The 57,133-nt window shown below is 69.9% G+C and carries 52 protein-coding genes, 1 tRNA gene and 1 riboswitch; of the genes, 40 read left to right on the top strand and 13 right to left on the bottom strand.

Features of this window, described 5'->3' with window-relative positions:
* Positions 1-72: 72 nt before the first annotated feature.
* The 28 genes from ABKW26_RS05640 to ABKW26_RS05505 all read left to right on the top strand — a co-directional run bounded on the left by ABKW26_RS05640 (position 73) and on the right by ABKW26_RS05505 (position 27,905).
* Positions 73-429: a flagellar FlbD family protein gene (locus ABKW26_RS05640; RefSeq protein ID WP_348591641.1), complete on the top strand. Its 357-nt coding sequence runs from the start codon at positions 73-75 to the stop codon at positions 427-429.
* A complete protein-coding gene (locus ABKW26_RS05635; RefSeq protein WP_348591639.1) occupies positions 430-1,203 on the top strand; it encodes a MotA/TolQ/ExbB proton channel family protein in 774 nt (257 codons plus the stop codon).
* Entirely contained in the window at positions 1,200-2,084 is an 885-nt protein-coding gene (locus ABKW26_RS05630; protein ID WP_348591637.1) for a flagellar motor protein MotB, read from the top strand. Before ABKW26_RS05635 ends, ABKW26_RS05630 begins: the two co-directional genes overlap by 4 nt.
* 1 nt (position 2,085) lies before the next feature.
* On the top strand, positions 2,086-2,604 hold the full coding sequence (locus ABKW26_RS05625) for a flagellar basal body-associated FliL family protein (RefSeq protein ID WP_348591635.1): 519 nt from the start codon (positions 2,086-2,088) through the stop codon (positions 2,602-2,604).
* A gap of 122 nt (positions 2,605-2,726) precedes the next feature.
* Positions 2,727-3,662, top strand: a complete 936-nt coding sequence (locus ABKW26_RS05620) for a flagellar motor switch protein FliM (RefSeq protein ID WP_348591633.1) — start codon at positions 2,727-2,729, stop codon at positions 3,660-3,662.
* Complete coding sequence (gene fliN / locus ABKW26_RS05615) at positions 3,659-4,375, top strand: flagellar motor switch protein FliN (protein WP_348591631.1); 717 nt, start codon at positions 3,659-3,661, stop codon at positions 4,373-4,375. Before ABKW26_RS05620 ends, fliN begins: the two co-directional genes overlap by 4 nt.
* Positions 4,375-4,950 (top strand): flagellar biosynthetic protein FliO, encoded by a 576-nt coding sequence (locus tag ABKW26_RS05610; protein WP_348591630.1) that lies wholly within the window; start codon positions 4,375-4,377, stop codon positions 4,948-4,950. The genes fliN and ABKW26_RS05610 overlap by 1 nt, the downstream gene beginning before the upstream one ends.
* A complete protein-coding gene (fliP, locus tag ABKW26_RS05605) occupies positions 4,947-5,825 on the top strand; it encodes a flagellar type III secretion system pore protein FliP (protein ID WP_348591628.1) in 879 nt (292 codons plus the stop codon). The genes ABKW26_RS05610 and fliP overlap by 4 nt, the downstream gene beginning before the upstream one ends.
* Positions 5,826-5,832: 7 nt before the next feature.
* Positions 5,833-6,105 carry a flagellar biosynthesis protein FliQ gene (gene fliQ / locus ABKW26_RS05600; RefSeq protein WP_348591627.1) on the top strand — a complete coding sequence of 91 codons (273 nt, stop codon included), beginning with the start codon at positions 5,833-5,835 and terminating at the stop codon, positions 6,103-6,105.
* Between the two features lie 3 nt (positions 6,106-6,108).
* Positions 6,109-6,867 (top strand): flagellar biosynthetic protein FliR, encoded by a 759-nt coding sequence (locus ABKW26_RS05595; RefSeq protein ID WP_348591625.1) that lies wholly within the window; start codon positions 6,109-6,111, stop codon positions 6,865-6,867.
* Complete coding sequence (locus ABKW26_RS05590; RefSeq protein ID WP_348591623.1) at positions 6,864-7,997, top strand: EscU/YscU/HrcU family type III secretion system export apparatus switch protein; 1,134 nt, start codon at positions 6,864-6,866, stop codon at positions 7,995-7,997. The genes ABKW26_RS05595 and ABKW26_RS05590 overlap by 4 nt, the downstream gene beginning before the upstream one ends.
* Positions 7,998-8,037: 40 nt before the next feature.
* Entirely contained in the window at positions 8,038-10,095 is a 2,058-nt protein-coding gene (locus ABKW26_RS05585) for a flagellar biosynthesis protein FlhA (protein ID WP_348591622.1), read from the top strand.
* Entirely contained in the window at positions 10,073-11,293 is a 1,221-nt protein-coding gene (locus ABKW26_RS05580; protein ID WP_348591620.1) for a hypothetical protein, read from the top strand. The genes ABKW26_RS05585 and ABKW26_RS05580 overlap by 23 nt, the downstream gene beginning before the upstream one ends.
* A gap of 107 nt (positions 11,294-11,400) precedes the next feature.
* Positions 11,401-11,706, top strand: coding sequence for a carbon storage regulator (locus ABKW26_RS05575; RefSeq protein WP_348591618.1), 306 nt, complete (start codon positions 11,401-11,403; stop codon positions 11,704-11,706).
* Positions 11,707-11,817: 111 nt separating this feature from the next.
* Positions 11,818-14,286, top strand: a complete 2,469-nt coding sequence (locus ABKW26_RS05570) for a chemotaxis protein CheW (RefSeq protein WP_348591616.1) — start codon at positions 11,818-11,820, stop codon at positions 14,284-14,286.
* A complete protein-coding gene (locus tag ABKW26_RS05565; RefSeq protein ID WP_348591614.1) occupies positions 14,286-14,705 on the top strand; it encodes a chemotaxis protein CheW in 420 nt (139 codons plus the stop codon). Before ABKW26_RS05570 ends, ABKW26_RS05565 begins: the two co-directional genes overlap by 1 nt.
* A 58-nt stretch (positions 14,706-14,763) precedes the next feature.
* Complete coding sequence (locus ABKW26_RS05560) at positions 14,764-16,416, top strand: methyl-accepting chemotaxis protein (protein WP_348591613.1); 1,653 nt, start codon at positions 14,764-14,766, stop codon at positions 16,414-16,416.
* A gap of 225 nt (positions 16,417-16,641) precedes the next feature.
* Positions 16,642-17,868: a methyl-accepting chemotaxis protein gene (locus ABKW26_RS05555; protein WP_348591611.1), complete on the top strand. Its 1,227-nt coding sequence runs from the start codon at positions 16,642-16,644 to the stop codon at positions 17,866-17,868.
* A gap of 8 nt (positions 17,869-17,876) precedes the next feature.
* The gene (locus tag ABKW26_RS05550) at positions 17,877-19,610 is read left to right on the top strand and encodes a methyl-accepting chemotaxis protein (protein WP_348591609.1); all 1,734 of its coding nucleotides are present in this window, start codon (positions 17,877-17,879) and stop codon (positions 19,608-19,610) included.
* Positions 19,611-19,711: 101 nt separating this feature from the next.
* On the top strand, positions 19,712-21,337 hold the full coding sequence (locus ABKW26_RS05545) for a methyl-accepting chemotaxis protein (RefSeq protein WP_348591607.1): 1,626 nt from the start codon (positions 19,712-19,714) through the stop codon (positions 21,335-21,337).
* Between the two features lie 119 nt (positions 21,338-21,456).
* Entirely contained in the window at positions 21,457-22,587 is a 1,131-nt protein-coding gene (gene chvE / locus ABKW26_RS05540; RefSeq protein ID WP_348591605.1) for a multiple monosaccharide ABC transporter substrate-binding protein, read from the top strand.
* Positions 22,584-24,197, top strand: coding sequence for a methyl-accepting chemotaxis protein (locus ABKW26_RS05535; RefSeq protein WP_348591603.1), 1,614 nt, complete (start codon positions 22,584-22,586; stop codon positions 24,195-24,197). Before chvE ends, ABKW26_RS05535 begins: the two co-directional genes overlap by 4 nt.
* 30 nt (positions 24,198-24,227) lie before the next feature.
* Complete coding sequence (locus tag ABKW26_RS05530) at positions 24,228-25,346, top strand: chemotaxis response regulator protein-glutamate methylesterase (RefSeq protein WP_348591602.1); 1,119 nt, start codon at positions 24,228-24,230, stop codon at positions 25,344-25,346.
* A complete protein-coding gene (locus ABKW26_RS05525; RefSeq protein WP_348591600.1) occupies positions 25,343-26,167 on the top strand; it encodes a protein-glutamate O-methyltransferase CheR in 825 nt (274 codons plus the stop codon). Before ABKW26_RS05530 ends, ABKW26_RS05525 begins: the two co-directional genes overlap by 4 nt.
* The gene (locus ABKW26_RS05520) at positions 26,164-26,547 is read left to right on the top strand and encodes a response regulator (protein WP_348591598.1); all 384 of its coding nucleotides are present in this window, start codon (positions 26,164-26,166) and stop codon (positions 26,545-26,547) included. Before ABKW26_RS05525 ends, ABKW26_RS05520 begins: the two co-directional genes overlap by 4 nt.
* Positions 26,544-27,014, top strand: coding sequence for a chemotaxis protein CheX (locus ABKW26_RS05515; RefSeq protein ID WP_348591596.1), 471 nt, complete (start codon positions 26,544-26,546; stop codon positions 27,012-27,014). The genes ABKW26_RS05520 and ABKW26_RS05515 overlap by 4 nt, the downstream gene beginning before the upstream one ends.
* A 49-nt stretch (positions 27,015-27,063) precedes the next feature.
* Entirely contained in the window at positions 27,064-27,423 is a 360-nt protein-coding gene (locus tag ABKW26_RS05510) for a response regulator (RefSeq protein ID WP_348591594.1), read from the top strand.
* A complete protein-coding gene (locus tag ABKW26_RS05505) occupies positions 27,420-27,905 on the top strand; it encodes a hypothetical protein (protein ID WP_348591592.1) in 486 nt (161 codons plus the stop codon). Before ABKW26_RS05510 ends, ABKW26_RS05505 begins: the two co-directional genes overlap by 4 nt.
* A 70-nt stretch (positions 27,906-27,975) precedes the next feature.
* Here the strand turns inward: ABKW26_RS05505 and ABKW26_RS05500 are convergent, their stop codons facing one another.
* Positions 27,976-28,308: a DUF2530 domain-containing protein gene (locus tag ABKW26_RS05500; protein WP_348591590.1), complete on the bottom strand. Its 333-nt coding sequence runs from the start codon at positions 28,306-28,308 to the stop codon at positions 27,976-27,978.
* A gap of 637 nt (positions 28,309-28,945) precedes the next feature.
* Between ABKW26_RS05500 and ABKW26_RS05495 the strand changes: the two genes are divergently transcribed.
* The 6 genes from ABKW26_RS05495 (at position 28,946) to ABKW26_RS05470 (ending at position 34,856) form a co-directional block, all read left to right on the top strand.
* Positions 28,946-29,497, top strand: coding sequence for a hypothetical protein (locus ABKW26_RS05495; protein WP_348591588.1), 552 nt, complete (start codon positions 28,946-28,948; stop codon positions 29,495-29,497).
* Positions 29,498-29,556: 59 nt separating this feature from the next.
* Positions 29,557-30,117, top strand: a complete 561-nt coding sequence (locus ABKW26_RS05490) for a CAP domain-containing protein (RefSeq protein WP_348591587.1) — start codon at positions 29,557-29,559, stop codon at positions 30,115-30,117.
* A gap of 85 nt (positions 30,118-30,202) precedes the next feature.
* Positions 30,203-31,639: an NCS2 family permease gene (locus ABKW26_RS05485; protein ID WP_348591783.1), complete on the top strand. Its 1,437-nt coding sequence runs from the start codon at positions 30,203-30,205 to the stop codon at positions 31,637-31,639.
* A gap of 47 nt (positions 31,640-31,686) precedes the next feature.
* Positions 31,687-32,961 (top strand): mannose-6-phosphate isomerase, class I, encoded by a 1,275-nt coding sequence (gene manA / locus ABKW26_RS05480; RefSeq protein WP_348591585.1) that lies wholly within the window; start codon positions 31,687-31,689, stop codon positions 32,959-32,961.
* A 57-nt stretch (positions 32,962-33,018) separates the two neighbouring features.
* Positions 33,019-33,489, top strand: coding sequence for a MarR family transcriptional regulator (locus ABKW26_RS05475; RefSeq protein WP_348591584.1), 471 nt, complete (start codon positions 33,019-33,021; stop codon positions 33,487-33,489).
* A complete protein-coding gene (locus tag ABKW26_RS05470; RefSeq protein WP_348591583.1) occupies positions 33,486-34,856 on the top strand; it encodes an MFS transporter in 1,371 nt (456 codons plus the stop codon). Before ABKW26_RS05475 ends, ABKW26_RS05470 begins: the two co-directional genes overlap by 4 nt.
* 19 nt (positions 34,857-34,875) lie before the next feature.
* On the opposite strand, the gene serC is transcribed toward ABKW26_RS05470, so the two are convergent.
* Positions 34,876-36,006, bottom strand: a complete 1,131-nt coding sequence (serC, locus tag ABKW26_RS05465; RefSeq protein WP_348591581.1) for a phosphoserine transaminase — start codon at positions 36,004-36,006, stop codon at positions 34,876-34,878.
* A 138-nt stretch (positions 36,007-36,144) separates the two neighbouring features.
* Here serC and ABKW26_RS05460 point away from each other — a divergent pair, with 138 nt between their 5' ends.
* From ABKW26_RS05460 to ABKW26_RS05450, 3 genes are all read left to right on the top strand, one after another.
* Positions 36,145-36,870 carry a metal-dependent transcriptional regulator gene (locus ABKW26_RS05460; protein ID WP_348591580.1) on the top strand — a complete coding sequence of 242 codons (726 nt, stop codon included), beginning with the start codon at positions 36,145-36,147 and terminating at the stop codon, positions 36,868-36,870.
* Positions 36,871-36,970: 100 nt separating this feature from the next.
* A riboswitch (cyclic di-AMP (ydaO/yuaA leader) is annotated at positions 36,971-37,159 on the top strand.
* Positions 37,158-37,967, top strand: a complete 810-nt coding sequence (locus ABKW26_RS05455; protein ID WP_348591578.1) for an NlpC/P60 family protein — start codon at positions 37,158-37,160, stop codon at positions 37,965-37,967. Its footprint overlaps the riboswitch before it by 2 nt.
* 179 nt (positions 37,968-38,146) lie before the next feature.
* On the top strand, positions 38,147-39,100 hold the full coding sequence (locus ABKW26_RS05450; protein WP_348591576.1) for a universal stress protein: 954 nt from the start codon (positions 38,147-38,149) through the stop codon (positions 39,098-39,100).
* Here ABKW26_RS05450 and ABKW26_RS05445 read toward each other — a convergent pair.
* The 8 genes from ABKW26_RS05445 to ABKW26_RS05410 form a co-directional block, all read right to left on the bottom strand.
* Positions 39,097-39,948 carry an ABC transporter permease gene (locus ABKW26_RS05445; protein ID WP_348591574.1) on the bottom strand — a complete coding sequence of 284 codons (852 nt, stop codon included), beginning with the start codon at positions 39,946-39,948 and terminating at the stop codon, positions 39,097-39,099. The two genes, ABKW26_RS05450 and ABKW26_RS05445, sit on opposite strands and share 4 nt — an antisense overlap.
* Positions 39,945-40,946, bottom strand: coding sequence for an ATP-binding cassette domain-containing protein (locus ABKW26_RS05440; protein WP_348591572.1), 1,002 nt, complete (start codon positions 40,944-40,946; stop codon positions 39,945-39,947). Before ABKW26_RS05440 ends, ABKW26_RS05445 begins: the two co-directional genes overlap by 4 nt.
* Before the next feature lie 73 nt (positions 40,947-41,019).
* Positions 41,020-42,225, bottom strand: coding sequence for an ornithine--oxo-acid transaminase (gene rocD / locus ABKW26_RS05435; RefSeq protein ID WP_348591570.1), 1,206 nt, complete (start codon positions 42,223-42,225; stop codon positions 41,020-41,022).
* 14 nt (positions 42,226-42,239) lie between these two features.
* Entirely contained in the window at positions 42,240-43,166 is a 927-nt protein-coding gene (ddaH, locus tag ABKW26_RS05430; protein WP_348591781.1) for a dimethylargininase, read from the bottom strand.
* A complete protein-coding gene (locus ABKW26_RS05425; RefSeq protein ID WP_348591568.1) occupies positions 43,163-43,648 on the bottom strand; it encodes an SRPBCC family protein in 486 nt (161 codons plus the stop codon). The genes ddaH and ABKW26_RS05425 overlap by 4 nt, the downstream gene beginning before the upstream one ends.
* A 1-nt stretch (position 43,649) precedes the next feature.
* Complete coding sequence (locus tag ABKW26_RS05420; RefSeq protein ID WP_348591567.1) at positions 43,650-44,366, bottom strand: hypothetical protein; 717 nt, start codon at positions 44,364-44,366, stop codon at positions 43,650-43,652.
* Between the two features lie 43 nt (positions 44,367-44,409).
* Positions 44,410-44,934, bottom strand: a complete 525-nt coding sequence (locus tag ABKW26_RS05415) for an OsmC family protein (RefSeq protein WP_348591565.1) — start codon at positions 44,932-44,934, stop codon at positions 44,410-44,412.
* Positions 44,935-44,958: 24 nt separating this feature from the next.
* Positions 44,959-46,089 (bottom strand): GNAT family N-acetyltransferase, encoded by a 1,131-nt coding sequence (locus ABKW26_RS05410; protein WP_348591563.1) that lies wholly within the window; start codon positions 46,087-46,089, stop codon positions 44,959-44,961.
* A gap of 127 nt (positions 46,090-46,216) precedes the next feature.
* Between ABKW26_RS05410 and ABKW26_RS05405 the strand changes: the two genes are divergently transcribed.
* On the top strand, positions 46,217-46,561 hold the full coding sequence (locus ABKW26_RS05405; protein ID WP_348591561.1) for a zinc ribbon domain-containing protein YjdM: 345 nt from the start codon (positions 46,217-46,219) through the stop codon (positions 46,559-46,561).
* 95 nt (positions 46,562-46,656) lie between these two features.
* Here ABKW26_RS05405 and ABKW26_RS05400 read toward each other — a convergent pair whose 3' ends face one another.
* Both ABKW26_RS05400 and ABKW26_RS05395 read right to left on the bottom strand, forming a co-directional pair.
* The gene (locus ABKW26_RS05400; RefSeq protein WP_348591559.1) at positions 46,657-47,697 is read right to left on the bottom strand and encodes a hypothetical protein; all 1,041 of its coding nucleotides are present in this window, start codon (positions 47,695-47,697) and stop codon (positions 46,657-46,659) included.
* A 401-nt stretch (positions 47,698-48,098) separates the two neighbouring features.
* Positions 48,099-49,259 carry a DUF262 domain-containing protein gene (locus ABKW26_RS05395; RefSeq protein ID WP_348591557.1) on the bottom strand — a complete coding sequence of 387 codons (1,161 nt, stop codon included), beginning with the start codon at positions 49,257-49,259 and terminating at the stop codon, positions 48,099-48,101.
* A 1,245-nt stretch (positions 49,260-50,504) separates the two neighbouring features.
* Between ABKW26_RS05395 and ABKW26_RS05390 the strand changes: the two genes are divergently transcribed.
* The gene (locus ABKW26_RS05390; RefSeq protein WP_348591556.1) at positions 50,505-51,254 is read left to right on the top strand and encodes a hypothetical protein; all 750 of its coding nucleotides are present in this window, start codon (positions 50,505-50,507) and stop codon (positions 51,252-51,254) included.
* A gap of 644 nt (positions 51,255-51,898) precedes the next feature.
* Here ABKW26_RS05390 and ABKW26_RS05385 read toward each other — a convergent pair.
* A tRNA-Arg gene (locus ABKW26_RS05385) sits at positions 51,899-51,974 on the bottom strand.
* 407 nt (positions 51,975-52,381) lie between these two features.
* On the opposite strand from ABKW26_RS05385, the gene ABKW26_RS05380 reads away from it, so the two are divergent.
* Positions 52,382-56,806 (top strand): hypothetical protein, encoded by a 4,425-nt coding sequence (locus ABKW26_RS05380; protein WP_348591554.1) that lies wholly within the window; start codon positions 52,382-52,384, stop codon positions 56,804-56,806.
* Positions 56,807-57,133: the final 327 nt, after the last annotated feature.

Raw genomic sequence — 57,133 nt, 5'->3', positions numbered from 1 at the left:
ACCCGGCGGCCGAAGGGTCGTCAGAGCGGCTCATGGACGGGCCGCAGCAGTGCTCCACGGATGGATTTCTCAGTGATAGTCGTGACGCGCCTCAACGGCCCCCCCTTCGCGGTCAACCCCGACCTCGTGCAGCGCATCGACAGTGCGCCCGACACGATCCTCACCCTCGTCGACGGCACCAAGTACATCGTCGAGGAGTCGATGGCGGACGTCATCACGTCGATCAACGAGCACCGCTCGCGGATGATCGCCCGCGCACAGGAGATCCAGCGCGAGGACAGCGACCACCACCACCTGCGCAGCGCTCCTGCGCTGCGCCCTGGTCGGGACGCGGACGACGGGCAGGGTGACGCCACCGAGGCGGGCTCCCGGACGGAGCGGGCCCCCGAGCTCGCGATCGTCAAGCAGATCTCCAGGGAGGACTCCTAGATGGATCCGGCAACCATCATCGGCCTGGGCGTAGCCCTGGGCTCGATCCTCACGATGATCATCCTCGAGGGCGCGAGCCCGATGTCCATCCTGCTGCCCGCGCCGATGATCCTCGTCTTCGGGGCCACCTTCGCGGTCACGCTGGCCGGCGGCACCCTCAAGGACACCCTCGGGGCGCTCAAGGCGCTCCCTCGCGCCTTCATCAGCAAGCCCAAGAGCGCAGCCGACTCGATCGACACGATCGTCGGTCTCGCCGACCGTGCCCGCCGCGAAGGGCTCCTCGCGCTCGAGGACGCCGCTCGCGACATCGACGACGAGTTCCTCAAGGGCGGCCTCCGGTCGGCCATCGACGGGACCGACCCGGAAGACCTCCGGGCCATCCTCGAGGACCGCATCCACTCGAAGCGCGTCTCGGACAAGCTCGACTACAAGTTCTTCAACGACATGGGCGGCTACGCGCCGACCATCGGCATCGTCGGGACGGTCGTCTCCCTCGTGCACGTCCTCGAGAACCTCGCCAACCCGGCCGAGCTCGGGCACATGATCGCCGCCGCGTTCGTCGCGACCCTGTGGGGCATCCTCTCCGCCAACGTCATGTGGCTGCCCATCGGCAGCCGCCTCAAGCGCCTCTCCGAGCTCGAGTGCACGCAGATGGAGCTCGTCGTCGAAGGCCTGCTCTCCGTGCAGGCAGGTGCCAACCCGCGGCTCGTCGGCGAGCGTCTGCGCAGCCTCCTGCCCCTCAGCGAGCAGACGGCCGCCAAGGAAGCAGCATGAGCTCCGGCGGGGGCCGCAAGGGCAAGAAGGCCATCGAGGAGGAGCACGAGAACCACGAGCGTTGGCTCGTCTCCTACGCGGACATGATGACCGTCCTCGTCGCCCTGTTCATCGTGCTCTACGCCATCAGCCAGGTGGACCAGGACAAGTACGACCAGCTCCGTACCTCGCTGGCCGCCGGCTTCGGCGCACCACAGGTCTCGATCCTGTCCGACGGGTCCGGTCCCATGACCGACATGGCTTCGGAGGTGGTGGTCCCCACGATCGAGGAGATCATCCCGACGATCAACGACAGCGTGCAGGAGACCGAGGTCTCCGCCGTCACCGGTGACACCGAGACCATCGACCCGGGCGACCTCGCGATCGCGCGCCTCGAGTACGCGGGCTTCGAAGAGCTGGCCGCACAGATCGAGGCCGCCCTCGCCGCTCAGGGCCTCCAAGGGGTCCTGCAGTTCAAGATCGACGAGCGTGGTCTCGTCATCGGCATGGTGACGAGCGAGGTCTTCTTCGCCGCGGAGAGCGCCGTACTCACGCCGACGTCGCAGATCGTCGTCGACACCATGTCCCCGTTCATCGCGACCCTCCCGAACGAGGTGTCGATCGAGGGCCACGCCAACACCGTGCCCACGAGCGTCTACTCCTCGAACTGGGAGCTGTCCTCCGACCGTGCGACCCAGGTGCTGCGCCGCATGGTCGAGTTCGGCGGCATACCCGGCCACCGGGTGGCCTCCGTCGGATACGGCGAGGCTCGCCCCCTCATCGCGAACGACACCGCCGAGGGCCTCGCGTCCAACCGGCGCGTGGACCTCGTCGTCCTCTCCGACCAGCCGGAGCGCATCCGCGCCCTGCTCCCGCTCGTCCCGACCCTCCAGGAGGGCTGACATGCCCATCGAACAACGCGTGATGAACGCCCCCGTCCGTCCCGGCCCGGCCAAGCCCAGCGGGATCAACGCGTCGAAGGTCGCTCCCGCGGCCGAGGCAGAAGAGCCCAAGCCCAAGAAGAAGCTCAAGCTCGTCATCGTCGTGGTCGTCTCGGTCGTCGTCCTCGGCGCAGCAGCCTGGTTCTTCCTCCTCAAGGGCCCTTCGGAGCCCGAGGCGGAGCCTGCGCCCGAGCCGGGGGAGGTGCTCACGGTCGAGGCCATGAGCATCAACCTGGCCGACGGCCACTACCTGCGGCTCGGGCTCGGCCTCCAGCTCGTCCTCGACGCGGGCGGCCATGGCCCCGTCGACGCTGCGCCCGCGCGCGACGCCGCCATCGCGCTCTTCTCCGGACGGACGGTCGCCGAGATCGCCGACCCCACGACGCGCGACGCCCTCAAGGCCGAGCTCACCGAGATCCTCGACCACGCTTACCACGGAGATGTGATGGGGGTATATCTGACTGACTACGTCACCCAGTGATCGCTGCTGGGTGAGCTGTGACCGGCACGGATGCCGGTGAGTCGAGGCGCCATGGAGGGCGCCACATGATGAGGTGACCACTTTCCCTCATACCCGTCACGACAGAGCCGATGGTGCTTTTCGTGACGGTTCAGGACATGGCGCGGAGCAGTGCGCGCCGACAGCGCTCAGGCCAGCCGGAGGCCTACGACTTCCGGCGTCCCATGACGCTCGCCCGCGAGCACGGACGCGTCTTCGAGATGGCGTTCGAGACGTTCGCCCGCCAGTGGGGCACGCAGCTCACCTCGCGGTTGCGCGTCATGGTCGGTGCCACCCTCGACGGTGTCGAGATGATCTCCTACGACGAGTACGTCCGCCGGCTCCCCGGCCACACGACCATGGTCCTGTGCAGCGTCGAGCAGACGCGTGCGACGGCCGTCCTCCAGATCCCCAGCGACACCTCGCTCCTGTGGATCGACTACGTGCTCGGCGGCCCCGGCCTCGTCCGTGAGGAGCCGCCGCGCGAGCTCACCGAGATCGAGACCACCCTCATCACGGACATGCTCTCCAGCGCGCTCGCGGACCTGCGCTACGCCTTCGCGGCCGTCGTGCCGCTCGACGTGCGGGTGCGGTCCATCCAGTACAACCCCCAGTTCGTCCAGGCCGTCCCTGCCTCGGAAGCCGTGCTCGTCGCGACCTTCACGCTGCTCGTCGGGGAGGGCACCACGTCGGCGACGCTCATGCTGCCCGCCGACGTGCTGCTCGCCCCGATGCGGGCGGGCGAGGGTGCGGACACCCGCAGCGCGGACGAGCTCAAGAGCCACGCGACAGCCGGTGCGACCGTCCTCCGGACCGTCCAGACCGTACCGGTCGACGTCTCGGTGCGCATGACGCCCCTGACGATCCACCCGCGCGACGTCATCCACCTCGCCGTCGGTGAGGTCATCCAGCTCAACCATCCCGTGTCCCGCCCGCTCGAGGTCGTCGTCGGTGACCGCGTCATGGCGCGAGGCGTCGCGGGGAACAACGGACGCCAACTGGCCTGCAAGGTCGTACACGCTGAGGAGAACGAACGATGAACACCCCCGGAGCAAGCACCGACCAGGCCGTGGCGCAGGACGCTGCAGACGCTCTCGCTCTCCTCATCCCGTCCGAGGTCCCGCTCGTCGCGGTGCCGCGCTCGGCGGGAACCGGTCCGGCAGCGGACCAGGAGACCGTGACCGCGTCCTTCGTCGGCGGCCGCAGCGCGGAGCTCATCCTCGCCGCGGGCTCCGCGATCGGCGAGGCTCTCGCCGGAGCCGGCGCCCTCGTGTCTGTCGCCGACGCCCTCCGTCCTGCTCTCGAGGCCGCTGCAGCGGTTCTCGGCGAAGGGGTCCTGGGCGCCGCGCAGACGCGCGACGCCGGCACGGCCTTCGCGTCCGACGACGTCCGTCTCTTCGCCCTCGAGGGGGCAGGCGAGGTCCGCGGCTGGTTCGGGCTCCGTCTGCGTCCTGACCTCTCGAAGGCCGCCGCCGCCCCGTCGTCCCGGCCCACCGGCTCGTCGGACAACCTCCGCCTCCTCTACGACGTCGAGATGACGCTCACCGCAGAGATCGGGCGCGCGAAGCTCCCGGTCCGGCAGGTGCTCGACCTCGTCCCCGGGACCGTCATCGAGCTCGACCGCGTCGCGGGCAGCCCGGCCGACCTCATGGTCAACGGCCGCCTCATCGCCCGCGGCGAGGTCGTCGTCATCGACGAGGACTACGGCCTGCGCATCACGGAGATCGTCGACCACTCCGAGGCCACCGCCTGATGGACACCGCCGTCCTCGTGCTCCGCGCGGTGCTCTCGCTCGCCGCAGTCCTCGGCCTCATCTGGTACGCGGGGCGCAAGCTCAACGACTCGGCCAACGGGCAGGGCGGGGACGGGTTCCTCGCCCGTCTCGTGGGCGGTGCGGGCGGCACCCGGCGCTCAGGACGGCGCGGCCAGCCGGCAGTCACGGTCACGGTCGTGGCCCGCCAGGTGCTCGGTGCGAAGGCGAGCCTCGCGGTCGTCGACGTCGGGGACCAGCGTCTCGTCCTCGGCGTCACCGAGGGCGGTGTGAACGTCCTCAGCACGCAGGAGATCCCGCCCGTCGAGGAGCTCGCCGAGGAGCTCGCCACCGCGAAGGCCGAGGTCCGCGAGGAGATCGTCCTCGCACCGGTCCCCGCTGCGGCCGTCCCCACCGCAGCCGTCCCCACCGCGGCGACCCCGCTCGTGACGCCCGTCAAGCCCGCGCTCGTCGCCGCCCGCCCGGCAGCGGCCGGCGCGCTGGGCAGCTCGATCCTGTCCCCGACCACGTGGCGACAGACTCTCTCACTCATGCAGGGACGCACGGTCCGACGATGACACCACCACTCCAGGCATCGCCCGTCATGGCACGGGGGGTGCGAGCATTCCTCCTCGCCCTGACCGTCGCCATGATGGCGTTCGCCGGGGTGCTGGCCACCTCCGGCGCCGCGTCGGCGACCGCGGCACCCGCCACGTCGGGCGTGGCGGTCGCGGTCGACACGCTGCCCGCCGCGCCGGGCGACCCCGTCGACCCCGTCACCCCGGTCGACGGGGTCGTCAGCGTGAACATCGACGGCGAGACCACGAAGCCGAGCAGCTCGATCGTCGTGCTCCTCGGGATCACGCTGCTGTCCGTCGTCCCGTCGATCCTGCTCATGATGACGAGCTTCACCAAGATCTTCGTCGTCCTCGCGCTCACCCGGAACGCCCTCGGGCTCACCGGCGTCCCCCCGAACCAGGTCCTCGCAGGCCTCGCCCTGTTCCTCAGCCTCTTCATCATGGGCCCCGTGCTCGGGGACGTGAACACCGCGGGCGTCCAGCCCTACATCGACGGGACGCTCGACTTCAACGCCGCCGTCGAGGCCGGCTCAGCGCCCCTGCGGGGCTTCATGCTCGGTCAGACCCGAGAAGAGGACATCGCGCTCATCACCCGGGCCGCGGAGCTGCCCAACCCCGAGGACCCGGCATCGGTGCCCATGCTCACCCTCATCCCGGCGTTCATGCTCTCCGAGCTGCGAGCGGCCTTCATCATCGGCTTCGTCATCTTCATCCCGTTCCTCATCATCGACCTCGTCGTCTCCTCGGCGCTCATGTCGATGGGCATGATGATGCTCCCGCCCGTGATGATCTCCCTGCCGTTCAAGATCCTGCTCTTCGTGCTCATCGACGGATGGGGGCTCATCATCACGGCCCTCGTCGGAAGCTACCAGTAGGCCCGCCATGGACACCTCAGCCGTCCTCGACATCGGGGTCCAGGGACTCATCGTCGCCGCGAAGCTCTGCGCGCCCATCCTCATCACGGCCCTCGTCGTCGGTTTCGCCGTCTCCCTCCTGCAGTCGATCACCCAGATCCAGGAGGTGACCCTGAGCTTCGTGCCCAAGGCCATCGCCGTCGCGCTCGCCATCCTCATCTGCGGGCACTGGATGATCGCCGAGATGGTCGCGTTCACGAACGAGCTGTTCGCGCGCATCCCCGGCCTCCTCGGGGGCTGAGCCATGACCATCAGCCTCGCGCTCGGTTCGCTCGAGTCGCTCATGCTCGTCGCCGTGCGGATGGTCGCCTTCCTCGTCGTCGCGCCGCCCTTCGCCCACCGTGGCATCCCCGCCACCGTGAAGGTCATGCTCGCGATGGGCCTCGCGCTCGCGGTCAACCCCCGGGTGGAGGTCGAGGCCGCGAGCAGCACGGCGGTGTACATGGGCAACCTCCTCGGCCAGGTGGTCATCGGGCTCGCGCTCGGCTTCCTCGTCGCTCTCGTCTTCTCCGCGGTGCAGTCGGCCGGGTCGTTGATCGACCTCATGGGCGGCTTCTCGCTCGCGCAGGGATTCGACCCGATGAGCCAGGTGAACGGCGCCCAGTTCGCGCGCCTCTACCAGCTCACCGCGATCGTCCTGCTCTTCGTGTCCGACGGCTACCAGCTCGTCATCGGCGGCCTGGTCCGCACGTTCGACGTCCTGCCGATCGGCGAGTCCATCAACCTCTCGCTCGTCGCCGACGCGGCGACGAGCGGGCTCACCGGCATGTTCCTCGCGACCCTCCAGATCGCGGGCCCGCTCGTCGTCGTCCTCTTCCTCGCCGACGTGGGCCTCGGGCTCCTCACCCGTGTGGCACCCGCGCTCAACGCGTTCGCACTCGGCTTCCCGCTGAAGATCTTCCTCACGCTGACGCTGTCCTCCCTGACGTTCCTCGCGCTCCCGCGCATCATCGAGGCGCTCACCGGGACCGCCGTCGAGACCATGCTGGGGGTGACCCCGTGAGCGACGACGCCGGTGAGAAGACCGAACAGGCGACACCGAAACGGATGAAGCAGGTCCGCAAGGACGGCTCCCTCCAGAAGTCGCAGGACGTCAGCGCGTGGATCGGCATCGGCTCTGCCGTCGCCACCATGCCCATGGTGCTCGAGCGGGCGTCCGGTGCGGCGATGGAGCAGCTCGTGGCCGTGCGCTCGGTCATCGCCGACCCCGACCCGCTCACGGTCGTCGACCTCCTCGGCAGCGGCATGGGCAGCATCCTCACGTCCGTCCAGCCGATGCTCATCGCCGTCGTGCTCGCCGCGCTCATCGGGAACGCCCTCCAGGGCGGCGTCCACATCTCCACCAAGAAGCTCAAGCCCCGGTTCAGCCAGTTCAACCTGCTCAAGGGGGTCAAGAACACCTTCGGCACCCAGGCCCTCTGGCAGGGCGTCAAGGCGCTCCTCAAGACTGCAGTCGTCGGTCTCGTCCTCTACGTCGTCGTGCAGAACCTCACACCGGTGCTGCTCACGGCCGGCGGGCTGTCCGTCGGTGCCCTGCTCTCCGCGGCAGGCGGGGGCATCAACACGCTCCTGTGGTTCGCGGTGGCTGCCGGCATCGCGCTCGCGATCGCCGACGTCGTCGTCATCATGAAGCGGAACAAGAAGAAGACGCGCATGTCGAAGTTCGAGATCAAGCAGGAGAACAAGCAGCAGGAAGGTGACCCGCAGCTCAAGGGCGCCATCCGCTCCAAGCAGATCGCGATGAGCCGCAACCGCATGATCGCGGACGTCGCCGGCGCCGACGTGGTCCTCGTCAACCCCACCCACGTCGCCGTCGCCCTGAAGTACGAGCCCGGCAAGGGCGCCCCGCGCGTCGTGGCCAAGGGTGCAGGGCACGTCGCAGCCCGCATCCGTGAGGTCGCTGCCGAGAAGCGCGTCCCCATGGTCGAGGACGTCCCGCTCGCCCGCGCGCTCCACGGGGCGTGCGAGATCGGCCAGGAGGTCCCCGCGGACCTCTTCACGGCCGTCGCCCAGGTGCTCGCGTTCGTCATGGCGCTCAAGCGCCGTGGGGGAGCGGGCGCCGGGATCCGCACGATGCCCGTGCCCACCACCGTTCCACCGTCAGCCACCAGCGCGAGGACAGCCGCCGCATGAACCCCACAGTCGTCACCCACGGACCGGAAGGCCTGACACCATGAAGAACGGTCAGATCGCCAAGCTGGCTGTCCCCGTCGGGATCGTCGGGATCGTGCTGCTCCTCGTCATCCCGCTGCCCGCGTGGATGCTCGACTTCCTCATCGTGGTGAACATCGCCGGCTCGCTCGTCATCCTGCTCACGACGATGTACGTCAAGCGGCCGCTCGACTTCTCGGTGTTCCCGTCGCTCCTGCTCGTCGCGACGCTCTTCCGTCTCGGTCTCAACGTCGCCTCGACGCGCCTCGTGCTCCGCGACGGGTACGCCGGCGACGTCATCGAGGCGTTCGGTCACTTCGTCGTGGGTGGCTCGCTCATCATCGGGCTCGTCATCTTCCTCATCCTCGTGGTCATCCAGTTCGTCGTCATCACCAACGGTGCCGGTCGTGTGGCCGAGGTCGGCGCCCGATTCACGCTCGACGCGATGCCCGGCAAGCAGATGGCGATCGACGCCGACCTCAACTCCGGGCTCATCACGGAGGACGCTGCCCGCCAGCGGCGCGCCGACGTCGCGGCCGAGGCCGACTTCTACGGTGCGATGGACGGTGGCTCCAAGTTCGTCAAGGGTGACGCCATCGCCGGCATCATCATCACGATCGTCAACCTCCTCGGCGGCATCGCGATCGGCCTCCTGCAGCGTGGCATGGAGTTCGGCGAGGCGATCGAGACGTACAGCCTCCTGACCATCGGTGACGGGCTCGTCACCCAGATCCCCGCGCTGCTCCTCTCGGTCTCCTCCGGCCTCATCGTCACGCGGGCCACCGCCGAGTCGGACCTCGGGACGTCCGCGAGCAAGCAGCTCATGCAGTCGCGCACGTCGCTGCTCATCGCGGGTGGGGCAGCGATCTCTCTCGCCCTGCTGCCGGGGATGCCCAAGCTCCCGTTCATGGTCGTCGGTGCCACGCTGCTCTTCGCGGCTCAGCGGATCAAGGCCTCGGAGGCCCGCGAAGCGAAGGAGGAGCTGCTTGAGAAGGCCGTCGCCGTCGCCGGACCGGCGGCCGACACGCCCGAGCGGCTCATCGAGGACATGCGTGTCTCCGCCCTCGAGATCTTGCTCGCCCCCGACCTCGTCGACCTCGTGAGCTCCGGCTCCGACGACGACCTCCTGGCCCGCATCCGTGGCCTGCGCCGCAAGATCGCGCTGGACCTCGGGATCGTCGTCCCACCCGTGCGCACCCGAGACTCGGTCGAGCTCCCCGCGTCGACCTACGTCCTGCGGATCTCCGGTGTCGAGGCCGCTCGCGGTGAGGTGCCCCCCGGTCGCGTCCTCGCGCTCGGCGACGACCTCGGGTCGCTCCCGGGCACCGAGGTCCACGAGCCCGTGTTCGGCCTCGCCGGCAAGTGGGTCCCGACCGAGATGCGCTTCGCGGCCGAGATGACCGGCGCGACCGTCGTCGACCGGGTCTCCGTGCTCATCACGCACCTGAGCAGCGTCATCAGCGAGAACGCCGGCCGCCTCCTCAGCCGTGAGGACGTGCGGATCCTCACGGAAGGCGTCAAGCAGGTGAACCCCTCCGTCGTCGACGAGCTCGTGCCCGGGCTCCTGTCGCTCGGCGAGGTGCAGCGCGTCCTGCAGCGGCTGCTCTCCGAGCAGGTGCCCATCCGCGACCTCGGTCGCATCTACGAGGCGCTCACCCTGCGGGCGAAGGTCAGCTCCGACCCGGAGGGCCTCGTCGAGGCGGCCAGGCTCACGCTCGCGCCCGCCCTCACCGCGCAGCACAGCCGTGACGGCGTGCTGCGGGTCATGACGCTCGACCCCGTGCTCGAGCAGGCGCTCCTCGAGGGCCTGCGTCCGGGCGACCAGGGCAGCCAGATCCTCCTCGACCCCGCTCGGCTCGACGCCATGCTCCGCTCCTACGTCTCGGGGCAGACCGCCGCCGAGAACCAGGGTCACGTCGTCGTGCTCGTCTGCGCGCCCGCCCTGCGTCCCGCGCTGCACTCGCTCATCGTGCTCCACCAGGGCGAGGCCCCCGTCCTCTCGTACTCTGAGGTCACCGGGTCCGGGCTGAAGATCGAAGCGGTGGGGGTGGTGCGTGATGCCGAAGCGATTGCTGCTTGAGGGCAGCGACCTCGAGACGCTCCTCCTGCGCGTGCGCGCCGAGATGGGCCCGCAGGCCAAGGTCATCAAGGCCGAGCGCGTGCGCACCGGTGGGGTCGGTGGCTTCTTCGCCAAGGAACGCTTCGAGCTCACTGTCGAGGTGCCCGACCCGGCGACCGGGGTCGGGGTCCTGGACACCGAGCCGCAGGCCGTGCGGTCGTCGCCGCTCATGACGCCCGCCAGCCGTGGACCCGTGCCCCCCGTCGCTCCCGCCGTCTCGGGCATCGACGCGCTCCTCGACGCGGCCGACGCCGCCGACGGCCCGGTCCACGACGAGGATCTTCCCGTCTCGACCGAGCGGGACTCGTTCGCGAGCATCCTCGACTCGGTCAGACAGCTCGCCTACGAGACGTCCACCGGGGCACCTGTGCGCGACCCTGCGCCTGCGGTGCCCCGAGCGACGACCGCTCCTGTGCCGAACCCGGAGGTCGCTCCCGAACCGGTCCCCGTGGTGCTCGGCAAGAGCGTGCGCCCGGCCGAGTTCGTCGCGGTCCGCACCACCGGAGCGAGCTTCGGCGAGCTCGTGGACCTCGGTGTCCCGCGGCGCATCCTCGAACAGCTGCCCCCCGGCCAGGGCAGGTACACCCTGTCCCAGGTGCTCTCGCACGTCCCGCGCGCGCCACGCCTCGTGCGTGAGCCCGCCTCCGTCGTCGTCGTCGCCGGGGTGGGGGAGCCGGTGATCGACACCGCGTCGGTCATCGCCCGTCGCCTCGGCCTGACGGACTCCGAGATCGGGCTCGCCGGCCGCTTCACCCCGCGGTCCGGCTACGGGCCCTGGGTGCTCACGGGGATGTCGGCGCGCCGGCTGCGGGCGGCGACGGTGGAGACGGAGAACACGCTCGTCGTCGCGCTGGGCGTGGGCGTGGACGCCTCCGACTGGTCGGTGGCCGCGGGTCTCGTCGACGCCTTCGACCCGGACCAGGTGTGGGCCGTCGTCGAGGCCGACCGCAGCATCCGGGACGCCCGCCGCTGGATGGGCGCGCTCGGCGAGCACCGTCCGCTCGACGCGGTCGCTGCCTGCAACGTCACCTCCACGACGGCTCCGGCGGCCGTGCTCGAGCTCGGGGTACCGGTCGGGATGATCGACGCCGTCCCGGCCTCGGCGGTCGTCTGGGCGGCCGCGCTCAGCGAGCACCTCGCCGACCCGCAGTGGGACTGACCGCCGCCCGGTCCGGAGCAGGAGCGGCGCGCCGGGCGCACGTCCCGGGCTGTCCACCGCAGCCGTGTCCCCGGGGCCGCCGGGGCACGCTGGGGTAGTCTCGGTCCATGCTGGTCCTGAGTCGACGCGTCGGAGAGAAGCTCCTCATCGGCGACGACATCGTCGTCACGATCATCGACACGCGCGGTGACGGGGTCCGGATCGGCATCGAGGCGCCGCGCACGACGCGGGTCAACCGCGCCGAGGTCGTCGAGGCTGTCACCGCGAGCAACATCGCAGCCATCGCCGCCGGCGAAGGGGCCGAGGACGTCCTGCGCAAGCTCGTCCGACCCGCAGGGGGCACGCCTCCCGCCCCCGCCGTCCCGACAGCACCCGCAGCGCCCGCCGGACAGAGCGAGCCTCCCGCGTCCTGACGCCGTTTTCATCCGCGACGCCCGCGATGAAGCCTCATACATCTGCGTTCCCGACCGATCTGCTGTCTTGACGGATAGATCCATCCGTCATGAGGCGGAGGGAGCGAGTCGGTGGAAGACATTGACGACATCGTTCAGGAATTCTTGGTCGAGAGCTACGAGAACCTTGACCAGCTGGACCAGGACCTCGTCGCTCTGGAGAGTGCACCGTCGTCCCGCGAGCTGCTCTCGAGCGTGTTCCGGACGATCCACACGATCAAGGGGACCAGCGGCTTCCTCGCCTTCAGCGACCTCGAGCGTGTAGCCCACGTCGGGGAGTCCCTCCTCGTCCAGCTGCGCGACGGCCAGCGGCAGATGGACCAGCACACGACCGACGTCCTGCTGCGCATGGTCGACGTCATCCGCGAGATCCTCGGCCGCATCGAGACCACCGGCACCGAGGGCGGCGTGGAGGTCGACGACACCGTCGCGGCCATCCAGCGCACCCTCGACGGCGAGACCGCACACGCTGCACCCGCCGCGGGCGCGGCGGTCACCGAGCCCGCCGTCGCGGAGCCCGTCGTCGCCGAGCCTGCCGTCGCCGAGTCGGCCGTGGCCGAGCCCGCGGTGTCTGCAGCACCTGCAGTGCCCGTTGCACCCGCAGCGAGCGTCGCACCTGCTGAGTCCGCCGCACCTGCGGTGACGGAGCCTGCGGCGACCGAGCCTGCACCTGCCGAGCAGACGGCACCCACCGGTGGCATCCGTGTCGCCACCGCCCCCCAGCCGGCACCGGCGTCCTCTGTCACCCCCCCTGCGGGGACGCCGGTGTCCACCCAGCCACCTGCCCCGGCGGCCGCACCTGCACCGGCCGCGGCCGTGTCCGCAGCGTCGGAGACCCCGACGGGTCGCTCCTCGAGCGAGTCGTCGATCCGCGTGGACATCGGTCTCCTCGACGAGCTCATGCGTCAGGTCGGCGAGCTCGTGCTCGTCCGCAACCAGATCTCCCAGCTCGCCGGCTTCGACTCCGACGCCGAGCTCACACGCTCCTCCCAGCGGCTCTCGCTCATCGCGTCGGAGCTGCAGGAAGGGGTCATGAAGACCCGGATGCAGCCCATCGACCACATCTGGTCGAAGATGCCGCGCATCGTGCGCGACCTCGCTGCCGCGTGCGGCGTCGACGTCCGCCTCGACATGGTCGGTGGGGACACCGAGCTCGACCGCAGCCTGCTCGAGTCGGTCAAGGACCCTCTCACCCACCTCGTGCGCAACGCGATCGACCACGGCATCGAGACGCCCGCCACCCGGGTGGCGAACGGCAAGTCCTCGACCGGGGTCCTCACCCTGCGGGCCTACCACGCCGGTGGTCAGGTCATGGTCGAGGTGCGCGACGACGGAGCGGGCATCGACCCCGAGCGTGTCGCGGCGAAGGCTGTCGAGCGCGGGCTCAAGACCCCCGAGCAGCTCGACAGCATGACGAGCAACGAGATCCTCAACCTCGTCTTCCTCCCGGGCTTCTCCACCGCTGCGGTCGTGACGAACGTGTCCGGCCGTGGCGTCGGGATGGACGTCGTGCGCAGCAACATCGAGTCCATCGGTGGCTCGGTCGAGGTGGACAGCGACGTCGGGCGCGGCACCACGTGGCGCCTGCGGATCCCGCTGACGCTCGCGATCATGCCCGCCCTCACCGTCCGCAGCGGCAGCGAGATCTACGCGATCCCGCAGGTCAGCCTGCAGGAGCTCGTCGCGCTCGACAAGCAGAAGACGCGGGACGCGATCGAGCACATCGGTGCGGCCGAGGTCTACCGCCTGCGCGGCGCCCTCCTCCCGCTCGTGCGCCTGAGCGACGTCCTCGGCCAGTCCCAGGGCGACGTCGACTCGGCGGTCATCGCCGTGCTCCAGGCCGACAACCAGCGCTTCGGCCTCATCGTCGACCGGGTCCTCAACAACGAGGAGATCGTCGTCAAGCCGTTGGCCACCCAGCTCAAGTCGATCGGCATCTACGCCGGTGCGACGCTCATGGGCGAGGGCCAGGTCGCTCTCATCCTCGACGTCCAGGCGATCGCACGCCGCACCCTGTCCGGCGACATCCCGGACACGGACCAGCGTGGGGCCGACGACCGGACGTCCGGTGGGCACGAGGTCCAGGAGCTGCTCGTCGTCACCGCGGGCGCCGGGCGCCGCGTCGCGATCCCTCTCGCGGCGGTCACCCGCCTCGAGCAGGTCGCTGCCGACCGGATGGAGTTCGTCGGTGGGCACGAGGTCATCCAGTACCGGGACGCGATCGTCCCGGTCATGCGCCTCGCTCGTGCTCTCGGCTCCTTCGACGGGGAGAGCGAAGACCTCTCGCTCGTCGTGTTCACCCGTGGCCACCGCACCATCGCCATGGTCGTCGACGAGATCATCGAGATCGTCAACGACGACGGCGTGGACCGCTCGGCGGTCGATGACATCGGCCTCCTCGGCTCGATCGTCCTGTCGGGACGCGTCACCGAGCTGCTCGACGTCCCGGCCGCGCTCGCGCAGGCGGACCCGCTGTTCTACCAGGACGAGATCGACGACGTGTCGTCCCTCACCAAGACCTCAGAGATGGCGGGCGTCTGATGCCGACCCAGTATGTGACCTTCCGCATCCAGGACGCCCTGTACGGCGTCGAGGTCATGCGCGTCTCCGAGACGCTCGGGCACCACGCCCGCACGCCGGTGCCGCTCGCTCCCGTCGGCATCGCCGGCCTCGTCAACCTGCGGGGCCAGGTCGTCATGACCGTGGACCTGCGCCCGCGGCTCGGCTTCGAGGCGCTCGCGCCGGCGACCGAGTCGATGATGATCGTGGTCGAGGTCGAGGACGGCTCGATCAGCCTGCTCGTCGACGAGGTCGGCGAGGTCCTGACCCTCGACGACGACCAGTTCGAGACCCCGCCGGACACACTGCCGGCGCACGTGCGCGACCTCATCACAGGCGCTTTCAAGCTCGAGACCGGGCTGCTCCTGACCCTCGACGTGGACGCCGCCCTCGCAGCCTGAACGGGCTGGCAGCACCTCGAGCACCTCATCGTTGTCTTCTTCGTCCAGAAAGTCACTCATGTCCACGACCACTGCACCTCGTGCTGCCCAGAAGCCGCCCCCGGCTGCCCAGACCGCGCCCGCGGACGGCGACGTGACGGTCCGCTTCGGCATCCGTGCTCGCATCCTCTCGCTCGTCGCGGTGTTCGTCCTCGTCCTCGTGGTGGTGAGCGTCATGAGCATCACCGCGCTGCGGACGACGAGCGAGGACGCCAAGACGATCGTCGGGCTGCAGACGTCGGTCGCCGGTCCGCTGAACGCCGTGCACCAGAACCAGCTCAAGGCACGCATGATCGTCGCGCAGATCGCTGCAGCGCCGGATTCGGCCGCAGCGGGCGAGTGGCTCGTGGCGCAGGGCGAGAACGACGAGGAGATCGCCGCAGACATCGAGAGGCTGAAGGTGGCCGTGGCTGGTGCCAGCCCGGCGCTCGAGCGCTTCTACCCGGCCTTCGAGGCGTGGCTCGACGCCCGGGACAAGATCGTCGTGCCTGCCGCGCTCGCCGACGACCCGGCGCTCTACACCGAGGCCCTCAACGAGACGGGCGAGCCGCTCAAGGATGCCTACCTCGTCGATCTGGACGAGGCGCACGTCGAGCTCGACGAGTACGCAGGGAGCATCTCCGACGCCGCGAACGCGGAGTCGTCGCGGGCGACGATCATCGTCGTCGTCATCGGCCTCGTCGGTGTCGCGCTGGCGCTCACCGGTGGGCTCTTCGTCGCCGGCGGCATCCGCCGCTCCGTCGGTGCGGTCCAGCGCTCGCTCGAGGCTCTCGCCGGTGGCGACCTCACGGTGCGCGCCGAGGTCACCTCGCGCGACGAGACCGGCGTCATGGCGAACGACCTCAACCACGCTCTCGAGAAGCTGCGCGAGACGCTCTCCGGCGTCGTCGGCTCGGCTGGTCAGGTCACCGAGTCGAGCCACGGCATGAGCGCCGGTGCGTCGCAGATGATGCAGGGTGCCGAGGAGTCCAGCGCACAGATCGGCGTGGTCGCCGCGGCGGCCGAGCAGGTCTCCCGCAACGTCCAGACCGTCGCGGCCGGTGCCGAGCAGATGGGCGCCTCGATCCGCGAGATCGCCCAGAACGCGAACGACGCCGCGAAGGTCGCACAGTCCGCCACCTCCGTCGCCCGCACCACGAACGAGACGGTCGCCAAGCTCGGCACGTCCTCGCAGGAGATCGGGAACGTCGTCAAGGTCATCACGAGCATCGCTGCGCAGACGAACCTCCTGGCGCTCAACGCGACCATCGAGGCTGCTCGTGCCGGCGAGGCCGGCAAGGGCTTCGCCGTCGTGGCGAGCGAGGTCAAGGACCTCGCCCAGGAGACCGCCCGCGCCACGGAGGACATCGCGCGACGCGTCGAGGCGATCCAGCTCGACACGGTCTCGGCCGTCGCCGCGATCGGCGAGATCTCCGAGATCATCGCGAGCATCAACGACTACCAGCTGACGATCGCCTCGGCGGTCGAGGAGCAGACGGCCACGACGAACGAGATGGCACGGTCCGTCACCGAGGCCGCGACCGGCTCGGGCGAGATCGCCGCGAACATCTCCGGGGTCGCCCAGACCGCGGAGACGTCGAACGGCGTGATCAGCGAGATGGGCACCCGCGTCACGGACCTCGACGGCATCGCCGTCCAGCTCCGCGAGCGCATCGCCGCGTTCACCTTCTGACGCCCTCGGTGCCCCTTCCTCCGTCGAGACGGGCGAAGGGGCACCGTCGTCGGTGCGAGAGGGTCCGCGACCGCGATCTCACCCTCTGCAGGGGGTGAGGCGTGGTCGTCGGGCTTCACACGGCGCACGGACCTGCCGATGACACCACCAGACCCGGTCTCCAGGACGGGCGACGGGCGACGCGCCGATGCGTCTGCCCGAGCAGCAGTCATGAAAGGACAGCCCATGTCTTCCAGCCTCGCCGGTGCACCCGAGGTCCGCTTCGGTCTGCGCGCCCGCATCGCGACGTTCGTCGCCGTCTTCGTCGTCGTGGCGACCGCGCTCGAGGTGGTGGCGATCAGGGCGGCGAGCCTCCTCGGTGAGCAGGCGGACGCCCTCGCGGCGACCGACCCGGAGCTGGCTGCGGCGGGGAGCTCGTCGGCCTCGTCGCTCCTGTGGACGGCCGTGATCGTCTTCGTCGTCGGCGTGGCCGGTGCGCTGGCTGTCGGGACACGTCTCGCGCTGCGCATCCGCAACGGCGTCCTCGCGGTGGGTGCTGTGGCCGACGGGCTCGCTGCGGGCGACCTCACGGTGGCCGCCGACGTGCGCTCGAGCGACGAGCTCGGGCTCTTGGCCTGGTCGCTCAACCGGGCGCAGGCCTCGTTGCGGGAGACCATGACGGGTGTGGTCGGCGCGGCTCAGGCGGTCGCCGACGCAGCGCAGGGCCTGACCTCGGGCGCGTCGACCATGACGGCGGGCTCGGCGGAGTCGACCGGCCAGATGAGCTCGGTCGCGTCCGCGGTCGAGCAGGTGACCCGGAACGTCGAGACGGTGGCGGCGGGTGCCGAGGAGATGGGGGCGTCGATCCGCGAGATCGCGCAGAACGCGAACGAGGCGGCGAAGGTCGCGCAGTCGGCGACCTCCGTGGCGCTCTCGACGAACGAGACGGTCGCCCGGCTCGGTACGTCCTCGCAGGAGATCGGGAACGTCGTCAAGGTCATCACGAGCATCGCGGAGCAGACGAACCTCCTCGCCCTCAACGCGACGATCGAGGCTGCTCGTGCCGGCGAGGCGGGCAAGGGCTTCGCCGTCGTGGCGAGCGAGGTCAAGGACCTCGCCCAGGAGACGGCGCGCGCCACGGAGGACATCGCGCGACGCGTCGCGGCGATCCAGGTCGACACGGGGTCCGCGGTCGAGGCGATCGGCGAGATCTCGACGATCATCGCGAGCATCAACGACTACCAGATGACGATCGCGTCCGCGGTCGAGGAACAGACGGCCACGACGAACGAGATGGGGCGGTCGGCGGCGGCCTCCGCCGCCGGCTCCGGCGAGATCGCGGGGAACATCGCGCACGCCGCACAGTCGGTCGGCTCGTCGGGCGAGGCCATCACCGACATGAACGAGAGCATCCACAGCCTGGCGGGCATCGCAGCCGACCTGCGCCGACGCGTCGCGACCTTCACCTTCTGAGGCGCGAGATGCCGACCCAGCGCACCGCGTCGACGATGATGCACGGCGTGACCGGCTCGATCACGGCGGCACGGTCGCGTGCGGCCGCCACGTGGGCGCGCTCGGGCGGGCGCCTGCGTCCACCGACGCTCCCGACGCTCAGTCCGGAACGGTCCGCCGCCCTGCGCACCCGCTGGTCGGACCGGTCGATCGTCACGAAGATCATGGTCGCCGTCGGCGTCATGGCTCTGGCCGCGGTGCTGGCGGGCGGGGTGGGCGCGGCGTCGCTCGCAGCCGTCGACCGGCAGTCGAACGAGCTCTACACGGCGAACGTCGTGCCCATGCAGCACCTCTCGGACGTCCAGGCGATGTTCCAGACGGACCGGGCGAGGACCCTGCAGTACGGGGTCGCCAGAGCCGACACCCGCGCGGAGCTCGAGACCCAGCTCGAGGAGAGCCTCGTCGAGCTCCAGGCCCTCATCGCGAAGTACACCCCGTACGCGATGGACGCGAAGGACGTCGAGACGCTCGCGTTCGGCGTCGACAACTACCACGCGATGGCCCGGTCGGGTCTCTTCCCGCTCGTCGGCAACGAGAACCTCCGAGCGTTCGGCCTGTACGTCGACGGCACGATGGAGCCGCTGAGCCGACTCGTCGTCGAACCCCTCCAGCGCGAGACCCTCGCCCAGTCGGACGCGGTCGCCGACCTCTCGGCGCAGATCCACACCACCGCGATCCGCTCGACCCTGCTCATCGTCCTCGCGACCGCTCTCGGTGCGCTGTCCGCGCTCGGCCTCGCGCTCGTCCTCGCACGCTCGGTCAAGACGCGGCTCGGATCGGTGCAGACCGCGCTCGCCGCGGTCGGGGAGGGCGACCTCACGGTCGAGTCCGGCATCACGGGCGTCGACGAGATCGGGGACCTCGCGGCATCGTTGGCGCTCACGCAGGCGAGCCTCCGGGAGCTCGTCGCGAAGGTCGCCGAGGCCTCGCACAGCGTCCGCGCCGCCGTGACCGACCTCTCGCAGGCGAACGAGACCGTCTCGAGCGGTTCGGAGGCCACGAGCACGCAGGCCGTCGTCGTCGCGTCCGCTGCGGAGGAGGTGAGCCGCAACATCCAGACCGTCGCCGCGGGCGCCGAGGAGATGGCTGCGTCGATCCAGGAGATCGCGGTCAACGCCCAGGCCGCGGCCGAGGTGGCGAGGAGCGCGACGTCTGTCGCGGACTCCGCGCACTCCTCGGTCGGCCAGCTCGGCGTGTCGAGCGAGGGGATCGACGCCGTGGTCCGGTCGATCGTCAAGATCGCCGCCCAGACGAACCTTCTCGCGCTCAACGCGACCATCGAGGCTGCACGTGCGGGCGAGGCGGGCAAGGGCTTCGCCGTCGTCGCGAGCGAGGTCAAGGACCTCGCCGGCGCGACCGCGCGGGCGACGGAGGAGATCGTCCTGCGGGTCGGTGCGATCCGCGTCGACACGGCATCGGCCGCGAGCGCCATCACCCGGATCTCGGAGATCGTCTCGACGATCGACGACTACCAGATGACCATCGCGTCCTCGGTCGAGGAGCAGACGGCCACGACGCAGGAGATGACGCGGTCCGTCGCCGAGGCGGCCACGGGCTCGGGCGAGATCGCCGCGAGCATCACCGGGGTCGCCTCGGCCGCGGCGGAGTCGAGCGAGACCGTCACCCGGATGGGTGCGACCGTCGCGCAGCTCCTGCGCACCTCGGGCGAGCTGGACGAGCAGGTGACCCAGTTCACCTACTGACCCGGCTCGGCTCCTGATCCGATCCACCTCCTGACCCTCCAGGCCCGTCGTCGTGTCTGATCCATCCGCACCACCGGTACACACACGAAAGCGGTCCTCTCATGGCTCTCTCCTCCCGTCTCGACAACCTTCCCCTGGGCCGGCGCCTGGGCGCGAGCTTCGGCGTCGTCGGCCTCCTCGTCGTCGTGAGCGCCGGCGTCGGCATCGCTGCGGTGGCGCAGCAGGCCGAGCTCGCGGACGAGCTCTCCCGCGTGGACCGCGTGGTCCAGGACGCGGAGGTCGCCCGGTTCCAGATCGCCGACCTCACGGGATGGCAGGGCCTCATGATCTCCGACGCCGCGATCCTCGGTCCCGACGTGGCGCTCGGCGCCGAGGGGTACAACCATGCAGGGATGGAGGAGGGCGGGGCCGACGTGCTCACGTGGCTCGACGAGCTCGACACCTCGGCCATGACGCCGTCGGAGCAGGCGGTCTTCGACCAGCTCGCACCGGCGTGGGACGGCTTCTTCACCTGGAACGACGTGGTCGTCGACCTGCTCGCCGAGGGGACGCAGGAGAGCTTCGAGGAGGCGCTCGCGAGCATCAACGGTGGTGAGGCAGGCGCGGCCTACGGGGAGATCCTCGGGCTGGCCGACGAGCTCCAGGCGTCCGCCACCGCGCGGGCCGACGAGCTGCGGGACGAGCAGGTGGCAGCACAGCGCCAGGCGCTCGTCGCTCTCGTCGCCGTAGGGCTGCTCGCGTCTCTCGGTGCGGCGGCCCTCGCGTTCTCGACGACACGGTCGCTCGTCCGCCGGGTGGGACGGATCCAGGTCGTCGCCGACGCGATGGCGGCGTCGGACCTCACGGAGACGACCGGGCTCGTGTCGACCGACGAGGTCGGTCGTGCCGCGATCGCCGTCGACGCCGCGGTGGGTGCCGTCCGTGGCCTCGTGCGCTCGGTCGCGGAGTCCGCCGGTGTCCTCGCGGTGGCGTCCGAGGAGCTGGCGTCGTCGAACACGCAGGTCGCCGCTGGGGCGGAGGAGACGAGCGCGCAGGCAGGAGTCGTGGCTGCCGCGGCCGACGAGGTGTCGCGCAACGTCCAGACCGTCGCGGCGGGTGCCGAGCAGATGGGGGCCTCGATCCGCGAGATCGCGACGAACGCCAACGAGGCAGCGCAGGTCGCCGGGCGTGCGGTCGCCGTCTCGGAGACCACGGCGTCGACGGTCAGCGCGCTCGGCCTGTCCTCGCAGGAGATCGGGAACGTCGTGAAGGTCATCACGAGCATCGCGGAGCAGACGAACCTCCTCGCGCTCAACGCGACGATCGAGGCAGCCAGGGCGGGGGAGGCCGGCAAGGGCTTCGCCGTCGTGGCGAGCGAGGTCAAGGAGCTTGCGGCCGAGTCCGGCCGCGCTGCCGAGGACATCGCACGCCGGATCAGCGAGGTGCAGTCCCAGACCCTCTCGGCGGTCACGGCCATCAGCGAGGTCTCCCAGATCATCGCGAGCATCAACGACTACCAGCTGACCATCGCGTCCGCCGTCGAGGAGCAGACGGCCACGACGAACGAGATGAGCCGCTCGGTCACCGAGGCGGCGACCGGTTCTGGCGAGATCGCCGCGAACATCTCGGGGGTGGCCGTGGCTGCGAGCTCGTCGAGCGAGACCCTCGGCCAGATGACGGGCACGGTCGCCGAGCTCGCCGAGATGGCGGACAGCCTGCGCCGCCAGGTCTCCGTCTACACGTACTGACGGACGACCGACAGTTCACCTCCCGCCGCCGTCGTGGGCGCCTCACACCCGGTCTGTCGTGGCCGATAGGAGGACCGGTCACAGTGCACGCAGCACGCGACGCGGACAGGAAGCGGGACATGAGAAGCATCTCGAGCAGGGCGCGAGGCCTTGCGACGACAGCGGTGGCGGCGGTGGTCGCTTCGATCACGCTCACGGCGTGCGCGAGCGGCGACGCCGCGGGAGCAGACGGCGACGGCCAGCTCGTCGGTGTCGCGATGCCGACGACGACGTCGCTCCGCTGGGTCGGTGACGGCACCAACGTCGAGGCTCAGCTGGAGGCGCTCGGGTACACGGTCGACCTCCAGTACGCCGAGGACGACGTGCCCACCCAGGTCGCCCAGGTGCAGAAGATGATCGACGACGGCGCCGACCTCCTCATCATCGGCTCCATCGACGGCACCGCCCTCAAGGCCCAGCTCGCCGAGGCCGCCGCTGCGGACATCCCCGTCATCGCGTACGACCGGCTCATCCGTGACAGCGCCGACGTCGACTACTACGCGACGTTCGACAACTACCGCGTCGGCGTCCAGCAGGCCACGACCCTCCTCCAGGGCCTCGGCGTGCTCGACGAGACCGGCGCGCCCACCGGCGCGGCCGGCCCGTTCGTCATCGAGGCCTTCGCCGGCTCCCCGGACGACAACAACGCGACCGTGTTCTACAACGGTGCGCTCGCGACCCTCCAGCCCTACATCGACAGCGGTGTGCTCCAGGTGCCGTCGGGTGAGACCGCCTTCGAGACGATCGCCACGCTCAAGTGGGACGGTGCGACCGCCGCGGAGCGCATGAACGCGCTCCTCGCGGGCACCTACGCGGGGACGGACCTCGTCATCGACGGTGTCCTCTCGCCCTACGACGGCATCTCGCGCGCCATCATCGACGCGCTCAAGGCCGACGGCTACGGCACGGACGCCAAGCCGCTGCCGATCGTCTCGGGCCAGGACGCGGAGGCGGACTCGGTGAAGTCGATCATCGCGGGCGAGCAGCACTCCACGATCTACAAGGACACCCGCCAGCTCGCCGAGGTCGCGGTCGCCATGGGCGACGCCCTCCTCAAGGGCGACGAGCCCGAGGTCAACGACGTGACGTCGTACGACAACGGCGTCGAGGTGGTCCCCACGTACCTCCTCGCACCGCTCGTCGTCGACGTGTCGAACTACGAGGCGCTCCTCGTCGGCGGCGGCTACTACACGGAGGACGAGCTGCGATGACCGTCACCTTTTCCGAGGACCTGCGCAGGCACTGGTTCTGGGACCGCCCCGTCGGGGTGAAGATCGCGACGTCCCTCGTCGTCATGGCCGTCGTCTTCGGCGCTGTCGGTGGCCTCGGCGCCGTCGCCCTCGCCCGGGCAGGCAGCAACCTCGAGGAGGTCAACACGCTCACCGGTGAGCTCCAGGGCAACCTCGGAGACCTGCGAGCGGCCCAGGCCACGAGCCACCTCCTCGTCCGCCGTGCAGCCGGCGCCACCGATGATGCGACGCGGGAGCAGATCCTCACGTCGTCGTCGTGGAACGACCGCACGGTGGAGAAGCTCATCGCGGAGGTCGAGGGATACGAGCAGTCCGAGACGCAGCAGTGGAGCGACTTCGTCGACCGCTGGGAGGCGTGGACGGCCTACCGGGACGCCACGATCATCCCGCTCGCGTCAGAGGGCGACGTCACCGGCGTGGAGAACGCTCTGGCTGCCGACGTGGCGGGCGACCCCGACAGGGCAGGCCGGGCGCTCCTCCTCGCGCAGGGGCAGATCGACTTCCAGGTCGGGGCAGTCCTGGCCGGCGCTCAGGACGAGGTGCGACGCACGATCCTCGCCCTGGTCATCGGCTTCCTCATCGGGGCTGGTATCGCGATCACGGTCGCCGTCCTCGTGACGCGGCGCGTGACGTCCTCGATCAACGACGTGAAGTTCGCGCTCGAGACGATGGCGACCGGAGACCTCACTCACACGGTAGAGATCCGCAGCCGCGACGAGCTCGGTCAGATGTCCGCGTCGTTCGACGAGGCGCAGGAGAACCTGCGGGCCACGATGGCCGGAGTGGTCGACACGGCCGCCACCGTCGCCGCCGCGGCGGAGGAGCTCGCCACGGCGAACGCCGAGGTCGCCGCCGGCACGGAGGAGACGAGCGCGCAGGCGGGCGTCGTCGCCGCTGCCGCGGACCAGGTGAACCAGAACGTCCAGACCGTCGCGGCAGGTGCCGAGCAGATGGGCGCCTCGATCCGCGAGATCGCGAGCAACGCGAACGAGGCGGCGAAGATCGCCGGCCGCGCCGTGGAGCACTCGACGGCGACCGCCGTGACGGTGGGCCACCTCGGTGAGACCTCGCAGGCGATCGGCACGGTCGTCAAGGTCATCACGAGCATCGCGGAGCAGACGAACCTCCTCGCGCTCAACGCGACGATCGAGGCCGCCCGGGCGGGCGAGGCCGGCAAGGGCTTCGCCGTCGTCGCGAGCGAGGTCAAGGAGCTCGCCTCCGAGTCGGGTCGCGCGGCCGAGGACATCGCCCGCCGGATCGACGAGGTGCAGAGCCAGACGGCCTCCGCGGTCTCCGCCATCAGCGAGATCACGGCGATCATCTCGAGCATCAGCGACTTCCAGATCACCATCGCCTCGGCGGTGGAGGAGCAGACCGCCACGACCAACGAGATGAGCCGTGGCGTCACCGAGGCCGCGTCCGGCGTCGGTGAGATCGCCGCGAACATCGGCGGCGTGGCCTCGGCCGCAGCGATCTCCTCGGAGGTCGTCACCCAGATGGGCGACTCGGTCTCCGAGCTCGCGAAGATGTCCGCCGACCTTCGTGTGCGCGTCGCGCAGTTCACGATCTAGACGCATGACAGACGGGGACAGGTTCAGCAGATGACCATTCGTGTGGTGGTGGTGGACGACTCGGTGGTGATCCGCCGGCTCGTGGTCCAGGCGCTCGAGAGCGATCCTGACGTGGAGGTCGTGGCGACGGCCGCGAACGGGCGCCTTGCGCTCGCGAAGGTGGAGCAGCACGCTCCGGACGCCGTGACCATGGACATCGAGATGCCCGAGCTCAACGGCGTCGAGTCGGTGCGCGAGCTGCGCAAGCGCGGGCACACGATGCCGATCATCATGTTCTCGACGCTCACGGAGCGCGGGGCCGCAGCGACGTTCGACGCGCTCGACGCCGGTGCCTCGGACTATGTGGCGAAGCCGTCGAACGTGGGCAGCATCAACGAGTCGCTCAAGGCGGTCGCCGACCAGCTCATCCCGAAGATCCGCGCGCTCGTCCCGAGGTCCGTCGGCCGATCGTCGCCGGCACGGACGGCCGGACCGGCTGCGGGGCGCGGTCGCGCCGACGCTGCGCAGCCGAGACCTGTGGTGAGCCTGCGGACGGCGCCACGGCGCCACCCGGTCCGGGCGGTCGTCCTCGGCTGCTCGACCGGTGGGCCGGAGGCACTGTCCCGGGTCATCGAGCGGATCACCGAGCCGCTGCCGGTCCCGCTCCTCGTGGTCCAGCACATGCCGGCGGTGTTCACACGTCAGCTCGCGCACCGCCTCGACCGGCTCGGCCCGTCCCAGGTCCACGAGGCGACCCACGGGCAGGTGCTCGAGGCCGGTGGCGTGTACATCGCGCCGGGCGACACGCACATGGAGATCGAGGGCACGGCCGGGCGGTACCGGGCGAAGATCACGCACGGCGCACCGGTGAACTTCTGCCGCCCGTCCGTGGACGTGCTCTTCCGGTCGGCGCTCGGCGTCGTCGGGTCCGAGCTCCTCGCGGTCATCCTCACGGGGATGGGCGCGGACGGGAAGGTCGGCGCGGGTGCGGTCGCGGACGCCGGCGGGACCGTCGTCGTCCAGGACGAGGAGACGTCCGTCGTGTGGGGCATGCCCGGCGCGACAGCGATGGCCGGCTACGCGCACAGGGTGCTGCCGATCAGCGAGATCGGGCACACCATCTCAGGGATCGTCCAAGCGAGCCAAGGTGCACAGGAGGTGTCACGGTGAGTCTGACTGCAGAGAGCTTTACGTTCGTCGCGGACCTGGTCCGCAAGAAGAGTGCGATCCACCTGCCTCCCGGCAAGGAGTACCTCGTGGAGAGCCGGCTCATGCCGCTCGCCCGGCGGGCCGGGATCTCCGTCGACGACTACGTCCGTCGCCAGCGCACGACGGCGAGCCTCACGGAGGCCGAGCTCATCGTCGAGGCCCTCACCACGAACGAGACGAGCTGGTTCCGCGACGCGCTGCCGTTCCTCACGCTCGCGGGACACGTCCTGCCCGAGGTCTTGGCGAACAAGCCGCCGACCGCGCCGCTGAAGATCTGGTCCGCGGCCTGCTCGACGGGCCAGGAGCCGTACTCGATCGCCATGACGCTCCTCGACGCGCTCGCCGGACCCACACCGCGCATCGAGATCACCGCGACCGACCTGTCGGGCGAGGTGCTCGCGAAGGCCGAGCGAGGCGCGTACACGCAGCTCGAGGTCAACCGCGGTCTCCCTGCGAAGTACCTCGTCAAGCACTTCACCAAGGCCGGGACCGAGTGGCAGGTCAGCAAGGAGCTGCGCTCGCTCGTCCGCTTCTCGAAGCACAACCTGCTCGGCGCACCGCCGGTGGGACCGTTCGACATCGTCTTCCTGCGCAACGTCCTCATCTACTTCGACGTCGAGGTCAAGCGCGACATCCTGCGCCGGCTCCGGACCGCGATGCGGCCCGGCGGCTTCCTCGTCCTCGGGGCGGCGGAGACGACCGTCGGGATCGACGACGCCTGGCAGCGGGTCCAGGTCGGACGGAGCTCGATCTACCAGAACACGACAGGGAGCAGGACATGAAGGCGCTGGTCATCGACGATTCCCGCACGATGCGGCGCATCGTCACCACAGTCCTCAAGGACCTCGGCTACGAGACGACGGAGGCCGGCGACGGCCAGGCCGCGCTCGACGTGCTCGAGGCCGGCGACACGTTCGACCTCGCGTGCATCGACTGGAACATGCCGGTCATGGACGGCCTGACCTTCGTCACCAAGGTCCGGGAGAACCGCGACTGGCGCTCCCTGACGCTCATGATGGTGACGACCGAGAGCGAGCACGGGCAGATCGTCCGTGCGCTCGCCGCAGGCGCCCACGAGTACCTCATCAAACCATTCACCCCGGACGCCCTCCGGGACAAGCTGGAGCTGCTCGGGCTGCTCCCAGTAGAGGAGACAGTGTGATCGCCGGAACTCTGACAGTGGGCCGGGAGCAGATCCTCGCCATCTCCCAGGACGTCTTCGCCGCCATGATCGACGACGGCGAGACGATCGTCTTCGAACGCTTCGGTGACGTGAACGAGCCGGCGGACCCGATCGTCGCGTGGGTCGACATGACCATCGGCGGGCTCGGGATCGGCGCGCGCGCCGTCGTCCGGACCGAGAGGACCGTGGCCGACGCGCTCACGCGTGCACTGCTCGTCATGGACGCCGACGAGGTCGTCGGACCCGAGGACCTCGTGGACGCGTTCGGCGAGATCGCGAACGTCGTCGGTGGCAACGTCAAGTCGCTGCTCGCGGCGCACGCCGTCCTCAGCCTGCCCACCGTCGCGGGCGAGGCGCCCACCATGGCCGAGCACCAGTTCCTGCAGCAGATCCCGCTCGACTGGCGCGGCCACACTCTCGTCGTGTCACTCTGGTCCTTGAGCTGACCGTGGGGACCGCACCACACGCATACGTTCGACCAAGGGGAGGGAACCCATGTACGTCTTGATCGCTGATGACAGCCGCGTCATGCGGCAGATCGTGATCCGCACGCTCCGGCAGGCGGGCTACGACTGGAAGATCGTCGAGGCCGCGGACGGCCAGGAGGTCTACGACCTCGCGCTCGCGGAACAGCCGGACCTCATCCTGTCCGACTGGAACATGCCCAACGCCACCGGCATCGAGGCGCTCAACGCGCTGCGCCAGGCGGGCTGCATGATCCCGTTCGGGTTCGTGACCTCCGAGGGCTCGCCGGAGATGCGCGAGCAGGCGGACGAGGCAGGGGCGCTGTTCCTCATCGCGAAGCCCTTCACTGCGGAGTCCTTCCGCGACGTCATCGACCCGGTGCTCGTATGAGCGCCACGCCGCTCCCCAGCGCGCTGGAGGTTCGTGAGGTGCTCGAGGGGCTTCTCGGCCGTGAGGTCGAGACGCTCACCGGCGGGGCGATGGTCGATCCGGGCGCGCCCGGCGGGGCGCTCGTGGCGGAGTACATCTCCGACCAGATGCAGCTTGCCGCGCTCATCGTCATGGACATGCCGATGGCGGCCCGGGCCGGGGCCGCCATCGCGCTCATGCCCTCGGCCGCGTCCGAGTCGGACGTCGATGCCGGCGAGATCTCGGACGTGCTGCTCGAGAACGCCGGGGAGATCCTCAACGTCCTCGCCTCTCTGTTCAACGCGGAGGGTGCCCCGCACCTGAGGCTGAACACCGTGCACGCGCCCGGTGCGCCGATCCCGGCGGACGTCGCGCCGTGGGTCCTCGCCTACGTGGCGCGTCTCGACCTCGAGTGCGACGTCGCCGGCTACGGCCCTGGGGGGCTGTCCGTCCTCGTCATCTGACGCGACTGCAGGGTCGGCGCGACGCCGGCGTCACGCCTCGTCAGAGCACCACGCAGCTCCGGAGCCGGGTTCACGGCTTCGGAGCTTCGTCGTGCCCTGGAGCGTCGTGTCCGGGGCCGTCGTGCGCGATGTCGTCGCGCGCTGGACGGTAGCGGCGCCTGTTGGAGTGCTCCCAGAGGAGGCCGAGGACGCCGAGGGAGAGGCCGGCGGCGCACACGAGGACCTGCGCCGTGACGTCGAGGTCGGAGAAGACCGCGAGCGCCCCGAAGACGGCTGCTGCGACGCCCCACGAAGCGAGACCGACGAGGATCACGACGCGCAGGTCGACGTCGACCGGGCGGACGTCCTGTCGACGCCGCTCGGGGTGCAGCGTGAGCTCGATCGCCGGTGGCAGGTGGGGCATGTCTCCACAGTAGGCGGTCGGGGTGGGCAGGCGCAGACGACCTACGAGTCCGATTTGGACGACTTGGGGCGTGTGCCCGTCTCGGAGCACGTGAAGAATGTGTTAACAATGGGTATCGCGTGCGTCACACTTTCAGTGAACGTCGGTCGGTAAAAGGCTCGGGCGATTCCGTGATTGAAAACCGAGATACCCTCGTCCAGCCAATTCCGAGACGGTGCTGCGGGAGCTCTGGAAATGCATCTGCGCTGGTCCGTGCCGCATCCGGCGGGCGAGCGGCGTGGCACAGGAGGCCTCGGGCGCGCGGGGCGGAGCCCGGGGCGATCCGGTCTGTCCGCTCGTCAGAAACGGCACAAGATCAACGATCTGCCCCGTCAGATCGTGGGATGTATCCGACATTCGACACACTTGCCCTGTTTCCCGGTCTGACCGTGCGTGCTCGGCACCCAGCGGACCGGCGACGACACCTCGGCAATACCCATGAATTCTGTGCGCATTTTCCGTCTTGCATCGCCGACGATTCACGGGCAATACTTGGCGCGTACTCAGGAGTGCCTCAAGGCTCGGCGTTTGAGGGGGGAGCGCCTGAGATCGCCATGGTCCGTCACCGGACCTCCCGACACCTTGTGGAGAGACACCTATGAATCGACGAATTCTCCTGGTCGCGGCTGCCACCGTTGGTATCGCCCTCGTCCCGGCTGCCGCGCACGCGGCGCACTCGTCCGAGACGAGCGAGCGGACGTCCGCCGTCCTCGCCGGAGCCACGACACAGGGCAACGCCGTCGTCTACGCGGTCAACGGCCCCGTGGACAACGAGTTCATCACCGTGAACGTCGTCTCCAGCACGGAGGCTGTCCCGGAGAGCGCGATCACGATCGCGGGGACCGCGAGCATGAAGAAGCCGACCGCGGACGGCAGCGCGTCGTTCGAGGTGACCATGGAGGCGGGCGGCACCTACACGCTCCTCGCCACGGCTGCCGACGGCGACCTCATCGACTCGCAGGTCGTCACGGTCGTGCCCGACGGCACAGCGACCGTCGCAGGCACCGCCGAGAGCGTGTCGCTCGACGCCACGTCCTCGGTCGGTGCGACGTCCGGGCTCGGCGTCGCCCTCGGAGCAGGGGCGCTGGCCGTCGCCGGCGCCGGAGCGGTCGTCGTCGCCAGCAGGCGACGCGAGCTCACGAGCCGCTGACCTCCCGCGGCCTTCCAGACCCGCATCACCCGGCAGCGGCAGCGTCCGCACCGTGGTCGATGCACCGAAGCACGGTTGAGGACCTCGGGGGTGGGGTCCTCAACCGTGCGGGACGCCTCTCGTGCCCGAGGCGGGCACCTCGCCCCGCCCGCGCTGTCGCCGGCGTCGCGACGATCGTCGCCGGCGCCCTCCTCGTCGCCTGTGCACCCGGCGCCGCCGACCGCCCTGCGACGGCCGACCGCGAGGACTACGCCCTAGAGATCGTCGAGGCCGTCAACGGGGAGCGCAGCTCCGCAGGGCTCGACCCGCTCGCCCTCTCCACCTGCGCCGAGACGCAGGCGACCAGCCGGGCGACCCGCCTCGCGGCGGACGGTGGGTCTCTCGTCCATGCTCCGCTCGAGCCCGTGACGGACGCGTGCCCGCCCGCGTCGATGTCGGGGGAGAACCTCAGCCGGGCGAGCGCACCGCCGGCCGACGTCGTCGACGCGTGGATGAGCTCTCCCGGGCACCGGTCGAACATCCTCGCCAGGGGCTTCACACAGACGGGGGTCGCGTGCACGGACGACACCGGACCCGCCGGGGACGGCGTGCTGTGCTCGCAGGTCTTCCTCGGCCCGTGACACCCGTTCCCCCGCCTGACGCCGTCGTGCGAAGATCTTCCCCGTGACTCAGACAGCCGCGGCCGCAACAGAGCCGAAGAACGCGATGGACAGGTTCTTCAAGATCACCGAGCGTGGCTCGACCGTCGGCGCCGAGGTGCGCGGTGGTCTCGTCACGTTCTTCACGATGAGCTACATCATCGTGCTCAACCCCATCATCCTCAGCACCATCCCGGACGGTACCGGGAACTACCTCGGTGGGGGCTCCGAGCCGAACCTCGCGATGATCGCCGCGACCACCGCTCTCGTCGCCGGCGTGCTGACGATCCTCATGGGCGTCGTCGCGAACTTCCCGCTCGCGCTCGCCGCCGGTCTCGGCCTCAACGCCGTGGTGGCGTTCTCCATCGCGAGCCTCCCGGACATGACGTGGGCGGACGCGATGGGCATCGTCGTGCTCGAGGGACTCATCATCCTGCTGCTCGTCCTCACCGGTTTCCGCGAGGCCGTCTTCCGCGCCGTCCCGGTCGAGCTGAAGACCGCGATCAGCGTCGGCATCGGTCTGTTCATCGCGTTCATCGGTCTCGTCGACTCCGGCTTCGTGCGCATCCCCGCGAGCCAGGCGACCCCGGTCGAGCTGGGGATCAACGGCTCGCTCGAGGGCTGGCCGCTCTTCGTCTTCGTCTTCGGTCTCGTCGTCGCGATCGTGCTCATGGTCCGCAAGGTCCACGGCGCCATCCTCATCGCGATCCTCTCCTCGACCGTCCTCGCCGTGATCATCGAGGCCGTCGCGACGGTCGGCCCGCAGACGCTCGACGGCAGCAACCCCACCGGCTGGGAGCTCAACACCCCTGAGGTTCCCGACTCCTTGGTCGCCGTGCCCGACTTCTCTCTCCTCGGGCAGTTCTCGCTCTTCGGGTCCTTCGAGAAGATCGGTGCCGTCGCCGTCATCCTCCTCGTGTTCTCTCTGCTCCTCGCGGACTTCTTCGACACGATGGGCACCATGGTCGCCGTCGGTGGCGAGGCCGGGCTGCTCGACTCCGAGGGCAACCCGCCGCGGACCCGCCAGATCCTCATCGTCGACTCCCTCGCCGCCGCGGCCGGCGGCGCGGGGAGCGTCTCGTCGAACACGAGCTACATCGAGTCCGCTGCCGGGGTCGGGGACGGGGCCCGCACGGGTCTCGCATCCGTGGTCACCGGCATCGCGTTCCTCCTGGCCACCTTCCTGTCACCGCTCGTCGACATGGTCCCGTTCGAGGCGGCGACCCCTGCGCTCGTGGTGGTCGGTTTCCTCATGGTCATGCAGGTCTCGGGTATCGACTGGAAGAACCTCGAGGTCGCCATCCCGGCGTTCATCATGATCATCCTCATGCCGTTCACGTTCTCGATCACGGCGGGGATCGGTGGCGGCTTCATCGCCTTCGTCGTCATCAAGCTCGCGGTCGGCAAGGTCAAGGACATCCACCCGCTCATGTGGCTGGCGGCGATCCTCTTCGTGGCGTACTTCACACGTGGGCCTCTCGGTGAGCTTCTGGGTGCATTCTGACCCAGGGTCAGCCAGTTCGTCCCCACATCTGACGTAGTCTCGGGCACGTGAGACCGAGCCACATCTTCCGTCTGACCAACAGCGTGCAGCACTACGCCTGGGGGTCGGCCACAGCGATCCCCGAGCTCCTCGGCGTTGCCGCGGACGGGAGACCTGTCGCTGAAATGTGGCTCGGCGCGCACCCGCTCGCTCCGTCCCGGTGCGCGCCGTCGAGCATCGACACCGCAGGAGCAGGCGGCTTCGACGGGGTCTGGCCGGTCGCGCTCCCGGACCTCGTGCGCAGCGAGCCGGACCGGATGCTCGGTGTCTCGGTCGTCGAGGAGTACGGGCCGCGGCTGCCGTACCTTCTCAAGGTCCTCGCGGCGGAGCAGCCGTTGTCGCTCCAGGTCCATCCCCGGCCGCACGTCGCCCGGGCCGGGTTCACCCACGAGAACGCGGCGGGCATCCCGGTGGACGCCCCCGAGCGCAACTACAAGGACGACCAGCACAAGCCGGAGATGATCCTGGCGCTCACGCCCTTCGAGGGACTGTGCGGCTTCCGACGTCCGGTGCGCATCCTCCAGCTCTTCGACGGGCTGGACGGCGAGCTGCTCGGCGCGATGCGTGACGCCCTCCGCGCCTCACCCGACGCGACCGGGGTGCGGAACGCGTTCGAGGTCGCGCTCGCCGCTCGAGGCACCGACTGCACGGCAGACATCGCGGCGACCGTCGCGTCCGTCCGGGAGCGCATCGCCCGCGGCGGTGCCGGTTCGCCGGGCGGGGTCGTCTCGCGCGGCGACCACACGGCCGTCGCTCTCGCCGAGCACTACCCGGGTGACCCGGGCGCGCTCGTCTCGCTCATGCTCAACCGGGTGTCCTTGCTGCCGGGGGAGTCCGTGTTCCTCGCGTCCGGAGAGGTGCACGCGTACCTGTCGGGTCTGGGCATCGAGCTCATGGCGAGCTCGGACAACGTGCTGCGCGCCGGCCTCACCTCCAAGCGGGTCGACGTCGAGGCGCTCCTCGCGTGCGCGAGCTACGTGCCCCGCCCGCCGGTCCGACCGGTCGTGACCCCTGGCGTCGAGGGGAGCACGCTCACGACGTACCGCTCGCCCGTCCCGGAGTTCTCGCTCCTCTACGGCTCGGTCGTGGGCGAGGCTGCGGTGGCGCACACCGGGCCGCGGATCGTCCTGTGCCTCGACGGCGAGGTCCGCGTCGAAGGAGCGTCCCAGCCCGCGGGGGCGCCGGCGCGCCTCCGTCGGGGCGAGTCGGTGTTCGTGCCGCACGACGTCGGTGCCGTCACGCTCCGTGGGGACGGGACGGTCGTCGTCGCCTACGTGCCGTGAGGGTGAGCTCGGCCACCGCGCAGGTCGTTGCCTGAGGTAATGAGTTAGGGTAAGGGTGTGCCCCAGACCCCTTCCCCCGCCGAAAGTCTCGACATCGCCGACGACCACTGCGTCCCAGAGACCCTCGCCGGCCAGCTCCGGGTCGCGCTCACCCGCGTCGGGCGCCGGTTGCGCGCCCAGCAGGGCGAGACGGACCTCACCGAGGGTCAGCTCGCCGTCCTGTCCGCCATCCACCGGCACGGCCCCATGACCCCGGGCGCGCTCGCCGAGCACGAGCGCATCCGACCGCCGTCGATGACACGGACCGTGACCTCCCTCGCCGACGCCGGCCTCGTCGCCAAGGTCGGTGACGCGACGGACCGCCGGCTCGTCCTCGTCGAGCTCACCGAGCGCGGGACGAGCGAGGTCGCCGAGACGAAGCGGCGCCGCAACGCATGGCTCACCGAGAGCCTCGAGGGGCTGACCGAGGACGAGCGCCAGACGCTCGCCCGGGCGAGCGAGCTCCTCACGAGGATCGCCACTCGATGAGCCCGACCTTCACCTCGCTCAAGTACTACAACTACCGACTGTGGTTCGGTGCCGCGTTCGTCGCGAACGTCGGTACCTGGATGCAGCGGGTCGCGCAGGACTGGCTCGTCCTCACGGTGCTCTCGGACGACTCCGGCATCGCCGTCGGCGTCGTCACCGCGCTGCAGTTCCTGCCCGTGCTCTTCCTCTCCGCGTGGGCGGGCGTCCTCGCGGACCGCATGAACCGCCGCAAGCTCCTCATGATGACCCAGGGGACGATGGGCGTCCTCGCCCTCGCTCTCGGTGCGCTCGTCCTGCTCGGGCACGCCCAGCTCTGGCACGTCTACGTCTTCGCGACGCTCCTCGGCTGCGCGTCCGCCATCGACGGGCCCGTCCGCCAGGTCTTCGTCGCCGAGATGGTGCCTGCAGGCAAGCTCTCCAACGCGGTCGGGCTCAACTCCGCGTCCTTCAACGCGGCACGGCTCGTCGGCCCCGGCGTCGCCGGTCTGCTCATCACTCTCGTCGGCCCAGGCTGGGTGTTCGTCATCAACGGCGTGACCTTCGCGGCAACCATCATCGCCATGTCACGCATGCGGGTGGGCGAGCTCAACGTCATGCCTGTCGCGTCCCGGGCCAAGGGTCAGATCCGCGAAGGGATCCGGTACGTCCGGGGGCGCAGCGACATCGTCGTCATCATGGTGGTCATCGGCGTCGTCTCGACCTTCGGCCTGAACTTCCAGCTGACGTCCGCGCTCATGGCCCGTGAGGTCTTCGGCAAGGGCGCGGCCGAGTACGGGATCCTCGGTTCCATCCTCGCGATCGGCTCCCTCACCGGCGCGCTGCTCGCCGCCCGGCGCGAACGACCGCGTGTCCGCCTCGTCATCGGGGCCGCGTTCGCCTTCGGCGTCACCAGCGGGCTCATGGCGCTCATGCCGACCTACCTCACCTACGCGCTCGCGTGCATCCCGGTGGGCTTCGCGTCGCTGACGATGATGACGGCCGCGAACAGCACCATCCAGATGTCGACCGACCCGCAGGTGCGGGGCCGCGTCATGGCGCTCTACATGATGGTCTTCCTCGGTGCGACACCCATCGGGTCGCCGATCGTCGGGTGGGTGGCCGAGGTGTTCGGCCCGCGCTGGGCGATCGGCATCGGGTCCATCTCGGCGCTCCTCGTGGCGACAGGCGCCGCCCTGTGGACGTCGCGCCACTGGAACTACACCGTCAGCTATCAGATGTTCCACCGACCCCACGTCGCGGTGAGCTACGCGCGGACCGAGGCCGACGAGGACGAGGTCGACGCCCTCGCTGCCGAGCGTGCCGAGCGTCACCGGGTCGCCGAGGAGCTCCGTGCCCAAGAGGCGAAGGACGGTCTGACGTCAGCGTGACGCCGAGTGTGGCGCTGGGTCAGAGCAGGGTGTCCACGACGTAGTCGATGCACGCCGTGAGCGCCTGGACGTCGGCCGGCTCCACGGAGGGGAACATGGCGACACGGAGCTGGTTGCGCCCCAGCTTGCGGTACGGGTCGACGTCGACCACGCCGTTCGCGCGGAGGATCGCGGAGATGCGTGCCGCGTCCACCTCGGGAGCGAAGTCCACGGTGCCGACGACGGTGGAGCGTGCGGCGGGGTCGGCGACGAACGGCGTCGTGTGCTCGCGCGCGTCCGCCCAGCCATAGAGGTTCGCTGCCGACTCGGCCGTGCGGGCCGCCGCCCAGTCGAGACCACCCTGGCCGAGCATCCACTCCACCTGCTCGGCGAGCAGGAAGAGCGTCGCGACGGCGGGGGTGTTGAGGGTCTGGTTCGCGCGCGAGCTCGTCACGGCGGTCTGGAGCGACAGGAACTCCGGGATCCACCGGTCGCTGGCGTCGATCTCGGCGATGCGCTCCACCGCCGCAGGGGAGACGACGGCGAGCCACAGACCGCCGTCGGAGGCGAAGGACTTCTGCGGGGCGAAGTAGTAGACGTCGGTCTCCGAGACGTCGACCGCGAGGCCGCCGGCTGCCGAGGTCGCGTCGACGACGGTGAGCGCGCCCTGCTCGGCGGAGCCCGGGACACGTCGCACCGGGGCCATCGCCCCGGTCGACGTCTCGTTGTGCGGCCAGGCGTAGACGTCCGCGTCCGGTGCGTGGTCGGGGAGCGCGACCGTCCCCGGCGCGCCGGTCGTGACGAGGGAGGGCGAGAGGAAGGGTGCACCCGTCGTCGCGGACGCGAACTTCGCCCCGAACTCCCCGAAGACACCGTGCGCCGCCCGGTCGCGGACGAGACTGAACGTCGCCGCGTCCCAGAAGGCGGTCGAGCCCCCGTTGCCGAGGACCACCTCGTACCCCTCCGGGAGGGAGAACAGCTCCGCCAGGCCGGAGCGCACCCGGCCGACGAGGTCCTTCACCGGTGCCTGGCGGTGGGACGTCCCCATGAGGGTGTGGCCCGTCGCCGCGAGGGCGGCGAGCTGGGCGTCACGCACCTTGCCCGGGCCGCTGCCGAACCGGCCGTCGCGCGGGAGGAGGGCCGGGGGGATCGTGGGCGCCGTGTCAGTCACGTGCCACACCCTACGCGGGCACGTCACCCGGCGTGAGGTCGTTCGAGCCCCGGGATAGGGTGTCTGTCGGAGACGAGCGAGACCGCCGATCGGCGCTCTGGGGGCCTTCAGACGGCATCTGATCTACAGGAGGAACGCGTGAGCGACCTGATCGACACCACCGAGATGTACCTGCGGACGATCTACGAGCTCGCTGAAGAGGGGATCGTCCCGCTCCGCGCCCGGATCGCCGAGCGTCTGGGGCACTCGGGTCCGACCGTGTCGCAGACCGTCGCTCGCATGGAGCGTGATGGGCTCGTGGTCGTCAGCGGCGACCGCCACCTCGAGCTCACCGAGCTCGGCTACGGCAAGGCGATGCGGGTCATGCGCAAGCACCGGCTGGCCGAGCGCCTCCTCACCGACGTCATCGGCCTCGACTGGGAGTTCGTCCACGACGAGGCCTGTCGCTGGGAGCACGTCATGAGCGACCGCGTCGAGCGCCGGCTCGTGGACCTCCTCGACCACCCGCACTTCTCGCCGTACGGCAACCCCATCCCGGGCCTCATGGAGCTGGGCGAGTCTGCCGAGGCGGTGACGTTCCTCGAGGGCGTCGTGTCGCTCACGGCGCTCATGGCCGCGCGGTCCGCGAACGGCGGGGTTCCCGAGGCCGGCGCGTTCCCTGCGACGGTCGCGCGCCTCGGCGAGCCGCTGCAGACCGACGTCGAGCTGCTCGCCCGGCTGGCGTCCGCGGGCATCAAGCCGGGAGACGTGGTCCAGGTGGAGCGCCAGCCCGACGGAGCCGGGATCTCGGTGACCTCGGAGGGGGCGGAGATCGTCCTCGACCTGCCGGACGAAGTATCCCGCCACATCTTCGTTGTGGCATAGGTCACATCGGGTGAAGTTCTTCTCGAGGGCGGGTGACATACCGGAGGTATCTGGGGTACCTTCGTGTTGCTTCGTAGGGATAACAAACTCCGCGAAGTGCTCGAGCGGAACGCCGAACCCTGCCACTGCTCGAGGCTGCCTACAACCCGCTGGCAGGGACGGGGGACCCAAATCTGGGCAGTGCTCACCCACTGCCCTCGGGGTGAAGCCGCATGAGAACGTTCACGCGGCCGGGTGTTCTCCTACCCGAACCCGACAGCTGACCTCGCAGGCGTCTTGGAGACAACGTGACCACTAGCACCACTCGTGCCCGCCACCGGCAGGCACGGCGCCCGATCACTCCGCTCACCACGCTCGTCAGCTCCGCGACAGGCAATGCAGCCGTCATGGGGCGTCGTACGGCCGTCGTCGCCGCGTCCTCGGGCCTCCTCGTCTCGTTCATGGGTACCGGCGCAGCCACGGCCGCTCCCTCCTCCAGCAGCCCTGCGCTCAACTCCGTCGACGTCTCCGCGCTCACCGCGCAGGCGCGTGCGGCGCTGAGCACCGCTCCCGCCGTCACGGTCGCCGCCGACGCGACCTGGACCGTGGAGCAGACCGCGGTGTCGGTCACCCCGAAGCCCGAGCCGGCTCCCGAGCCCGTCCGCGCGGTCGCAGCCACGCGCAGCGCCGAGCGCACGGCGATCGTCACGGACGCCGACACGGAGACGACTGAGGTCGCCGCGACGACCGAGACCGCAGCCGCCCTCGAGATCCCGGCCTCCGCCGCCGGCAGCTCGATCGTCGACATCGCGAGCCGCTACGTGGGGGTCCCGTACCTCTCCGGCGGCTCCACCCCGGACGGCTTCGACTGCTCCGGCTTCACCGCGTACGTCTTCGCTCAGGCTGGCGTCTCGCTCCCGAGGACGTCGGACGCTCAGAAGGCCGCCGGGACGATCATCCCGCGTGACCAGGCTCAGGCCGGCGACCTCATCTGGTCTCCCGGACACATCTCGATCTACGCCGGTGGCAACACCCAGATCGACTCTCCGAAGCCCGGAGCGACCATCCAGTTCCGTTCCATCTGGCAGTCGAACCCGGTGTTCATCCGCATCGGCTGACCGTCACCTGTCGACGAAGCCCGGACCGCCGTCGCGGCCCGGGCTTCGTCGTCTCCGGGCATCGTCGTTCGGCGTCTCGATCGTCCACCTGATGCATGCTGAGTGTGAGTCCAGCGTCATGGGAGAGTAAAGTCGACGACAAGTGAAGTCGTGGACCGTCACGTCAAGGGAGACCTGTCATGAGTCGCACCGAAGCAATCCTCGTCGGTATCGACGGCTCTGCCTCGAGCCTGCACGCGCTCGACTGGGCCACGGCCCTCGCCAGACGGTCCGGGCAGCCGCTGACGATCGTCTGCTCGTACTCCCTGCCCTCTTTCGCGGCCGCGTCGCTCGACGGCGGCTACGCGGCGCTCGACGACTCGTCGATCCAGGCCGGCGCCCGGGTGGTCCTCGACGAGGCTCTCGCTCGGGCTTCCCTCTCGGGCGTGTCGGTCACCGCGCACCTCGCGACGGGCGACGCCGCCGGGGTCCTCATCGAGATGTCCAAGGACTTCTCCCTCGCGGTCGTCGGCACGCGGGGCCGAGGGGGGTTCGCCGAGCGCCTCCTCGGCACCGTCTCCTCCGCGCTCCCCGCCCACGCGCACTGTCCCACCGTCGTCGTGCCGCTCCGGTCGGAGGAGGCTGCTCTCGACGAGGACCCCGTCGCGCCGCTGCGTCGCATCATCGTCGGTGTCGACGGCTCGCCCTCGGCGCGCGGCGCCCTCGACCAGGCGATCGAGCAGGCGCTCCTGTGGGAGGCCGAGCTCGTGGCCGTCGCTGGTGTCCCGGTCGGGTCCGGCTCAGGCCTCCTCGCGTGGCTGCCCGCCTCGATCGACCACGAGCAGGTCCTCGCGGACGTCACGAAGGGCCTCGACGCCATCGTCGACGCTGCCGAGGCCGCTCACCCCGGTGTGACGATCCGCAGGATCGTGCTCGACGGCACGGGCGCCGAGCTCCTCACCGAGTTCTCGACCGCGAGCGACCTGCTCGTCGTCGGGTCCCGCGGCCGCGGCGGGTTCGCGGGCCTTCTCCTCGGCTCGACGAGCCAGGCCGTGCTCCACCACTCCGCGTGCCCCGTCATGGTCGTCAACAAGCACTGCGACGCCGCCCGGCAGGCGCAGGACCCGCCGCCGGCCCAGGACACCGCGCGCTAGTTGCGGTTCCGGTACAGCCGCATCGTGATCGGTGCGAGCACCGCCGTCATCGCGACGGTCACGACGAGGACCCAGGCCACGTCGGAGAGCTCGACGGTGCCGCCCATGAGCCCGCGGATCGCGGTGACGAGGTGGGACACGGGGTTGACCTCGACGAAGGACTGGAGCGCCGAGGGCATCGTCGACGGGTCGACGAAGATGTTCGACGCGAAGGTCAGCGGCATGAGGATGAGCATCGAGACGCCCATGACCGCGTTCGGGCTGCGCATGACGAGCCCGAGGATCGTGAAGATCCAGCTGAGGGCGAACGCGAACGCGAGCAGCAGGGCCACGGCGAGCACCGTGCCGACCGCGCCGCCGGCCGGGCGGTACCCGAGGACGAGCCCGAGCCCGAGGGTCACCACGGACGCGATCGTGTACCGGACGGTGTCGCCGAGCAGGGCCCCGACGATCGGTGCGGGTCGCCAGATCGGCAGTGACCGGAAGCGGTCGAACACGCCCTTGGTGATGTCCGTGTTCATGGTGAAGCCGGTGTACACGGTGATGATGAGCACCGTCTGCACGAGGATCCCGGGCAGGAGGAACTGCAGGTAGGTGCGGGTGTCGCCGGCGAGCGCGCCGCCGAAGAGGTAGGTGAACATCAGCGTGAAGATCACGGGGGTGAGCGTGACGTCGAACAGCTGCTCGGGCACGTGCTTGATCTTCAGCAGGGCACGCCACGCGAAGGTCAGGGTGTTCGCGACGGCGGAGGGGCGCTGCGGACGGTCGGTGAGCGCGACCGCCGCACGGAGGGCGGCCGACGTCGAGGTCGTGGCCGACGTGGCGGCGGGTGAGGACGTGGTGGTCATGAGGACGTCTCCTCGATCAGGGACTCGTCGACCACGTCGACGGGTTGGCCGGTCAGTGCGAGGAAGACCTCGTCGAGGCTGGGTTGACCGAGCGTGAACTCGGGCACGTGGATGCCTGCCTCGTGGAGCCTGGGCAGGATCGTGTAGGCACGGGCGCGCGCGTCGGGGGAGCTCTCGATGCGCGCGACGAGCGCATAGGGGTCTGCCGGGAGCGTGACGTTCCCGTCGTCGGTGCCGCCGAGGGCGTCTCCGACGATCTGGGCGGCACGGTCGCGGTGCGAGGAGTCGGCGAGCCGGAGCTGGACGGTACCGGAGCCGACCGAGCTCTTGAGCTCCGTGGCCGTGCCCTCGGCGATGACGACGCCGCGGTCGATGACAGCGATCCGGTCGGCGAGCTGGTCGGCCTCGTCGAGGTACTGCGTGGTGAGGAGCACGGTCGCGCCGTCGGCGACGAGGACGCGCACGATGTCCCACACGTCGTTGCGGCTGCGCGGGTCCAGCCCGGTGGTGGGTTCGTCGAGGAAGAGCACCTTGGGGCTCATGATGAGGCTCGCGGCGAGGTCGATGCGGCGGCGCATGCCTCCGGAGAACGTCTTGACCTGACGGTCTGCGGCGTCGCTGAGGTCGAACGCACCGAGGAGGTCGGCGCTGCGGCCCCGGGCGGCCGCACGTGAGAAGCCGTAGAGGCGCGCGAGGACGATGAGGTTCTCGGTCGCGGTGAGGTCCTCGTCGACCGAGGCGTACTGGCCGGTGAGGCCGACCAGGCCGCGCACGGCGTCGGCCTCGGTCCGGATGTCGTGGCCGAGGATGCGGGCGGTGCCGGCGTCGGGGCGCAGGAGCGTCGCGAGCATCCGCACGGCGGTGGTCTTGCCGGCGCCGTTGGGGCCGAGGACCCCGTACACGGTCCCGGCAGGCACCTCGAGGTCGATGCCGTCGACGGCCTTGGTCGTGCCGAAGTGCTTGACGAGGCCGTGCGCCTCGATGGCGAGATCGGTCATACGGTCCATGGTGGACCAGGAGGGTGCGGCACGGCTAGTGATATCGGGCCAGGCTCTCGGACCGGTCGCTGCCCTAGCCGTCCTCGGCGAGCGTGTCGTGGAGCTGGTCGAGGCCCCAGTCGAGATCCGCGTCGGAGATCGTCAGCGGCGGCGCCAGGCGCAGCGTAGAGCCGTGCGTGTCCTTGGCGAGGACCCCGCGGCGCAGGAGCGCGAGGCATGCGGCCTTGCCCGAGCCCCACGCGGGGTCGATGTCGATGCCGGCCCACAGGCCGGCCCCGCGCACGTCGAGGAGCAGCTCCTCGGTGACGAGGTCGTCGAGCCGCGTCTGGAGGTGGTCGCCGAGATGGCTCGCTCGTGCCTGGAGCTCGCCGGTGCTCAGGAGCTCGACGACCGCGAGGCCGACGGCGCACGCGAGCGGGTTGCCGCCGAACGTCGAGCCGTGGGTTCCGGGTGTGAAGACCCCGAGGACGTCCGAGCGCCCGACGACCGCGCTGACGGGCACGATGCCGCCGCCGAGTGCCTTGCCGAGCACCACGAGGTCGGGGTGCACGTTCCAAAGGTCGCTCGCGAGCGTGGTGCCCGTGCGGCCGAGACCGGACTGGACCTCGTCCGCGACGAGGAGGAGCCCGGCGTCGTTGCACAGCGCACGCAGCGAGGGCCAGAACCCAGGAGCGGGGACGATCACGCCCGCCTCGCCCTGGATGGGTTCCATGAGGACGGCGACCGTCGACGAGTCGATGGCCGCCTCGACCGCGGCCGCGTCGCCGAAGGGCACCACGCGGAAGCCGGGTGTGTACGGGCCGTAGCCGGCCCGTGCGTCGTCGTCCGTGGAGAAGGACACGAGAGTGGTGGTGCGGCCGTGGAAGTTGTTCTCCGCGACGATGATCGTCGGCTCGGCGATCCCGCGCGCCGCTCCCCACTTGCGTGCGGCCTTGATCGCGGTCTCGACGGCCTCGGCACCGGTGTTCATCGGCACCATCATCGAGTCGGCCGCACCTCCTGCCACCGACGGGCCGACGAGGTCGCACAGCGCCTCAGCGAACGCGTCGAGCAGGTCGTGGTCGAACGCCCGGGAGGTGAGCGTCACGCGGTCGAGCTGGGCGTGCGCCGCCGCCACGAGCGCGGGGTGCCGGTGCCCGAAGTTCAGCGCCGAGTACCCCGCGAGCATGTCGAGGTAGCGGCGGCCGTCGGTGTCCGTCGCCCACGAGCCCTCGGCCGTCGCGATCGTCACCGGGAGCGGCGCATAGCTCGGAGCGAGCCGGGTCGTTCCCCGGGTCACGGGGCCGGCCATGGTCAGGCCTGCCCTGCGGGACCGGACGACGCGTCCGCGTCGGGTGCGGGACGGATCTCCAGCGTGCAGCACTTGGCGCCGCCGCCGCCGAGGACGAGCTCGGAGGTGTCGACGCCGATCGGCTCGTAGCCGCGCTCGGCGAGCTGACCGACGAGCCCGGTCGCGAGCGGGTTGAGCACCACGTGCTGCCCGTCGCTCACGCCGTTGAGGCCGAGCACCACGGCGTCGGCCTCCTCCGCGATGACGGCGTCCGGGTAGAGGTCCTCGAGCACCTCGCGGCTCGCCGGCGAGAACGCGGCCGGGTAGTACGCGACCTGGCCCGTCGGCGTCGCAGTGCCCTCGGCACCCTCCAGCACGATCAGCGCCGTGTCGAGGTGGTAGAACCGCGGGTCCACGAGCTCCAGCGTCACGAGCTCCCGACCCCACAGCCCGGCTGCCTCGGCGTGCGCCGCCACCTCGGTGCGGAAGCCTGTCCCGGCGAGCATCCGGGGTCCCACGCTGAGGATGTCGCCCTCACCTTCGTTGCGCTCGCGGGCGTCGTGCACCGTGAAGCCGTGGTCCGCGAACCAGCGCAGGTACGCCGGCCCCTCGGGCTGGCGCTCGGGGTGCGTGAAGCGCGCGCCGTAGACGACGCCGTCGACGACGGTCGCACCGTTCGCCGCGAACACCATGTCCGGGAGGCCGTCGACCGGGTCGATGTACTCGACGGTCGCGCCGAGGTCGAGGTACGTGTCGCGCAACCTCTCCCACTGCTTGACGGCCAGTGCGGTGTCGACCGGCACGTGCTTGTTCATCCACGGGTTGATCTCATAGCTGACCGTGAAGAAGTCTGGGCGGCACATGAGATAGCGGCGGCTCTGCGGGGTGGTCATGCGGTGGGCCTCCCGGGCGTCGTGCGGGTTCCGTGGGCTGAGAGTACGCCGCGTCAGCGGCGGGCGGCAGGGGACGCGGCGACCTCGCGCACGACGCCACGCAGCGCATACCGCAGCATGAGCACGAGGAACGGCCCGACGACCACCCGCGTGAGGCGTGCTGGGAGCGGGCCTGCGAGGTGGACGTCCTCCCACCACGTGATGCGCGAGGTGTCGCCGGTCGTGCCGGGGCGCACCTCGATGCCGGCGACTCCGTGGAGGAGCGGGCCGGCCTTGCGAAACGTGGTCGACAGGGTCGTCGACGGGTGCCCACCGAGGTCGGTGACGATCATCCGGTCGACGATGCCGGGCGTGCTGAGCATCGTGAAGCGTGCGCCGCGGGGGAGCGGCCCGGGCGGCGCGTCGGGGAACCGCCCGTGGGTCAGGGGGATCCAGCGGTCGTGGTTGCGCGCGTCCGCGACGAGCGTGAACGCCTCCTCCGTGGGCAGCGGGACGGTCGCCGACGCCTCGTAGCGTCGGGCCCTCGCCTGACCGGGCACGTCAGCGCTCGATCGCGGCGCGTCGCTTCGAGCCGTCGATGACGACCGGCCGGGCGAAGGTCGCGGGCGGCGGGCCGAACGCGTCGACCGCCTGGTTGACGACCGTGCGAGCGAGGGTGCGACCGCCGGCGATCCCGATCGCCGCGCCGATGCCGAAGGGGATGATGCGCCCCATCATGAGCGAGCCCTGCTTGACCACCTGGCGCTTGATGAACCGCTTGGCGAGGACCCTGTTCACCTGCTTGATCGTGCTCTGCGGCATCGTCGTCAGGAGAGCCGTGCCCCACGCGGCCGCGGGCTTGCCGGACGCGTCGGCGACCGTCTGCGCCCCGGACTCGCCGAGGACGGTCGCGAGCAGGAGGGCGCGGCGGCGTTCGATGTCCTCGACCTGGATGCCGTGGACCTCGGCGACCGCGAGCGCGTACGCAGAGGAGGAGGCGAAGAACGTCGCGACGTCGCCGCTGCTCAGCGCGAGGCTCACACCTGTCCCGACACCGGGGACGGCGGCTGCGGCACCGACGGCGCCGCCAGCGCCCTGGAGGACCAGCGCGTACTCCTTGCTGAGGAGCTCGATGATGCGGGCGGGGCTCGCCTCGGGGTTGCGGCGCCGCAGCGAGTCGACGTGGCCGCGGATGGTCGACGAGGGCATCGTGACGGCTCGGTCGATCGCCGCGTCGATGATCGGCGTGCGGGAGTGTCCCCGGGTGATGTTCGGCAAGGAAGCTCCTGTGCTCGTGCGGTGCGACCGGCGTTCCCTGGTGTCAGGCCTCGGACGGCTCGGCGTCCACGGAACGGTCGGCACCCGTGACGGACTCGATGTGCAGTTCGACCGTAGTGCCAGCGGTGAGAGTTCGCCCGACGGTGCACGCCTGGTCGATCGCGCGCTGCACGACGGTGAGGAGCCGCTCGGCAGCGGCAGGCTCGAGGGCGGAGAGGTCGACCTCGAGGCGCTCGACGAGGCTCGTGTAGCGCTCCTCCTCGACGTTCTTGGCACCCGAGACGTGGATGACGGCGTCATAGTCGTCGCCGAGCCGGCGCGCGAACGGCACGTCGGAGCTGAGGCCCGTGCAGCCGGCGAGCGCGATCTTCAGCAGCTCGCCCGGGGTGAAGGTGTCCGGAGCCTCGGAACCGCCGATATGCACGACGCCACCCCGCTCGGAGCGCCCCGTGTAGAGGCGGGGGCCGGTGCGCTCGACCCACAGTGCGGGTTGCGCAGGTGCGTCCGGTGTCGGGGCGGGCTGGGCAGCAGGGGCATCAGCAGGGGCAGGGGTGCCTGAGTCGGTCATGCGGCCGATTCTCTCACCGGCGGGTCAGAGGTCGCGCGACCACTCCGCCTCGACGCTCGCGGTCCGGAACCCGAGCGCGATGTTGATCGCGAGCATGTGGGCGTTCTCGGCCGCGTTCCACGTATGGATGCGTTCCGCAGCGGGCCCCACGCGTGCCAGCTCGGTGAGGAGCGCCGTCTTGACGAGCATCCCGAGCCGGTGACCCCGGTGCTCCCTGAGCACGAGCGTGTCGTTCTGGAAGACGACCTCCGGGGCGTCGAGCGGGAACGCGACCTCCGTGTAGGCGACGAGCGTGCCGCTCGGGATGTGCTCGGCGGCGACGACGACGCGCCCTTGGCCGCGCTCGCGGATGTCGGTCGCGGCCGCGAGGACGCGGGCGGCGTCCCACGGGTCCTCTTCCAGGTCGACGTCGCCGCTCGGGGCGTCCGTGCTCATGCGGGTCTTGAGGACGGCCATGCTGTCGAGCCACCCGGCGGGCGGGTCGACCTGCCACACGTGGACGCGGTAGTCGGGGCCGGCCGCGGTGAGGGCGTCGTCGTGCAGGGCCCCGAGGAGCGCCGGTGGCACCGGGAGATCGAGGACCGAGTGCCGGGCGACCTGCTCGAGGGTCATGCTCTGGGCGAGGATGAACTGCGTCGTGTCGTCGTCGAGGGGGACGCGCCCGGATCCTGTCGGAGCCTCGATCGCTCTCGGGCCGGGCGGTGGCTCGGGGGAGAAGGCGGCGTCCGAGAGCAGGAGACGACGGCCCGACGCCCGCACGACGCCCAGCGCAGCCTCCGCCAGCGCGGTCCCGACCCCCTGCCGCCGGTGCGCGGGGTGCACGCCGACGAAGACGCGCGCCGTGTGGGAGTTGCCCACCTGCGGCAGGCCGATCATCGCCTGCCCGACGACGGCGTCGGCCGACCGGGAGCCCGCCGTGACGGCGACGAGCCGCCGGACCAGGCGGTACTCGGGCGCGAGCATCGTGGCGCGGGCCGTCGCCGCGTCGAGGGCGAGGTCGGTGTTCGCGTGGATCTCGACCTCGCAGGCCCGCGAGACCGCGGCGGCGCCGTGGAGCGGCCAGGCGTCGGCTGCGTCGAGGTCGGCGGGGACCGTCGCCTCGACGATCTCGACCGGGGAGGTGGGCGCGGGGGACGTGCTCTCAGGAGGGGTCATCTCGACGATCGTCGCGCCTGGGGATGGCTCGTCGCCAGTCATTTCTCGGGACGTGCGGGCTTCCAGCCGGTCGGAACCCTGTCACAGGTCCTGCGGAGCGACCCCGTGGCCTCCGTACGATGGCGCCATGACCGACGCCCTGCCTCCGTGCCCATCCTGCTCCAGCCCGTACACCTATGAGATGGGGGCGCTCCTCGTGTGCCCGGAGTGCGCGCACGAGTGGTCCCCGGCTCCGGCGGAGGAGCCGCAGCAGAAGGTCGTCAAGGACGCTGTCGGCAACGTCCTCGCGGACGGTGACACCGTGACGGTCATCAAGGACCTCAAGGTCAAGGGCAGCGCCACGGCCATCAAGGTGGGGACCAAGGTGCGGGGCATCCGCCTGGTCGACGGGGTGGGCGACCACGACATCGACTGCAAGGTCGACGGGTTCGGGCCGATGCAGCTCAAGTCGAGCGTGGTGAAGAAGGTCTGACGGTCGGGAACTTCTGCCTGCTCAAAACCCATCTACCAAACGACAGGTATGCGTGACGATTGATCCAGTGGTCGATAACGATGTCGACGCCAGAGTTAATCGCCCAAGGGTAGACGACTTCGGATTGTCTTCACCATTTCGTCGACGTTCTCACGGTCGGACGGCCATGAGACGATCAGGGGTGCCAACGCGCGTACGACGTGGGACTTCCCGCCGTACTCTGCGGCTAGCGAATCAATCCAGTCGTGATGGTCGACACCGTCCAAGCGTGCGAGAACGGCGCGGAGGTGATCAGCTCCGGCGGGAAACGGTGGAATCCAGGTCACTTGGCCAGATCGCCACCGTCCAACAGCCGCCTGCAGGACGACCTCGGGTGAGGCGTGTCCGGGAAGGAATGTGTGGTGGGGGTTCATGGCCTTATGGCGCTGATCGCCGTCGAGCACGCCCAAGATTGCCGGGCCGCCACCAACGGGACGGCTCCGCTCGGTCGCAGCGCGCACGCCAGACTCTCCATCAAGTGAATAGTTTATGTTGACGCGCCTCCTCAACTCGGAGTCAACTAGTTCGAGTATTTCCCCGAGGAGCATTGCCGCACACTCGTCTTCCGTAACGAGCTGCAGTGACGGCGCGAATGTAGCGCCCAACTGTCTCGCAATCTGATCCGAGCTAAGCGAGCTCATAATTCTTGGCGCGGGGCTTGATGCTATAACGATGACGCTCTGTTCGGGCAGGTGTCGAAAGAAGCCAGGGGTGTGACTCGCACACACAACGGTTAGATCATTATCTATCACAAGTTTCATCAGAGCGTAAACCAAGGCGTCATGAGAATAGACCGCTAAGTGACTTTCGGGCTCCTCGAGCAGCACAATCGAGCCCCTCTCAAGTCTCGAGAGGCGCCATGCAAGCGTGAGCGCGGCTAGTTCACCACGTCCCATGCCGAGCGAGTCATAATTGCTACCTTCCACTTTGACGGAAAAGAATGGAATCGGATCTTCGTCGTCGGTTAGGCCGGTTATTTCGTATACGGCGATGCTCTCGTACTTCTTTCTTAGAACATAGTTCATTAGAATGCAGAACTCTTCCCCGAGGTCCGCCGCGTCGACCCCCTCCAGGAAGTCACTGCTCGAGGGGTCCATACGGAACCGACGTACCAGGTCTTCGGACTCGCCCGAAGGGTCCAGATAGACAACCGGCACTGTGCATGCCGAGTCTCCGGTCGATACGCCATCCGAGTCGACCGAAAACGATGCCGTCCACGCGGCGCCACCGCTCGTGCCGGATAACGAGATCTCCTGCATCCAAAGGGGGCAAGTCCGGACGCCCGTCGGAGCAGGGTCGCCACCTGTTAGAGCGCGCCAGAGTGCGCCAAGTAGGCTGCTCTTTCCGGCGCCATTCCCTCCACTCAGGACCGTTAGCCCCGGCGCGAAAGGCAGTGCAAATTCCTCTCCAAGATTAGTCGTGACGTGCGCTGCGTTTAGTACGGTCCCGTAATTTCGCTCAGAAAGCGATCTCCGCCATTTGGCTCGTTCGACGGCTCTCAGATCCATCCCTCGCCGCCCCAATTAACCTCTTGAGCGAACTCAAGGAGTGTTTTCTCGATATCGCGGGAGTCCAGAACTGCCCGAGCGCGGAGCGCCAATTGAGCCGCGGGGTGCTGCAGTCCATCCATTGATCCGCCCGTCTCGTTGAGGGCGATCCACGCAACCATATCGCGCAGTACCACGGATGACACATCGGCTACGCGCGCTGTTGAGCGGTCGTGGAACACTGCGAGTCCAGCGCCGATGTCGCTCGCCGCAGAGGCGTCTCGGTAAGCGCGGCCAAATTCGACGAAGGTGATGGCTGCTTCGACGCGCTCGCCGAACTCTGCGAGGTCGCCGTAGAGTGCGATCTCTGATATAAAGCACAGCCAGGTGTGGAATGTTGCCTTGTTTGGCTTGAGTCCCATGCCGCCACGAATAAGTTTCATTGCTAAGAGGAAGTCCAGAGATCTTCTTGCCGTCTCAATTACGTTCTCGGAGAATCCATCTTCGCGTCGGTATCTCAAGGTCACCCGCTGCGCGGTGACCTTCACTGTAATTGCACGCTCTTCCAGCGTGAGGAGAAAGCGAGCGATCATGTCATCGTAGGCGAGGCGCGAGTTCGAGAAGCCGACTCCATCCGCAGTCATTCCGCGGCCGACTGCCCAGCGGACGAGATCCTTGACCTGGTCGCGAGCGCCTCCCATGAACGCGTTGCGTTTCTCCGCTTCGGTGAGACTCGTTGGCTGATTAAGCCTGAAGAACAGTTCGTGGGGTTCCTCGGGTCGATAGTTCTGCAGTTCGAGAACTCGAATCGAGAACATATCGTAGCGGTCGCGTACCGTGGTGGGCAGTTCTTGGTAGCGGAGGCCGTGAAGTTCGGCAATCTGGGGGTCGAAGGGCTCAATGCGTCCGTCCACGGGAATTATCCCGCGGGAGAAATCTCGGAGGGCCGTTAGTCGTTGCTGCCCGTCCAGAACGTCGAAGCCACCACTTTCGCGGGCCACAAGGTGAACGGGAGGAATGTGCCACCCTCGAAGGACGCTGTCTACAAGACGCTGCTTCTTTCCCTTGCTCCAGACCTCGCCTCGTTGGAAGTTGGGCTGCAGATCGATAGACCCTCGGTTGATGCGTCCAACGAGTGTCTCAAGGTCAGGGTCGCGAGGAATGAACTGCATGGAGCCTCCAGGGTGGCGTGGTGACGGCGCACCGTGATTATGACCCACCGGCTCATTCCTTGGCTGCCTGTACTGTGCGTGTCGTCCGGTGCGCCATGCGCCGACCGGACGAGATGCCTCGGCCATACGCCGGGGTGTTCTCAAGGTCCGGAGGGCGCGCTCTCTGACTCGAACGCGGATGCTCCACCGTCTAGGACTAGCGATCGGGTGACTGATCGGCCACCGAACGGTTGTAGCCACGATGAGGTCGCCGGCTGGTGATGACTGGGGACTCGAGGTGCCACGGAGAGCGTCGCACGGTGTTGGCAGTGCTCGCCGGTCTCTGTCCTGCGCATCGGGCAGGTGGGCTCTCCGAGGTTTGATGGCTTCGTCGGCGGGCGAGCTGGAGCCAGAGCGACCACCTGCGGCGCGGGAACTGGATCACAAGCGCAAGAACTGAGCCGGTGCCGGGGGCAGCAGAGCCTGAGCTAACCGGTCCGAAGTCTGGATGTATGGGCCGTCCGCGAAGGGGAAGACACGTGAGAGCTAGTGGATCACGAGAGGCCTGTTCGACCTCTGCGAACGGTCAGAGCGGGCTTGTTATACGAGTTCGCGAGCGCGCCTGTCCGCGAGGCCCATATTCTCGGCGGTCGCTAGTTCCACCCCAGCGGTCCGGCGGGCTCGAATCTGCCACGCGTCTCGCTCTCGAGCGCCCTGCGATGAGAGAGATCCTGAACCTCTTGCGCACAGGCAGAGGCCTTGCGGTCGTCGACGCGCATCGTCGTGGTGGCCGGGGCGTGATCGGTCGAGACCAGCTCGAAGTCCCCGTCCGCCGCGCGACACGAGTGGACTATTGCGTGTAATCGACTGGACTCTCCGCTGGTCTCGTAGTCCGTAGAGCGCGCGCGGGCCGTCACGAAGCAGTTAGCTAGAGAGCGCGGGCCGTGGAAGGCTCCGAACCAGGAATCACCACCCCCGGAGGGAGCGGGAGCTCCTACTCGCGAGATCCGTGTGTTGCAGACCGGGTCGTTGGAAGAGACGGTGCGGAAGTGATGGGTCGAACTAGAGAGCCAGCCGGATCGATCTGATGAGTGCCGGACGTGCCACTGCGTCTCCACTACTAGCGCGGGCGGATCGCGGCACCCGTGGGGCCGAGGTGCGCAGACCGGTCCTCTCTCCAGGCGAAAGCCGCTGACCTGCGCGCACACAATCGCCGCCAGTCGATGGATGGCCGGAGGAAGGGATCGCTCTGGCAGAATGGCTCTCGTGAATCCCTCAGTCCTCACCCCCTACCTGGAACGAGCCCTGCGCTTCCTGGTCCTGGTGGGCGAGACGTCAAGAGAGAGTCTGACTGAGGCGGTCCGCGATGACCGGGTCATGTACTCCTTCAGCGTGGCCGATATGGATCGTCTCGACCCGGGTGCTCGACTGATCAAGCTCGATCTCGCCAAGGATGTTGGGGGTCGCCGAGTGGCCCCGACGTCAGGGGGCGAGAGAATGATGAAAGCGCTCGACGCAGTTGGGAACACCGAGCTCGAAAGCGGGGGACTGATCCATCGGGAGCCCGTCGCCATCGTTGGCAACCCGACAGACCCGATCTTCTACGCCAGCATTTTGACTGAGCTTACTCACTTGGAGAATGTTCTCTTCGTAGATCGATACCTCCCCGCCCAGGTTGTAGGCGACCTGGCTAGTCTCTCATCAATACGATCCATACTTACTGGTCCCGGCCCGGTTGCCGACGAAAAGGTGCCGAATGATACCGGCGAGCGACGGCTCGATCGGCTTCGGATACAGGCAGGGATCGGGGGCGGGGTTTCGATTCGACTCTCGAAGCAGATCCACGACCGCTATGCCCTTCCCGACGAAGGATCCGGCTACATCATCGGCGCAAGCCTTGGCGGCGTGAAGCTCACGACGATGGTGCAACTCAGTGAGAGTGCGACCGTCTCGTTGAGGCTGGAGCACGAGAAGATCTGGGATGAGGCGACTCCCGTAGAGCGGTTGGGGCGCTAAGAGCCTGCATGCGCGGTTACCCCGTGACCATCACTGGTGCGTTGCAGAGGCCCGCGCGGGTCTCCAGGACGCCCCGTGTTCCGCCTAGCCAGGTGGCTAGGAAGCGCCTAGCGACTTGCGCCCGGGGAGGTGTGCATCGGTCACGCTTCTTCCGCTCGGCGAATCGCCTTGCGAAGCTCCTCGCGTCGGGGAGCATCGCAAGCCTCCCGGGCTCGGACGCTGCAGCCACGACCTCCGCGAGGTCACCAGTGAAGAACGGTGCGGGGCCATCGGCGTAAGTGGACCCGAGGGCAGTCAGGTGCACCCGGTACAACAGAGAGGTGTCTATCTAGTGGGGCAGAGGGGGGCCAGACCTTGGCACGCTGACTCTCCATGACTTGCGGGTACACGGCGCCTTCCCTCGCGATCGCCCACTGGGCGAACGCCAGGTCGCTTCAGAAGGTGATTCTCGGGCGTCAGTGCGCGAAGCTCGCGTTGGACACATGCGCGGGGCTCTTCGACACGGATCTCGACGCATTCGGCGACGCCATGTCGGCAGGGTTCGAGGCGACGTCTGCTCACCATGTGCTCACCACCGCTGCCGCTCCGGCGGCAGGGGTGACGGTCCTGCGACCGCGATCACGGGCTTGACCTGCGTAAACGTGTGGTGCGCCCGGGCAGATTCGAACTGCCGACACCCGCTTTAGGAGAGCGGTGCTCTATCCCCTGAGCTACGGGCGCGTGAGCGTGACAAGGTTACCCGACGGGCCTCGGGCCTCGGACGCGGGTTCTCACAGTGCGGATCTCGATGCCCGGATCGACCTGTTTGTGCTCTACTCTCGAGCGGACGACCAAAGGCTGGTGAGAGTGGCGCAAGTCACCTACCGCGGGTCATTGACCCTGGGTATTTGAACGTGCATACTTTATCTCGACAGCGCGTGCCGCCTGCCCCCTGCGCGGCACGCGCTGTTTTCATGCCCGGCGATGCCGTCCTGTGCGCCCCCCAGGCCCGGATGGACCGGCGAAGCTCGTCCGACCGCCCGAGGCCGGACGCGCCGCCCGCCGCAGCGGGTGAAGTCACCCGGATCGCGCCGCGGCGCCCGGCGAGTCAAAGTCCCGTTTCTCCCCCTGGCGGCTAGCGTTCCAAGGTGACTGTTCCCGAACGCGACAAGCAGGCGGGTACGCGGAGTGCCGCGGCGAGCGGACCTCAACCGCCCGAGCGCACCACCACCCAGCCGTCCACGGAGGGACACGCCGACATGACCACCGACGCAGCGGCGAGGCTCTCACCAGCTCAGACCGACACCAGCAGCACCTCGAGGGATGCTGCGCGCCCCGGCGACCCGGCCGCACCGCCGACCCCGCCCGCCGTCGTGCGCACCCCGACCACGAGCGAGCTCGTCACCGCCGCCGTCGAGCGGTGGCGCACCACGCTCGTCGCGCTCGCCGGTGGCTCGACGCTCGCCGACATCGGCCTGCTCGGCGACGCCGTCCTCGACCTCACCGCCGCGCACCCGTCGGGCATCGCCCAGCTCTTCGCCGGGCGCAGCACCCGCCTGGCCAACATCTTCCGCGAGGGCGGCTCCCTGCCCGTCGCGCGCCGGCGCGCCCGCGCCGTCTCCCAGCGCTCACAGGAGCAGGCCGAGCGCTACGGCATCGCGCCCACCTACCTCGCCATCGGCATCGCCACGTGGACCGAGTACGGCACCGACGACGCGAGCGACGACGTCGCCGCCCTCGCCCGCGCCACCGGCAGCGGCACCGTGAGCCACGGCGGCACGAGCGTCTACGACGACGTCGCGGTGACCTCCACCCGCGGACACGGCCGCACCGTCCGCGCCCCCGTGCTCCTGCGCCCGATCTCCATCACCGCCCGTGGCGGGGGAGAGTCCGACTACGAGCTCACGCTCGAGCCCACCGCGGAGATCAACCCCGTCCTGTCCCGGGCGCTGCGCTCGCGCGGCGCCCTCCTCGACCCGACCGCCCTCGCGCGCGGAGCGTTCACCGGGTCCGGCTTCGACCCCTCCACCGCGCTCGACCGCATCAACGCCCTCGGCGGCGCGGTCCTCAGCGACTTCAAGCTCTCCGACCGCCTCCTCGTCGGCACGTTCGTGCACCCCGGCCAGATGCTCGTCGACGACATCGACGACCTCGCGGCGGGTCTAGAGCGCCACGAGATCATCGCCGCTCTCGCCGGTGACCAGGCAGCGATCGACTCGCTCAGCCACCCGCTCACCGGGGTGCGCACGGGCGACGCCGAACCGAACATGGAGCGCGGCGTCGGCGACCTCGACCCGTCAGGCCGGCAGGTGCTCGACGCGCTCGCCACCGGCAGCCACCTCTTCATCGACGCCCCCGTCGGCGCGGACTCCACAGCAGCCGTCGCTGCCGTCGTCGCCGAGGCCGCAGCCATCGGGCGCAGCGTCCTCTACGTGCCCGGCCACCGACGCGCCGCCGACGCCCTCAGCGTCCGGCTCGGCGAGCTCGGCCTCGACGACCTCCTGCTCGACGTCACGCCCAACCCGAGCTGGCGCACGATGGTCTCGCGCCGCCTCCTCGGCGCGATGACGCTCGAGCCGCCCCACGTGGACGCCGCCGCGATCGCCGACCTGCGGCTCCAGCTCGTCGAGACCCGCACGCGGCTGACGCGGATGATCGACGGCCTCCACCAGTCCCGCGAGCCGTGGGGCATCTCCGCCTACGACGCCCTCCAGGCCCTCGCCCGGCTCACCGCCGAGCGCCCGGCGCCGTCGACCACCGTGCGTCTCGACGCCGCGACCGTGGCCCGCATCGCGGCCATCCGGCCCGCCGTCGGAGCCGACCTCGTCCGCGCCGCGTCGCTCGACGCCTTCACGCTCCGCCCCGCCTCGACCCCGTGGTTCGGTGCCGACCTCGTCCGCGAGGCCGACGCGGACGCGGCGATCGCGCGCATCGAGCGGCTGCTCGACGTCACGCTCGTCGACCTGCGCAGGCACATCGAGACGGTCGTCGACGACACCGGCCTCGTCACCCCCCGCACGGTCGTCCAGTGGGGCGAGCAGCTCCGGATGCTCGGGGGGATGCGCTCGACGCTCGACGTGTTCCAGCCGCTCGTGTTCGAGCGCACCGCAGACGACCTCGTCGCGGCCACCGCGACCCGCCAGTGGCGCGCCGACAACGCGATCGAGATGAGCGGGCTGCACCGCCGCCGCCTCGTCAAGCGCGCCAAGGACATGGTCCGCCCCGGTACCCGCGTCACCGACCTCCACACCGCGCTCCTCCAGGTCCAGACCCAGCGTGAGGCGTGGGCGGCGCACTGCCCCGGTGGCGGCTGGCCCCGCCTGCCCGAGGGCCTCGCCGCGATCGAGGAGACCTTCGAGTCCGTCCTGGCCGACCTCGCCGAGCTCGATGCGGTCCTCGCCTCGACCCCCGGCGGCGCCGGCCTCGCGACGCTGCCCCTCGGTGAGCTCACCGAGCGCCTCCAGAAGCTCCTCGACGACCGCTCCGCGCTCCTCTCGCTGCCGGACCGGACGACAACCCTGCGTCACCTCACGAGCCTCGGTCTCGGCGAGCTCCTCGGCGACCTCTCCCGTCGCCGAGTCGACGGACCGCTCGTCGAGGCAGAGCTCGACCTCGCCTGGTGGAGCTCGGTCTTCGAGCAGATCCTCTCCGCCGACCCGTACCTCGCCGAGGTCGACGGCGCGAGCATCGAGGCGCTCGCCGACCGCTTCCGCCGGCTCGACCGGGCCCACGTCGACTCCCTCGGCGTCCCCGTCCGGGCCGCCGCCGTCCAGCAGCTCCACGGCTCGCTGCGCGACAACCGCGACCAGGCCGAGGGCCTGTTCGCCCAGCTCGTCGAGGAACGCCTGACGAGCGTGCGCACCGCGATGGACGACTTCGGCGACGTCATGCGCAAGCTGCGCCCCTGCCTCGTCGCCACGCCCACCCTCGTGCCGCACCTCCTCCCCGCGCACCGGACGGTCGACCTCGTCATCCTCGACGCAGTCCAGCACCTTCCCGTCGAGGCCGTCCTCTCGGCGATCGCGCGCGGCCGCCAGGTCCTCGTCGTCGGTGACGCGCGCTGCGCCTCCGGCGAGGCCGTCCGGAGCCTCTCCGCCCTGCTCCCGACGGTCGCGCTCGCGGGCGACGCGTCACGGCGCGACCCGCTGCTCACGTCCTTCCTCGTCGAGCACGGCTACGAGGGAGTGCTGCGGCCCATGCCGTTGCCGTCCGCCGAGCAGCTCGTGACCTTCGACGCCGTGCACGGGGCCGGTATGCCCGACCCGGTCTCCGGGGCGGTCGAGTCCACCCAGGTCGAGGTCGACCGCGTCGTCGACCTCGCGATCAGCCACGCGCTCGACCGGCCGGAGGAGTCGCTCGCGATCATCGCCGGGTCGCGCGTCCACGCCGACCGCATCCGCGAGGCCGTCCTCGCCCAGGTGCGTCAGAACGCGGCCCTCGGCACGTTCTTCGACTCGCGTCGACCGGAGCCGGTGGTCGTCGCCGACCTCAAGGGCGTCGCCGGCCTCAGCCGCGAGGCGGTCATCTTCTCCGTCGGTTTCGGCCGCACCCCGCACGGTCGCGTCCTGCACCGCTTCGGCGAGATCTCCGGGCCGACGGGCGACGCGCTGCTCCTCAACGCCATCGGCGTGACGCGACGCAGGCTCTCCGTCGTCAGCTGCTTCGGCGCCCAGGACCTCGACCCCGAGCGCCTGCGCGGAGCGGGCGCCCAGCTCCTCGGCGCGCTGCTCGACTTCGCCGAGCACCGACCCACCGAGATCGGTGCCGAGCGCCTCGACCTCACGGTGAGCCAGCCGCACCCCGACCGTCTCGTCATCGACCTCGCGGAGCGTCTGTGGCGCACCGGCCTGACGGTCGAGACGCAGCACGGGACCGCGGGTGGCGAGCAGATCCCGCTCGTCGTCGGTCACCCCGACCTCCCCGGCGAGCTGCTCGTCGCCGTCCTCACCGACGACGACGCGTACACCGCCGAGCGCAGCATCCGCGTCCGCGACCGCCAGCGGGCCGAGCGGATGGAGCGTCTCGGCTGGCACGTCATCCAGGTGTGGTCCGTCGCGCTCTTTCTCGACCCCGAGCGCCAGGCCAACCGCATCCGCGAGGCCGTCTTCGAGATCGAGGCCCGCCGCCGTGCGCAGCGCCAGCCCGTCACCGGGGCGCTGCCGATCATCGGGCTCGCCGGCGCCGTCCCGCTGGCCGCCCTCGGCGACGTCGACGACGCCGGGCAGGACGACCTCGTCGATCCTGCGGCGCCCGTCGTGGCGACGGCCGTCGAGCAGGACGTACCGGTGCGGGCCGGAGGCGATGGTCCCGTGCGCACCCCGGCCCAGGGCACGCTCGGCTTCGACGACGTCGCACTCGACCGCGGCCCCCGACCCGAGGTCGAGGCCGGCCTGCCGATCGCCGCGTACGGCGACGACCAGCTCGACGAGCTCGTCCTGTGGATCGCCGCCGACGGGATCGCCCGCGACCACGAGCAGCTGGGTCGCGCGCTGCGGGCCGAGCTCGGCATCACGCGCCGCAACCACCGGGTCGACACCGCCGTGGCGAACGCCGTCCGCCGTCTGCTCGGCTAGGACGTCATGACGAAAGAACGCGCGGTGTCCGGCGCGGGCGAGGCGACACCTGCCGACGCAGTGCCGGGTGAGCCTGTGCCTGCCGTGCGGCCACGCAGGGGGAACCGTCGTGTCGTCCGGAAGGGCACCGAGCACGAGGTGGTGGCGGGTCCCAGCTCGGATGAGGTCTCGACCGGCTGGTCCGAAGGGCAGGATGCCGCAGGCGACGCGAACGACGCACGGCTCGCGAGGGACGTCCCGCCCCACTGGTGAGTGGCGCCGTCGGCGGACAGTCGATGGACCGGTCGCCAGACGACTGCAGGGGGTGAGCCCATGACGGGCTCACCC

Origin of the sequence: Sanguibacter sp. 25GB23B1, assembly GCF_040012415.1 — a bacterium.
Classification (GTDB): Bacteria; Actinomycetota; Actinomycetes; order Actinomycetales; family Cellulomonadaceae; genus Sanguibacter.
The sequence above is the reverse complement of the archived record's forward strand: the minus strand, read 5'-3'. Positions and strand labels throughout refer to the sequence as shown.

Excerpts from the sequence above, each read along its gene's own strand:
- ABKW26_RS05635 (WP_348591639.1), top strand. The coding sequence starts at position 430 with ATGGATCCGGCAACCATCATCGGCCTGGGCGTAGCCCTGGGCTCGATC.
- ABKW26_RS05630 (WP_348591637.1), top strand. The coding sequence starts at position 1,200 with ATGAGCTCCGGCGGGGGCCGCAAGGGCAAGAAGGCCATCGAGGAGGAG.
- ABKW26_RS05625 (WP_348591635.1), top strand. The coding sequence starts at position 2,086 with ATGCCCATCGAACAACGCGTGATGAACGCCCCCGTCCGTCCCGGCCCG.
- fliN (WP_348591631.1), top strand. The coding sequence starts at position 3,659 with ATGAACACCCCCGGAGCAAGCACCGACCAGGCCGTGGCGCAGGACGCT.
- ABKW26_RS05610 (WP_348591630.1), top strand. The coding sequence starts at position 4,375 with ATGGACACCGCCGTCCTCGTGCTCCGCGCGGTGCTCTCGCTCGCCGCA.
- fliP (WP_348591628.1), top strand. The coding sequence starts at position 4,947 with ATGACACCACCACTCCAGGCATCGCCCGTCATGGCACGGGGGGTGCGA.
- fliQ (WP_348591627.1), top strand. The coding sequence starts at position 5,833 with ATGGACACCTCAGCCGTCCTCGACATCGGGGTCCAGGGACTCATCGTC.
- ABKW26_RS05595 (WP_348591625.1), top strand. The coding sequence starts at position 6,109 with ATGACCATCAGCCTCGCGCTCGGTTCGCTCGAGTCGCTCATGCTCGTC.
- ABKW26_RS05585 (WP_348591622.1), top strand. The coding sequence starts at position 8,038 with ATGAAGAACGGTCAGATCGCCAAGCTGGCTGTCCCCGTCGGGATCGTC.
- ABKW26_RS05580 (WP_348591620.1), top strand. The coding sequence starts at position 10,073 with ATGCCGAAGCGATTGCTGCTTGAGGGCAGCGACCTCGAGACGCTCCTC.
- ABKW26_RS05575 (WP_348591618.1), top strand. The coding sequence starts at position 11,401 with ATGCTGGTCCTGAGTCGACGCGTCGGAGAGAAGCTCCTCATCGGCGAC.
- ABKW26_RS05565 (WP_348591614.1), top strand. The coding sequence starts at position 14,286 with ATGCCGACCCAGTATGTGACCTTCCGCATCCAGGACGCCCTGTACGGC.
- ABKW26_RS05560 (WP_348591613.1), top strand. The coding sequence starts at position 14,764 with ATGTCCACGACCACTGCACCTCGTGCTGCCCAGAAGCCGCCCCCGGCT.
- ABKW26_RS05555 (WP_348591611.1), top strand. The coding sequence starts at position 16,642 with ATGTCTTCCAGCCTCGCCGGTGCACCCGAGGTCCGCTTCGGTCTGCGC.
- ABKW26_RS05550 (WP_348591609.1), top strand. The coding sequence starts at position 17,877 with ATGCCGACCCAGCGCACCGCGTCGACGATGATGCACGGCGTGACCGGC.
- ABKW26_RS05545 (WP_348591607.1), top strand. The coding sequence starts at position 19,712 with ATGGCTCTCTCCTCCCGTCTCGACAACCTTCCCCTGGGCCGGCGCCTG.
- chvE (WP_348591605.1), top strand. The coding sequence starts at position 21,457 with ATGAGAAGCATCTCGAGCAGGGCGCGAGGCCTTGCGACGACAGCGGTG.
- ABKW26_RS05535 (WP_348591603.1), top strand. The coding sequence starts at position 22,584 with ATGACCGTCACCTTTTCCGAGGACCTGCGCAGGCACTGGTTCTGGGAC.
- ABKW26_RS05530 (WP_348591602.1), top strand. The coding sequence starts at position 24,228 with ATGACCATTCGTGTGGTGGTGGTGGACGACTCGGTGGTGATCCGCCGG.
- ABKW26_RS05520 (WP_348591598.1), top strand. The coding sequence starts at position 26,164 with ATGAAGGCGCTGGTCATCGACGATTCCCGCACGATGCGGCGCATCGTC.
- ABKW26_RS05510 (WP_348591594.1), top strand. The coding sequence starts at position 27,064 with ATGTACGTCTTGATCGCTGATGACAGCCGCGTCATGCGGCAGATCGTG.
- ABKW26_RS05505 (WP_348591592.1), top strand. The coding sequence starts at position 27,420 with ATGAGCGCCACGCCGCTCCCCAGCGCGCTGGAGGTTCGTGAGGTGCTC.
- ABKW26_RS05500 (WP_348591590.1), bottom strand. The coding sequence starts at position 28,308 with ATGCCCCACCTGCCACCGGCGATCGAGCTCACGCTGCACCCCGAGCGG.
- ABKW26_RS05495 (WP_348591588.1), top strand. The coding sequence starts at position 28,946 with ATGAATCGACGAATTCTCCTGGTCGCGGCTGCCACCGTTGGTATCGCC.
- ABKW26_RS05490 (WP_348591587.1), top strand. The coding sequence starts at position 29,557 with ATGCACCGAAGCACGGTTGAGGACCTCGGGGGTGGGGTCCTCAACCGT.
- ABKW26_RS05485 (WP_348591783.1), top strand. The coding sequence starts at position 30,203 with ATGGACAGGTTCTTCAAGATCACCGAGCGTGGCTCGACCGTCGGCGCC.
- ABKW26_RS05470 (WP_348591583.1), top strand. The coding sequence starts at position 33,486 with ATGAGCCCGACCTTCACCTCGCTCAAGTACTACAACTACCGACTGTGG.
- ABKW26_RS05450 (WP_348591576.1), top strand. The coding sequence starts at position 38,147 with ATGAGTCGCACCGAAGCAATCCTCGTCGGTATCGACGGCTCTGCCTCG.
- ABKW26_RS05445 (WP_348591574.1), bottom strand. The coding sequence starts at position 39,948 with ATGACCACCACGTCCTCACCCGCCGCCACGTCGGCCACGACCTCGACG.
- ABKW26_RS05440 (WP_348591572.1), bottom strand. The coding sequence starts at position 40,946 with ATGACCGATCTCGCCATCGAGGCGCACGGCCTCGTCAAGCACTTCGGC.
- ABKW26_RS05415 (WP_348591565.1), bottom strand. The coding sequence starts at position 44,934 with ATGACCGACTCAGGCACCCCTGCCCCTGCTGATGCCCCTGCTGCCCAG.
- ABKW26_RS05410 (WP_348591563.1), bottom strand. The coding sequence starts at position 46,089 with ATGACCCCTCCTGAGAGCACGTCCCCCGCGCCCACCTCCCCGGTCGAG.
- ABKW26_RS05405 (WP_348591561.1), top strand. The coding sequence starts at position 46,217 with ATGACCGACGCCCTGCCTCCGTGCCCATCCTGCTCCAGCCCGTACACC.
- ABKW26_RS05400 (WP_348591559.1), bottom strand. The coding sequence starts at position 47,697 with ATGGACCCCTCGAGCAGTGACTTCCTGGAGGGGGTCGACGCGGCGGAC.
- ABKW26_RS05395 (WP_348591557.1), bottom strand. The coding sequence starts at position 49,259 with ATGCAGTTCATTCCTCGCGACCCTGACCTTGAGACACTCGTTGGACGC.